Source organism: Achromobacter sp. EG18 (genome assembly GCF_059759395.1).
The window spans coordinates 6127471-6184032 of the sequence record NZ_CM186213.1 but is presented as its reverse complement, the minus strand read 5'-3'; the positions used below and the strand labels follow the sequence as shown (position 1 = coordinate 6184032).

Below are 56562 nucleotides of genomic sequence, written 5' to 3'. Positions count from 1 at the left end.
CCCCATGGCCTGCGCATAGACGTCCAGCGCCTGGCGCGAAGCCGAACTGGCGCCGGCGACGATGCCGCCCAGCGCCACGCTGCAGGCCAGCATGGCGCCGGTCTTCATGCTGTGCATCAGTTGCAGGTCGTCGCGCGACAGCGAACGGCCGACGCTGAACAGGTCGATGGCCTGGCCGCCGGCCATGCCCTGGCTGCCCGCGGCGCGCGCCAGCGACTGCGTGGCCTGCACGATCAGCGCCGGGGCGATCGGCATGGAGGCAAGCAATTCGAAGGCCAGCGGCTGCAGCGCGTCGCCAGCCAGCATGGCGGTGGCTTCGTCGAACTGCACGTGGGTGGTGGGGCGGCCGCGGCGCAGGACGTCGTCGTCCATGCAGGGCAGGTCGTCGTGCACCAGCGAATAGGCGTGGATCAGTTCCACCGCCGCGGCGGCGCGGTCCAGCGAGGCCTCGACGGCCAGCACGCTGCCGCTGACCGGGCAGGCCTGGCCGGCGGCGTAGACCAGCGCGGCGCGCACCCGCTTGCCGCCGCCGAGCACGGCGTAGCGCATGGCTTCATGCAGGCGGGCGGGCACGGCGTCGGCGGGCGGCAGGAGATCGTCGAGCACGTCTTCGACATGCCGCACGCGGCCCTGCAGCCACTCCGGGAAAGCGAGTTGTATTTGCTTCATCCGATTCTTATTCGTCATCCAGCGCCGCCGGATCCAGCGGGCGCAGCAGGTCGCCCTCGAGGACCTTGACCTGTTGTTCGGCCTGGGCCAGGCGGTCCTGGCAGACGCGCGTCAACGCCACGCCGCGACGGTACGCGGCCAGCGATTGCTCGAGCGGCAGCGAACCGTCTTCCATGGCCGCGACCAGCGATTCGAGTTCGGCCAGGGCCGTTTCGAAATCCTGGGGCAAGGGACGGTCGTCGGTCTGCGGATCGGCTTGTGCGGGTTTGGCCAAACGGGTCTCCGAGGGCGCTAGGGGTGGATCAATCCGTGAATTGTACGAGATACCACGGTCGCGCCACGCCGCGCCTTTGCGCTCAGGCGGGAGCGCCCGCCAGGCCCGCGATGGCGGCCCGCAGCGCCGGCGCCACCTGGGTGCGCAACCCGGCCTCGGGCAGCAGGCCTTCGGGGCCGCCGCAACTCATGACGAACACGCCCTCCCCGGTCACGGACGTGAATGGCACCGCCACGGCATTGATGCCCGACTGCCACTCGCCGATCGCGAAGCAGCAACCCGTGTCGCGCAACTCGGCGCGGGCGCGCTCGATCGCGGCAGCCGCTGGCGCGGCCGGCCCCAATCGTTCCATCACGTCGGCGCAGGCCGCCGCCGGCAGGCTGGCAAGGTAGGCGCGGCCCATGGCGCTGTCGAGGCTGGCGCGATAGCCCACCGGCAGGCGCAGGTAGAGAGCGGACGAACCATGGATGGCCTCGACGTAGGTCATGGCGTCGCCGTCGAAGGCGCCCAGGGCCACCGCGCCGCCGGTTTCGCGCGCCAGGTCGGTCATGGAGGCCTTGGCCAGCTCGCGCACCTCCAGCCCGGCCAACAGGCCGAAGCCCAACGCCAGCACGCCATAGCCCGGCGAGTACTTGCCGGTATCGGGGTGATAGCGCAGGTAGCCCAGTTCGGTGAGGGTGTAGGTAATGCGGCTGATGGTGGGCTTGGGCAGGCCGGTCAGGCGGGCCAGATCCAGGTTGCCCAGCGCCGCCACGCCGGGCCGGAAACAGCGCAGCACCTCCAGCCCGCGCGCCAGCGCGGTGATGAAATCCGGTGATACCGGCCCCTCGCCCACGGCCCCCGCCCGCTTGCGGCGCGCCGGCGCGCTCAATTCAAGCTTCTGGTCGGGCTTGGCGGCGGGATGGGGAATGCGCTTGGGGTCAGAAAAAGATTGCATTTCTATTCGCTTCGTTTTTATAGTTTATTTCGAATAACAAAACTAAATTCCAATATTCGGAATTTAACACACACGCGATTTCAAGGGGAAAACATGATTCGCAAGCGCTACCCATTCCTGGCGGGTTTACTGCTCAGCGTCGCCGCGCTGGGCGCCCAGGCCGATTCCTATCCGTCGCGTCCGATCAAGGTCGTGTCGCCGTTCCCGGCAGGCGGCGCCACCGACGTACTGACCCGGGTGCTGGCCGAGCGCATGGCCAAGACGCTGGGACAGCCCATGATCGTCGAGAACAAGGCGGGCGCCGGCACCTCGATCGGCGCCGCCTTCGTGGCGCGCGAGACGCCGGACGGCTACACCATCCTGATGGCAACCAACTCCACCCTGGTGACCAACCGCTACCTGTATAAGGAACTGCCCTACGATCCCGACGGTTTCGCGCCGATCGGCATGGTCGGGGTGGGCCCGCTGGTGCTGCTGTCCAGCCCCAAGCGACCGTTCAACAGCACGGCGGACGTGGTCGCGTACGCCAAGCAAAACCCGGGCAAGCTGACCTTCGCCACCTTCGGCGCTGGCACCTCGTCGCACCTGGCGGGCGAACTGTTCAAGGAACGCGCCGGCATCGACATCCTGCACGTGCCGTTCAAGGGCGCGACCCAGGCCCTGCCGGCGCTGATCAGCGGCGACGTCGACCTGTTCTTCGACATGGTCGCCACCGGCATGCCGCAGGCCGAGGCCGGCAAGGTCAAGGTGTTCGCCATCACCAGCCCCAACCGCCTGGCCACCGAATCGAAACTGCCGACCCTGGCCGAGCAGGGCTACGCGGGCTTCGACATGACCGCCTGGTTCAGCTTCGTGGCGCCCAAGGGCACGCCGGCCCCGGTGCTGGAAAAGCTGCAGGCGGCCCTGGCAGATACGCTCAAGGACGAAGCCGTGAAAAAGCGCATGCTGGAGATGGGCATCGACCCGCGTTCCGGCAGCCCGTCGGAATTGGCCCGGCAGATCAGGAACGAGCAGCCCATCGTGTCGCAACTGATCAAGCAGGCCAATATCGTCCTGCAATGACGGCCACCGCCGTTTCGTGACAAAAGGTTCACGGACCCGCAACGTCCGCGAACCGGCGCCCAGGGCGCCCCTAGACCGACAGCGCCCGCGCGGCCCTGTCGGTTTTTCATGCGCAACCTAACCCCTGGATACAGTACCCCCGCCGCCCCGGCTGCTAAGGTGAAAAGCGAGGACGGCCGCCGCGCCCTCCCCCGCCTTACTTGTCTCCGGGAGTCCGATGCCTTTGACCGATGACCGCTACGCCCGACTGGATGCCGCCCGCTGGCTTGCCGCCGCGGCGGTGGTGCTGCTGCACAGCGCCGCCCTGATCGTCAGCGAACCGGCGGCGTTCGGCAATGGCGCGTGGCTGGCCGCCAATCTCTACGATTCGGCGGCGCGCTGGTGCGTGCCGGTGTTCGTGATGGTCAGCGGCGCCCTGCTGCTCGATCCCGACAAACCGCAGGACGCGCGCCGCTTCTACAGCAAGCGGGCGACGCGGATCCTGACGCCGCTGGTGTTCTGGAGCCTGTTCTACCTGGCCTGGCGCACCGGCCTGGACTGGTGGGACGATGGCCACGTCGATTTCTCGTTCTGGCCGCGCAAGGTCGCCCAAGGGGAACCTTATTACCACCTCTGGTATCTCTACATGATCGTGGGGCTGTACCTGTTCGCGCCGCTGGTGCGGCTGCTGTATGCGCGCAGCAGCCCGCGCTCGCGTTCGCTGTGGGTGGTGGGCATTCTGAGCCTGGCCATCCTCGATGCGCTCTATCGCCGCGCCCTCGGCGCGCAACCCGGTTTCTTCCTGACCTGGTTCCTGCCCTACCTGGGCTATTTCGTCGCCGGGCGCCAGATCTTCGACGGCGAGCTGCGCGTGCCCCGGCCGGCCCTGGTGCTGGCCGCGAGCGTGGCGGCCACGGCTCTGGGCGTGTACACCATGTCCAGCAACCGAACGCTGAACACCTATTTCTACGACTACTTCAGCCTGACCGTGCCGTTCATGTCGCTGGCGGCATTCCAGCTCATCGTCTCGTCGCCGCGGCTGCCGCGATTGGCGTCGCTGGCTCCGCTGACCTTCGGGGTCTACCTGATCCATCCGGTGTTCCTGGATGTGGCGCACCGGGCCGGCGCCATCAGCGGCGCGCGCCGCGACGCCTGGGTCGTGCCCCTGTTGACCCTGGCGGTGTTCGCCTTGTCCGCCGCCAGCAGCTGGTTGCTGCGGCGCCATCCCGCCACCCGCAGGCTGGTCTGAAAAACCTACGATGCGCAAGGTTATTCAGGTTTTGCGCGCGGTCAAACCAGCGCGGCCGGATCTTCACTAAGCTTCACCGATCTTCACGGGCGTGGGGAAAAGGGTTGGGGTACAATTGACGGCTTACTTGATCGGCCAGACACCGATTTTTCTTCGCGCCAGAACGGATTTAGCCACCCCTCTTGCATACCGCGATTGCAAAACACGACAGCGCTCAAACGCGCAATAGTGAGGCAGCAGTGGTGAAGCAACAGCGACGCAACAATGTCGCAACAGCGGCAGGGGATGTGACGAAGCTCAAGCCGTCCTGGCTTTTTAACGCCGGGCCGCCCCAGAAAGAGGCCCCCATTTGAGGGCAGGTCAGCCCAGCTGGTACGTAGTACACAGTGGGCGCGGCGTTGGGGGAAATATTCATCCGAGCGGAGGGAATCATGACCGACATCGGTCGGATGGCACATGTTGTGCCAGCTCGCACCCAGCTACCCGTCAGTGCTTACTTTGACGAAGCCCTCTTTGCCCGCGAGCAAGAACTCATTTTCAAGCAATCCTCGCTGTACGTCGGCCACCAGAAGCTGGTGCCCGAGGTCGGGGATTGGCGCACCTTGGCCCAGGAAAATGGAGGGCGCGTGCTGGTTCGCAACCAGCAGGGCGTTGAACTCATCTCAAATGTCTGCCGCCACCGCCAGGCATTGATGCTGGGCGGCCAGGCCGGCGACGTCACCGGCCATTGCAATTCGCACGGCAGCCTCAAGGCCACCGGCGGCAACATCGTCTGCCCGCTGCACCGCTGGACCTACAACAACCAGGGCGAGCTGCTGGGCGCGCCGCAGTTCGAGACCACGCCGTGCATGAACCTGCAGAAGTTCCGGCTGCGTGATTGCCATGGCCTGCTGTTCGAAGGCCCGCGCGACCCGGCCGCCGACATGGCGCCGCTGTTCGCGCGGCCCGAGTTCGACTTCGGCGATTACGTGCTGGACCACGTCGAAGTGCACCAGTGCAACTACAACTGGAAGACCTTCATCGAGGTGTACCTGGAGGACTACCACGTCGGCCCGTTCCACCCCGGCCTGGGCCGCTTCGTCACGTGCGACGACCTGACCTGGGAGTTCAACGACTGGTACAGCCTGCAGAAGGTCGGCGTGCATAACGCGCTGGCCCAGCCGGGTTCGGACGTCTACAAGCAATGGCACGATCGCCTGCTGTCGTTCCGCGATGGCGACGCGCCCGATTTCGGCGCGGTCTGGGTCACGTATTTCCCGACCCACATGATCGAGCTGTATCCGCACGTGCTGGTGCTGTCGACGCTGTATCCCAAGAGCCCGCAGGAAACCGTCAACGTGGTCGAGTTCTACTATCCCGAGGAAATCGCCGCCTTCGAGCGCGAGTTCGTCGAGGCGCAGCGCGCGGCCTACATGGAAACGGCGATCGAGGACGACGAGATCGCCGAGCGCATGGACGCCGGCCGCAAGGCCCTGATGCTGCGCGGCGTAAACGAGACCGGTCCCTACCAGTCGCCGATGGAAGACGGCATGCAGCACTTCCACGAGTGGTACCGCCGCATCATGCAGGAGCGGCTCTGAGGACACGCTCCGCCAACGCAAAAGGGCTCGCGATCGCGAGCCCTTTCTTTTTGGCGGGGCGGCAGTTCAGCGGCCGAGGGCGGCGGCGACCGTGCGCTCCCCGATCGCCAGCCCGACCGTCATGCCCACGCCCGAGTGCATCACCGCGACCGTGGTGGCGGCGTCCACCGGCATCACCGAGAACGGCGCCGGCCCATGCGTGCCATAGACGCCCTGCCAGCGCTCCAGCACCCGCAGCCGCGCCCCCAGCGCCTGCGACGCCAGGTCCAGCATGGCGTTATCGACGGCCTCGTCGTTGAACGGGAAGGCATCCTGGCCGTAGCGGTGCGAATCGCCGATGATCAGCTCGCCATAAGGCGTGGGGCTGATCAGCAGGTGGATGCCGTTTTCCAGCAGCATCGGCGTGCGCGCCTGGATCTGCTCGCGCAGCGCCAACGCCGACGGCAGGTCCGAGAAGGCGCCGTAGTGCACGCAGGACAGGCCAGTGAGCAGCGGGCGGTCCAGCGCCATGGGACGCGTCTCGAAAGCCGCGCGCAACATTTGCAGGCGCGTCACTTCCAGGTTCAGCGGCGCGAACAGTTCGGGCAGCAGCGTCAGATAGTCGTGGCCGGGGCAGACGAAGACGTGCGCACCGGTGAAGTCGCCCGCGGTGGTCGCGACCTGCCCTTGCTCGACGGCGCGCGCCAGGGTGCCGGTGACGAATTCGACGCCCAGCGATTCGGCCAGGTAGCGGGTGATGGCCGGCAAGGCCTCGCGCGAATAGATCTGCAGGTCGTCCAGCCCGCGCAGCGCGGCGCAGTGGTGCGCCAGCTGGCCGTCATACAGCTTTGCCACCTCACGGCCCGACAGCAGCTCGGCGCGATAGCCTTCCTGTTGCAGGCGGGTCCGGGCGAATTCGTCCAGCACGTCGGCCTCGCCGGCGTCGCGCGCCAGCACCAGCGCGCCGTTGGCGCGCACATGGAAGCCGGCCTGGGATGCCAGGTCCAGCCACAGCTCGCGCGCCTGCTGGGCGTGCGACAGCATCATGCCGGGGGCCTGGCCGGTGACGATCACCTGGCCGAAATTGCGGATGGTGGCGCCATGCGCCTGGCGGCTGCGTTCGATCACGGCCACCGACAGGCCGCGCTTGGCGGCGGCCCAGGCATGGGCGATGCCGAGCATGCCGGCGCCGACCACGACTACGTCGAATTTTTTCATTTGGAGAATGAGGCAGAAAGGTTGCGCGGGAAGCGCCCGCCCGGGCGCCCGCCCTGCCGCGGCGGCGTGGCCGCCGCGGTGGCCCGATTACTTCTTCTTGGGCTCGGACTTGCCGTCGTAGCGGCGGGTCCATTCGGCGATGATGCGGTCGCGGTTGGTGGCGGCCCAGACGAAGTCGTTCTTGATCATGCGCTTGGTCAGGTCGGCCGGCAGGTTGGGGTTGGAGGTGGCGATCGAGGGAATCGCCAGCACCGCGAAGTTGGCCTTGTACAGCTCGTTGGCCTCGCGGCTGGCCGAGAAGTCGGCCAGCTTGCGCGCGGCTTCCAGGTTCTTGGTGCCCTTGACGATGGCGGTGGCTTCGACTTCCCAGCCCAGGCCTTCCGACGGGAACACGGCTTCGACCGGCGCGCCGTCGGCCTTGAGCTTGGCGGCGCGGTAGTCGAACGACACGCCGATCGGGAATTCGCCGGCGGCCGCCATGTTGCACGGCTTGGAGCCCGAGTGCGTGTACGAACCGATGTTCTTGTGCAGGGCGTCCATGTAGGCCCAGCCCTTTTCTTCGCCGAAGATCTGCAGCCAGGCGCTGACGTCCAGGAAGCCCGTGCCCGACGAGGCCGGGTTCGGCATGACGATCTTGCCGGCGTAGACCGGCTTGGTCAGGTCCTGCCACGATTCGGGCTTGGGCAATTTCTGCTTTTCGGCTTCGACGGTGTTAAAGCAGATAGCGGCGGCAAAGCCGTCCATGCCGACCCAGGTGGGCTCGGCCTTGGCATCGCGCATGTTGGCGGCGATCTGGTCCAGGCCCTTGGGGGCGTAGGGCTGCAGCATGCCTTCCTTGTCCATCAGGCCCAGCGAGGTGCCGGCCAGGCCCCAGATCACGTCGGCCTTGGGGTTGCCCTTTTCGGCCAGCAGCTTGGCGGTGATGATGCCCGTGGAGTCGCGCACCCACTGGATCTTGATGTCGGGGTTGGCCTTTTCGAAGGCGGCCTGGTAGGCCTTGATCTGGTCGGCTTCCAGCGCCGTGTAGACGGTCAGCGTGGTCTCGGCGGAAGCGGCGCCGGTGATGCCGGCGAAAGCGGCGGCCAGGGCAAGCAGCGTGAAGCGTTTCATGAAGGTACTCCGTGGGTGGGCGGAAAAAGGGTGAGTCGGGTCGCCGCGGCCGGCCCATGCCCGCCGCGGTGCGTTGCGAAAAAAGGTTGGGTCAGGATCCCGGCGCCGGCGGCCTCAGGGGCGTTGGCCCGCCGCCAGGCGGGATTCGATATCGGCAATCACGCCGGGCAGGTCGGCCACGGTGTCGATCAGGTAATGCGGCGCGGCGCCGGACAGTTCGCGACCCGCGCGTTCGCGGGCCGCCCGGCGACCGTTGTCGTCCAGGCTCAGGTATTCGTCCAGCGTCAGGCCGGCGGCGTTGCCCGACAGCAGCAGGCCGACGGTCCACATGCCGGCGCGGCGGCCTTCCTCGATGCCGGGGGCGGTGTCGTCGACCTTGACGCAGCCGGCCACATCCGTCAGGCCCAGCTCCACGACGTTCTTGAGCGCCATGGCCGGCGCCGGGCGCGCGCGCGGCACGTCGTCGCTGGCGACGATGCAATCGGGTTCGAGGCCTTCGCCGGCGGCGCGCTCGACCACGCGGCGCATCACGCTGCCGGGGTAGCCTGAGCACGAGCCAATCTTCAGGCCGCGCTGGCGCAGCGCGCGCAGCAGCTCGGCCGCGCCGGGAATGGCGGCCGAGTACTGCGCCACCTTGTCCAACTGCATCGGCAGGAAGCGCTCATAGATGGCGGTGACGTCGTCGTCGGTCGGCAGGCGGCCGAACCGGGCCTGGTATTGGTTGGCGATGGCGGGCTCGTCGCACAGCGCGCGGATATGGTCCCATTTGCCCACGCCCATCGGGCCGCGGGCCTGTTCCAGCGTGACGTCCATGCCGAACTCGGCGAAGGCGTCGACGAACACCTTGGTCGGGGCGAACGAACCGAAGTCGACCAGCGTGCCGGCCCAATCGAAAATCACCGCTTCCAGGCGGACGGGCAGAGGCGAAACAGTCATGAGGGTCTTCCTTGCAGAATATTCAAATCAAAGGGCGGCGGGCCGGCGCCAGGCCTGGCTGCGCGCCACCAGGGCGCGACTGGCCAGGTGCAGCAGCAGCGCCGCCACCGCCGAGCTGGCCATGATCACGGTGCACATGGCGGCGGCCGGGCCGATGAAGCCGGCGTCATCCATGTTCAGCACCGCGACGGCGGCCAGCACCGTGGACGGGCTGTACAGGAACACCACGGCCGACACGGTGGTCATGGCGGAAACGAACAGGTAGCGGGCGACGTCGAGCGCGGCCGGCAGGCACATCGGCAGCGTCACGCGCAGGAAGGTGGTCATGCGCGGCACCTTGAGCGAGGCCGAGGCCGCCTCGAACTCCGGGTCCAGCGCGTTCAGCGCGGTGGCGGCCGTCAGGTGCGCGCTGGTGTAGAAGTGCACCACCGTGCACAGCACCAGCAGCGGCATGGTGCCGTACAGCACATTGAGCGGATTGGCGGCGCCGTTGAAGAAGAAGATGTAGCCCAGGCCCAGCACCAGGCCGGGCACGGCCATCGGCATCAGCGCCAGCATCCCCAGCACGCCGCGCAGGCCGCGCGCCGAGGCGCTGCGGGCCGGCACCTTTTCCATCATCCAGGCGCCCAGGAACACCACCACCGTGCCGATCAGCGCGGTGCAGAAAGCCAGTTCCAGGCTGTTGCGCCAGGCCAGCCAGCCGCCGCCATCCATGTTGTCGAAGTCGTACGAACGCAGCGACAGCGACAGGTTGTAGGGCCACATCTTCACGAACGAGGCCCACACCGCCACGCCGATGATCAGCAGCAGGAACCCGGCCATGCCGCCCGCCAGCAGCAGGAAGGCCGCGTCGCGCCGGCGGTTGGCGCCGGCCGCATAGGGCTGGGCGCGACCGCTCAACTGGGCGCCCTGGCGCGCCCGCAGGCGGCGGTCGAGCACGAAGGTCAGCAGCGCCGGCAGCAACAGCAGGATGCCGATGGCGGCGCCCTTGGGGAAGTTCTGCTGACCGACCACCGCCTTGTAGGCTTCCATCGCCAGCACGTTGTAGTCGCCGCCCACCACCTTGGGCACGCCGAAGTCGGTCACGGTCAGCGTGAACACCACGCAGCAGGCCGAGAACACGGCATAACGCGTGCCGGGCAACGTCACCGTCATGAAGGTGCGCAGCGGCCCCGCGCCCATCGCGCGCGCCGCGTCATAGAGGCGTCCATCGGCCAGCGTCAGGCCGGTCAGCAGGATCATCAGCGCGTGCGGGAAGGTGTAGAACGCCTCGCCCGCCACGATGCCCCAGAAACCATAGATGGTGGCGCCGCCGGACAGGCCTTTCAGCAGGCCCTGGTTGCCCAGCAGGTAGACCAGCGCGATGCCCGGCAGCAGCGACGGCGCCAGCAGCGGCAGCAGCGCGATGGTGCGCAGCAGGCCCTTGCCGGGAATGCGGCTGCGCGTCAGGGCATAGGCGAAGGCGTAAGAGCAGGGCACCACCAGCATCATGGTGACCACGCCCACCGTCAGGCTGCGCCCGACCATGCCCAGGAAACCGTCGGCGCCGATGATGCCCAGCACCACCGACAGGCCGGCCCAGTCGCCATTGGCATCGGTGACCGACTTGGCCAGGATGGCCACCAGCGGCAGGGCCAGGAACAGCGCCAGGCCCAGCGCCAGGGCGCCCTGCCCGAGCGTCAGCCCGAAGGCGCCGACCCAGGCGGGCAAGGGGCGGCGGCCAAGCGAGACAGCGGGGGCGTCGACAGGCGCGGACATGACGACGGGGGAACGGCCCGAAGCCGGATCAAGCGTAGGCGCGAATCGCATGGCGCGGCAGCTCCACCCAGCAACGGCTGGCAGCGTGAGGCCCAAGCAGGGCATCTCCGGTTTCAGGGGACACGATCGAGTGGACGGTGGCGCCGGGCACGCCTTCCAGGCGCAGCGCCAGGCGGTAGCCGCGGCCCAGGAACACACCATCCAGCACGTCGGCCAGCATGGTGTTGGGTTGCTCCGGACGCGCCACGCTCACGCGCACCGCCTCGGGCCGCACGAACAGCTTGCCGACGTTGCGCTCCAGCGCCTCGTCCACCGCCAGTTCCTGGCGGCCGACGCGGGCGTGGTGCGCATCGATGCGCTCGAACGGCAGCCAGTTGGCCTCGCCGACGAAATCGGCGATGAAGGCCGAGCCAGGCTGGCGATACAGTTCGCGCGGGGTGCCGAACTGCTCGATGACGCCGCCGTTCATGACGGCGATGCGGTCGGCCATGACCATCGCTTCCTCCTGGTCGTGCGTCACCATCAGCGTGGTGATCGACAGGCGCTTCTGCAGCGCGCGCAATTCGATGCGCAGGTGTTCGCGCACGCGGGCGTCCAGCGCCGACATCGGCTCGTCCAGCAGCAACAGGGACGGCGACGGCGCCAGCGCGCGGGCCAGGGCGACGCGCTGCTGCTGGCCCCCGGAGATCTGTCCCGGATATTTATGAGAGGCGCCGGCCAGGCCCACCAGCGTCAGCATTTCCTCGACCCGGTCGGCCACGTGCTTGCGATGGGCGCGCTTGCCGCTCAAACCGTAGGCCACGTTCTGGGCCACGGTCAGGTTGGGAAACAACGCGTAGGACTGGAACAGGATGCCGTAGTCGCGCTCCTGCGGCTCGGCATGGGAAATATCCCGGCCCGACAGCAAAATGGTGCCGCTGTCCTGGCGCTCAAGCCCGGCGATGGCGCGCAGCAGCGTGGTCTTGCCGCAACCCGACGGACCCAGCAGGCACACCAGTTCGCCAGCGCGAATATCCAGCGACACATCCGACAGCGCCGTATGGCTGCCGAAGCGCTTGACGAGATTGCTGACCGAAAGAAAGCCCCCGCGCGGCGCTCCGTGCGGCGGCGCGGCGCCGGTCGGAACAGTATTGGTATCGCGTTGGAGCTGTTGGGCCATGGGGCCTCCGGTCTGGGAACGAAGGCAGTATGGAAGGCGCGTATTGAGTGTTTATGACACTTCGCGCAAATGCAGTAATAAAAACATCAAATTATTTTGGTGTACTGGCGGTCTTGCGCAATCCGTCCACCAATTCATCCGTTTACAGGCCCTGCCCAACGTGCTCGTCGCCGAACTCAAATCCTTCTATGCCGTGGCTCGCTGCGGCACCGTCACCAAGGCCGCGGCCCAGTTGGGCGTCAGCCAACCCACGGTGACGGGGCAATTGCGCCAGTTGGAATCGCGCTATGGCGTCGAGCTGTTCCACCGGCAGGGCCGCGGCATGCGACTGTCGGATGCCGGGCACAGCCTGATGCCAATGGTCGAAAAGCTGGTGCAGCAGGAAACCGAGATCGATTTCCGGCTGCGCGACGCCAGCGACCTGCGCGAGGGCAACCTGCGCATCGGCGCCACCGGTCCGTACTACATCATGGACACGGTGCGCCGCTACAACCAGCTCTACCCGGGCATCGACCTGACCGTGGCCATCGGCAACTCGCAGAGCATGCTGCAGGCGCTGCACGACTATCGCATCGAGATTGCCACGTCCTCGTTTCTGATGGATGACAAGCATTTGTACCGCCGCATGATCGCGGCCGACCCGATCCGCGTGGTAACGCACCGCGGCCACCCGCTGGCGCGGCGCGGCAAGGTGGCGCTGGCGGACCTGGCCGACCACGCGCTGCTGCTGCGCGAACCCGGATCGATGACGCGCCAGCTGACCGAAGAGGCGCTGCAGGCGGCCGGCGTGACGGTCAAGCGCACGCTGGAAATCGGCAGCCGCGAATCGATCCGCCAGGCCATCCTGTGCGAACTGGGCATCAGCCTGATTCCCTCGCGTGAAATTCCGTCCCATCCCGAGCTGGCGGCCCTGGACATCGAGGGCGCCGACGTCGTGATGCATGAATACCTGTACTGCCTGCGCGAGCGCCAACCGGTGCAACTCATCGCGCGCTTTCTGGAGATGGCGCCGGCAGCCGGCTGATCCCAGGGATCACTGCCCGCCTCTTCCCCTTGCGGCCACTCAGGAGACAACCATGGCCTTGACCCTGCAGGACATCGAACAGCTTTTCCTGGAACGCGGGCACCGTTCCTATCATGGCGAATCCGTCAGCCATTTGCGGCATGCATTGCAGACCGCGACGCTGGCCGAACGCAATGGCGCCAATGCCCAATTGATCACCGCCTGCCTGCTGCACGACCTCGGGCACCTGATCGCCGACCATCCCGACACGCCCACGCTGCGCGGCATCGACGACAAGCACCAGTATTTCGTGCTGCCGTTCCTGCGCGGGCTGTTCAGCTCGGCGGTGCTGGACCCGATCCGGCTGCACGTGGAGGCCAAGCGCTACCTCTGCTATGTGGAGCCGCAGTATGAAGCGTCGCTTTCGGAGGATTCGAAGCGCAGCCTGGCGCTTCAGGGGGGCAGCTTCGATGCGGGCCAGGCGGTGGATTTCGCCAGCATGCCGGGCGCGCCGGATGCGATCCGCCTGAGGCGCTGGGACGACATGGCCAAGGTGCCGGGGCTGGCCACGCCGCCGCTGGACCACTTCCTGGAGATCGCCGAAAGCGTCTCCGGACGGGTCAAGCTGGCGGCGGTCTGGTAAGACCGCCACCCGCGCCGTCGGAATACCACGGCGCGGTTTCAGGCCCGGTTTGCGGCGGGGCCGGCCGGTGCGTTCACTCGCCCTTGGCCACCGGCCGGGACGGATCGCTGCACCACTCGCTCCACGAGCCCGGATAAAGCCGCGAGCCGGCCAGGCCGGCGATTTCCATCGACAGCAGGTTGTGGCAGGCGGTGATACCCGAACCGCACTGGTGCACGATGGCCGCGGGGTCGCGGCCATCCAGCAAGGCGGTGAATTCCTGGCGCAACTGCGCCGCGTCCTTGAAGCGGCCGTCGGCCTGCAGGTTCTGGCCGTTCGGACGATTCAGCGCGCCGGGGATGTGGCCGGCCACCGGATCCATCGGCTCGACCTCGCCGCGATAGCGGTTGGCGGCGCGCGCGTCGATCACGGTGAATCCGGGCCGGGCGATGTTGTCCAGCACCGCCTGCGCATCCACGCTGCCCACGAGCGGCGCCGCCGGCGTCACCGGCGCACTCGCCTGCACCGGCGCGGCCGCCTCGGTGGAGGTGGGCAGCCCGGCGGCCTGCCAGGCCTGCCAGCCGCCGTCGAGCACGGCGACCCGGTCGTGGCCCAGCCAGCGCAGCATCCACCACAGGTGCGCGGCGTACATGCCGCCGCTGGCGTCATAGGCCACCACCAGGGTTTCAGGCGTGACGCCGTGCGCCGCCATCAACGCGCCGAACTGGCCGCGGTCGGGCAGCGGATGGCGGCCGTTCTTGCCGGTCCGGGCGGCGGCCAGCTCGGTTTCGTGGTCGAGGTAGCGGGCGCCGGGAATATGGCCGGCGGCATAGGCCTCACGACCGGCCGCGTGATTGGTCAGGTCGTGGCGCACGTCGAACACGCGCACGTCCGCCGCGCCCAGGTGCGTGGCCAGGTCGGCCGCGGAAATCAGGGTCATCGTCATCGGAAATTCTCCTCTGATAGGGTCGGGTTGGCGGGATCAGGTCGGCTTGGGGTCACGCATGGTGCGCCAGACCGACAGCAGGCCCGCCGAAATGATCAGGCCCATCCCGGCCCAGGCCAGGCCGTCCAGGGTATCGCCCCAGAAACCCATGCCGAGCAGGGCCGCGAAGATGATCGTGCTGTATTGCAGGGCCGCGGTCAGCAATGCAGACCCCAGGCCGAACGCCCGCGTCATGGCCAACTGGCCGAACAGGCCCGTCACGCCCACGCCCAGCAGCGAGCTGTAACCGGTCCAGTCGGCCTGGCCCCAGCCCTCGAAGCCCAGGCCGGCGAAGCTGGAAGCGCACACCGCCACCGAAAAGAACAGCACCGTGCGCCACTCGGGCTCGCCGATACGGCCCAGCTGGCGGATCTGCATCATGGCGATGGCCGACATGGCGCCCGCCCCCAGGCCCAGCAGGGCAGCCAGCCACTGGTCTTCGTTGATGCTGGGACGCAGCACCGCGATCACGCCCAAAAAGCCCAGGGCCACGGCCGCGATCCGCACCGGGTCGCGCTGCGCCCCGCCCCACCCCAGCATCCAGCACGCGATGAACAGCGGCGCCGTGTAGTTCAGGCTGGTGGCGGTGGCCAGGGGCAGATGGGAGATGGCGAAGAAACCGAGCCACATCGAGGTGACGCCGGACAGGTTGCGCCACAGGTGCAGTTTCCAGCTGGTGGGCACGATCGACTGGCGCCCGGCGCGCGCCCAGATCAGCAACAGCACCACCGAAGGCAGGCCGCGGAACAGCACCACTTGCGGCAGCGTCGCGCCGTGCTCGGTGCCCAGCTTCACGAACGACCCCATGATGGCGAACATGGCGGACGCCAGCAACATCCAAAGTGCCTGCATTTGGGGGTCAGCGCTCAGGTGAAAGTGAGGGGGAAATAGGGGAAAGCGATACTATACTCTCCGTCACCGGGGGCGGCGCCGGCAGTCGGGGAACTGCTGCGCCGCGGCACAGTCCAATCCCGCACAAGTCCCGCTCGCTGAGGAACAAAAAAAGCATGAAACGCATCATCCTTTTCGTCATTACCAACCTGGCCGTCATGCTCGTGCTGTCGGCCACGCTGCGCATTCTGGGCGTAGACCGCTATCTGACCGCCAACGGCCTGAACCTGCAGGCGCTGTTGATCTTCTCGGTCGTGGTCGGCTTCACCGGCGCCATCATCTCGCTGCTAATCAGCAAGCCCATGGCCAAATGGAGCACCGGTGCCCAGGTGCTGGATCCGAACGCGCCGCGCAACCAGCGCGAGGCCTGGCTGCTGGACACCGTCCACCAGCTCGCCGATCGCGCCGGCATCGGCCGCCCGGAAGTCGCCATCTACGACGGCGCGCCCAACGCGTTCGCCACCGGCGCCTTCAAGAACGACTCGCTGGTGGCGGTGTCCACCGGCCTGCTCGAAAGCATGAGCGAAGAGGAAGTGGCCGCGGTGCTGGCCCACGAAGTGGCGCACATCGCCAACGGCGACATGGTCACGCTGACCCTGATCCAGGGCGTGGTCAACACCTTCGTGGTGTTCCTGGCGCGCGTGGTCGGCTACTTCATCGACCGCGTGGTGTTCAAGAACGAACGCGGCCTCGGCCCGGGCTACATGGTCACCGTGATCGTCTGTGAGATCATTTTCGGCATCCTGGCCTCGATCATCGTGGCCTGGTTCTCGCGCCAGCGCGAATACCGCGCCGATGCCGGCTCGGCCCACCTGATGGGCGCCCGCGAACCCATGATCCGCGCCCTGGCCCGCCTGGGCGGACTGGAGCCGGGCGAGCTGCCCAAGTCGTTCGAAGCCTCCGGCATCACCGGCAAGGGCGGCCTGGCGGCCATGTTCGCCTCGCACCCGCCGATCCCGGCCCGCATCGCCGCGCTGCAGAACGCCCGCGTGATCTGATCCCGGCAACGGCCCGCGAGAAAAGCCTCCGCGCCGCGCCAGCGGCTTGCTGCCCCCCGAAGGCGCGTTTTCATCCTGAAGCGGCCCGGCCATGAAAAAAAGCCCCTTGAGCGATCAAGGGGCTTTTTGTTTGGGGCACGCCCGCCTCAGCACTCGACGATATTCACCGCCAGGCCGCCGCGCGCCGTTTCCTTGTACTTGGTCTTCATGTCGGCGCCGGTCTCGCGCATGGTCTTGATGACCGAATCCAGCGACACGTAGTGCTGGCCGTCGCCGCGCAATGCCATGCGGGCGGCGTTGACGGCCTTGATCGAGGCCATGGCGTTGCGTTCGATACAGGGAATCTGCACCAATCCGCCGACCGGGTCGCAGGTCAGGCCCAGGTTGTGCTCCATGCCGATCTCGGCCGCGTTCTCGACCTGCTCGACCGAGCCGCCCAGCGCCGCGGCCAGGCCGCCAGCCGCCATCGAACAGGCCACGCCGACCTCGCCCTGGCAGCCGACTTCGGCGCCGGACAGCGAGGCGTTGTACTTGTACAGCAGGCCCACGGCCGCCGCGGTCAGCAGGAAGTCGCGCACGCCCTCGCGGTTGGAACCGGGGACAAAACGGTCGTAGTAGTGCAGCACCGCCGGGATGATGCCCGCCGCGCCGTTGGTCGGCGCCGTCACCACCCGGCCGCCGGCCGCGTTTTCCTCGTTCACCGCCATGGCGTACAAGTTGACCCAGTCCATCACCGACAGCGGATCGGACAGCGTGCGCTCGGCGCGCTGGGTCAGGTTGCGGTACAGCTCGGGGGCGCGGCGGCGCACCCGCAGCGGACCCGGCAGCTCGCCGTCGGCTTCGGGATAGTTGATGCCGCAGCCGCGCGAAACGCAGTCCTGCATCACCTGCCAGATGCGGTCCAGCCCGGCCGCGACCTCGCCGGCCTCGCGCCAGGTCAGCTCGTTCTTCATCATCAACTGGGCCACGCTCAGGCCGCTCTCGCGGCACATGGTCAGCAACTCGCGGCCGGTGCGGAACGGGTACGGCAACTGGTCGTGCGCGGCGATGACCTGGCTGTTGGACGCGCCCGCCGTCACCACGAAGCCGCCGCCCACCGACAGGTAGCGGGCCTCGCGCAGCGACTGGCCCTCGGCGTCGAAGGCGTGGAATTTCATGCCGTTGGGGTGCTCGGCCATGGCTTCGCGGCGGTAGAACATCATGTGTTCCTTTTCCACGAACGGCACCGGATAGTGGCCCAGCAACGGCAGCTGGCGGCTGGCCCGCACCGAGGCGATCATGCCGGCGATGGCGGCGGGGTCGACGGTATCCGGGGCCTCGCCCATCAGGCCCAGCAGCACGCCCTTGTCGGTGCCGTGGCCCTTGCCCGTGGCGCCGAGCGACCCATAGAGTTCGGCGCGCACGCTCGCCACCTTGGGCAGCAGGCCGTCGCGCTCCAGCCCCTGGGCAAACAGCAATGCGGCCCGCATGGGGCCGACGGTATGGGAACTCGACGGGCCTATGCCTATTTTGAACAGATCGAAAACGGAAACGGCCACCGCAACTCCCCTGCATCCAAGAATGATCCGGCAATGATACGCGCAAGGTCCGACACTACGCAGCAAAGCCCTGCGGGGCGTATGCTGTATTCCAGGGACGGGTTTCCCCACCAGCCCCGGCATGCGATCATTACAGAATTATTTCTTGTCATAAAAAGAATGGAACCACCCCAGGATGTCCGGACTCATTACCCTGCTTGACTTCGCCGGCTACGTCGCCCTGCTGCTGTGGGGCGTGCACATGGTCCAGACAGGCGTGCAACGCGCCTTCGGCGCCGCACTCGGCGCCGCTCTCGGCCGGGCGCTGGGCACCCGCTTGCGCGCCTTCGCCGCCGGCCTGGGCATCACCGCGGCGCTGCAGAGCAGCACCGCCACCGGCCTGATGATCACCGGCTTTGCCGCGGGCGGCGTGGTCGGCCTGGTGCCGGCCCTGGCCGCCATGCTCGGCGCCAACGTCGGCACCACGCTGATCGTGCAGTTGCTGTCGTTCGACCTGACCTCGCTGGCGCCCATCCTGATCCTCGCCGGCGTCTGGATGTTCCGCCGCTATCCGCCGGGCCGCACCCGCGACCTGGGCCGCGTCTTCATCGGCCTCGGCCTGCTGCTGCTGTCGCTGCACCAACTGGTGGAACTGTTCGAGCCGTTCCAGACCGCTCCCATGCTGGGCATGATCCTGGACGCCCTGGCCACCCAGCCGGTGGCGGCCGTGCTGCTGTCTGCCGCCTTCACCTGGGCCGCCCACTCCAGCGTCGCCGTGGTGGTGCTGGTCATGTCGCTGGCCAGCCATCACATGGTGGCGCCGCACGTCGCCTTCGCGCTGGTGCTGGGCGCCAACCTCGGCACCGCCATCAACCCCATGATCGAGGGCGTCACCGGCGACGACCCCGCCGCCCGCCGCCTGCCCCTGGGCAACCTGCTGACCCGCATCCTGGGCGTGCTGGCCGGCCTGGTGCTGCTGCCCTGGCTGCAACCGCTGATGAGCGAGATGTCCAGCGACCCGGCGCGCGCCGTCGCCAACTTCCACACCCTCTTCAACGCCGTCATCGCGCTGGCGTTCCTGCCGCTGCTGGCGCCCTACGCTGCCCTGCTGACCCGCTGGCTGCCCAAGCGCGCCGATCCCAATGACCCGTCCCGCCCGCAATACCTGGACGAATGGGCCCACGACGTGCCCGCCGTCGCGCTGGGCAACGCCGCCCGCGAAGCCCTGCGCATGGCCGACATGCTGCAGACCCTGCTGCTGTACGCGCGCGCCGGCTTCAAGCGCGACAATCGCCACCGCATGGTGCAGGCGCGCCAGCTCGACACGGCCCTGGACAAGCTCGAAAGCGCCATCACCACTTACCTGGCCACGCTCGACCAGGAAAACATGACGCGCGACGACGTGCAGCGCATGGATGACATCCTTGCCTTCATCAGCAACATCGGCCATGCCGGCGACATCGCCCACCACGGCCTGCTCAGCCACATCGCCAAGCTGCGCAAGCAGGGCTGGACCTTCTCCCCCGAACAACGCGCCAGCCTCGACGACACCCTGGGTGAACTGATCTCCAACCAGCGCCAGGCCGCCGCCCTGTTCGTCAACGACGACCTGCGCCAGGCCCGCGCCCTGGCCGGCGAAAAGTCCCGTTTCCGCACCATCGAAACGCAGGCCGCGGACGCCCATCTGCAGAAAATCAAGGGCGGCCAGGTCGACGCCGCCGAAGTCGGCGCCCTCTACCTCGACATCCTGCGCGACATGAAGGGCATCAACTCCCACCTGGTCGGCGCCGCCGCCTATCCCCTCCTGGCCCGCCACGGCGAACTCCTCCCCAGCCGCCTGCGCGAAGCGGGGAATTAGGGCCCCCACGCGGCGCGCGCTTCGCGCGCTTGCTGCCCCCCGAGGGGGCTGGCCCGCCTTCGGGCGGCCGGGCGGCGGGCCGGCCCCCACGCCGCGCGCGCTTCGCGCGCTTGCTGCCCCCCGAGGGGGCTGGCCCGCCTTCGGGCGGCCGGGCGGCGGGCCGGCCATCCTGGCGGGAGATTTTTGAAGGCTTCCGCGCTGCCCCGCAATGGCTGCCACCGTTGGGGGCTACCCCGGCTTGAAGCAACTGTGTCGCACGGTGGCGATTGCCGCATGCGATAGAACTCGCTCCCCTTCATTCATCTACGGGGCGCAATAGGCGGACAGTTCTCTCCGCGACACCGCACTACCTATCGCCCCCCTCTTCCCGCGCGCGCGCAGCGAACCCGGCCCCGACGCCGCACACCGCGTATGCCAGGGCCGGCTGCCCGCGCAGCCGACCCTGGCGGGCCCCGCAAACCTCTCGCATGCCGCCGCGGTCCAGCAGCGCCCCATGCCTCGAAACCGGTAGCCCGGCGCGGGTGGCGCACGGGTGGGCGCGCCGTCAGATGCGCCCGACGGAAACCGTAGGGAGCCGAAGGCGTACGAGGTTGAGGTTGGGGTAGTCCGGAGCGAAGGCTCCGGACCGCAATCGCAGGCGCGCCCACCCGTGCGCCACCCGCGCCGGGCGGCCTACGAAAGCAACAACACCCCTAAAAAAAACCGCCACGCAAACGCGCAGCGGCTTCTCATGACGCCAAGGGCACAATCCCTCTCAAAGGTACCGCTTGAACCACTCCAGCATCCTCCCCCACCCATCCTTGGCCGCTTCCGCCTGATAACTCATCCGGTAATCCGCCAGGAAAGCATGATCCGCCTGCGGGTACACCACGAACTCGGAGCGCCTGGCATTTTCATTGCCGCCGGCCAGCTTGGTTTTCATTATCTCGATATCCGACACAGGAATGCTGGCATCCTTGGCGCCATACAGGCCCAGCACCGGCGCGTGCAGTTCATTGACCACATCGAACGCGAAGCGCTTGATCAACGGTCCGTGCCCCGAACTCAGTCGGCCATACCAGGCCACGCCCACCTTCACGTCCGGATTGTGCGCCGCGTACATCCAGGTCAGGCGCCCGCCCCAGCAGAACCCTGTCACCGCCACCCGCTTCGGGTCACCGCCATGCTGCGCGGCCCACGCCACGCTGGCGTCCAGGTCGGCGAACACCTGCTCGTCGGGCACCTTGCTGACGATTTCGGAGATCAGCTTGGGAATATCGGTATAGGTCGACGCATCGCCCTGGCGCTCGTACAGATTCGCGGCCACGGCCAGATAACCGGCCTTGGCCACCCGGCGGCAGATATCCTTGATGTGCTCGTGCACCCCGAAGATTTCCTGGATCACCAGCACCACTGGCAGGTCGCGCCTGCCTTCGGGGGCAGCGTAATAGGCGCTGATGGATCCATCGGCCACGGGCAACTGGAAATCCCCGTGGGCCAGCCCCTGGGCGTCCGTGTGGATCACGGTGGGGGCGACATTGCCGGCGGCGGCGGAAAAACTCATGGCGAACTCCTGGTAGGAATCAAGGCGGAGCCGATGTCCCGCGGTTCGCCTTGCGGCATCCGCGACACGACCGGCCAGGTTCGAAAGCAAAGCCGGGTATCGCGCACGCTGCGGTTCAATGCGTATGCACGTGCTCTGTACGCGCCGCGCCGTGGCCGGCGCCCGCCTCGTGATCATGCCCGTGGTGCATCAGCGTCGTGACGCTGTAGATCAGCACCACGCCCACGCCCACCAGCAGCAATTGCGGCACCGCATCGGCCAGGGATACCCGTTCGTGCATCTGCGGCATCAGGTCGGCCACCGAGATGTAGAGGAAGCTGCTCGCGGCAACCACCAATACGTACGGCACCCAGTCCTGCGCCTGTTGCAGCACGAAGTAGCCTATTATGCCGCCCACGGCTGAACACAAGCTGGTGAACAGGATCAGCGCGAAAGCGCGACGGCGCGCCAGGCCGGCGTTGAGCAGCACCACGAAATCGCCCAGCTTGTGCGGCACCTCGTGCACGATGATCGAGGCGGCCGTCAGCACGCCCAGCAGCGGATCGGTCAGGAAGGCCGCCGCGACCAGCACGCCGTCGCACAGGTTGTGCAGCGAACTGCCGATCAGGATAAGCACGCCCCCGCGCCCCGCCTCGTGGCGGTCGTGGCCATGATGATGATGGTGGCCGTCGCCCTCGTGATGGTGGCTGTGGCGCAGCAGCGCGATCTTCTCCAGCACGAAAAAGCCGATCAGCGACGCCAGCATCAGGCCGAACAGCACATGGGCATCGGCCACCCCGCTTTCAAAGGCTTCCGGCAGCAGGTGCAGCAGCGCGACCGACAGCAGCACTCCCACGGACAGGCTGACCATGTGGTGCAGATAGTGGGCGAAAACCTTGTAGGCCAGCCAGCTGGCGACAAGGACGGCGATGAGGCCGCCGGTGATGGTGGCAAGAAGGACCCACAGCAGAAGCATTTGGGGGACGTATTATTATCAGGGAGGAAGCGCAACATTATATTGTTGCAGGGCAAAAAGCGGAAATAGGCCGCCCAAAGAAAGCTGCGCCCTTCCCTCGCGCGGCCCCGCGATGCTCGCCCGCGCGGCGCCATCGGCGCCGCGCCCTGGCTTCAGTGCGCCTGTTCCCAGTTCTTGCCCACGCCCACCTCGGCCACCAGCGGGACGCGCAGCTCGGCCACGTTGCACATCAGGCGCGGCAGGGTTTGCTTGACCAGCTCCAGTTCGGCGTCCGGCGCTTCCAGCACCAGTTCGTCGTGCACCTGCATGATCATGCGGGTCTGCAGCTTTTCGGCTTCGAGCCAGTCCTGCACCGCCACCATCGCCATCTTGATGAGGTCGGCCGCGGTGCCCTGCATCGGCGCGTTGATCGCCGCGCGCTCGGCGCCCTGGCGACGCGGCCCCGAGGCGCCGCGGATCTCCGGCAGCTGCAGCCGGCGCCCGAACACGGTCTCGACGTAGCCTTGCTCGCGGGCCACGCGGCGCGTGTTCTCCATGTACATGGCCACGCCGGGATAGCGGGCGAAGTAGCGGTCGATATACGCTTGCGCCGCGTCGCGCGTGATACCCAGGTTGGACGCCAGGCCAAACACGCCCATGCCGTAGATCAGGCCGAAGTTGATCGCCTTGGCCGCGCGCCGCTGCTCGGACGACACATCCGCCAGCGCCACGCCGAACACTTCCGACGCCGTGGCGCGGTGGATGTCCTCGCCGGCCGCGAAGGCGCGCTGCAGATTGGCGTCGTCCGACACGTGCGCCATGATGCGCAGCTCGATCTGCGAATAGTCGGCCGACAGCAGCAGGCCCTGCTCGGCGATGAAGGCCTCGCGCACCCGGCGCCCGGCCTCCGTGCGCACCGGGATGTTCTGCAGGTTGGGATCGGACGACGCCAGGCGGCCGGTGATCACCGCGGCCTGCGAATAGTGCGTATGCACGCGGCCGGTATCGGGATTGATCATGCGCGGCAGCTTGTCCGTGTAAGTGGACTTCAGCTTGGACAGCCCGCGGTACTCCAGCAGCACCTGCGGCAGCGGGTAGTCCTGCGCCAGCTTGCTCAGCACTTCCTCGTCGGTCGATGGCGCGCCGCCGGCGGTCTTGCGCACCACCGGCAACTGCATGCGGCCGAACAGGATCTCGCCCAGCTGCTTGGGTGAATTCAGGTTGAAGGGCTGCCCTGCCAGTTCATAGGCCTTCTGCTCGAGCTGCAGCATTTCCTGGCCCAGCTTGTGGCTCTGGCGGCCGAGTTCCGCCGCATCGACCTTGACGCCGTTGCGCTCGATCGTGGTCAGCACCGCCGACACCTGCATCTCCAGCAGGTAGATGCGTTCCAGCCCGGCATCGGCCGCCACCTGCGGGCGCAGCACCTGGTGCAGTTGCAGCGTGAAGTCGGCGTCCTCGGCGGCGTAATGGCCGGCCTTGTCCACCGCCACTTCGTCGAAGCCGATCTGCTTGGCGCCCTTGCCGCACAGGTCTTCGTACGAAACCCCGCTGCGGCCCAGGTAGCGCTGCGCCAGGTCGTTCAGGCCGACGCCGCGATGCGACTCCAGCACGTAGGCCTGCAGCATGGTGTCTTCGGCGATGCCCGCCAGGCGGATGCCTTCGTTGGCGAACACGTGGGTGTCGTACTTGGCGTGATGCAGCAGCTTGGCGCGCGAGGCGTCTTCCAGCCACGGACGCAGCCGTGCCAGCACCTCGTCCTTGGGCAGTTGCGTGGCGCCGTCCGGGCCGCGGTGCGCGACCGGGATATAGCAGGCCACGCCCGGCGCCACCGCCATCGACAGGCCGACCAATTTGGCCTGCATCTCGTCCAGCGAGGTGGTCTCCGTATCCACCGCCACCAGCGCCGCCTTGTCCACCAGTTCCATCCAGGCGTCGAACGCCGGCCAGTCGGCAATGATGCGGTAATCCAGCTCCGTGGGCGCGGCCGGCACTTCGGCCGCCACGCGGGCGTCGCCCGTCGGCACGCGCTCGGCGTCGCCGGTCAGGTCTCGCAGCCAGGTGCGGAAACCGTAGCGTTCGTACAGTTCGGTCAGGGTGGCGTCGTCGCGATCGCGCGGCGTCAGGTCGTCGACGCTGTCGACGTGGCCGGTCAGGTCGCAGTCGCACTTCACCGTCAGCAGCTGGCGCGTCAGCGGGAAATTGGGGATGGCTTCGCGCAGGTTGTTGCCCGCCACGCCCTTGATGCCTTCGGCGCCTTCGACCAGCTTGTCGATCGAGCCGAACTCGGAGATCCATTTGGCGGCCGTCTTAGGGCCGACCTTGGTCACGCCCGGGACGTTGTCGACGGTATCGCCCACCAGCATCAGGTAGTCGACGATGCGGTCCGGCGCCACGCCGAACTTGTTGAGCACGCCGGCCTCGTCCAGCACCTCGCCGCTCATGGTGTTGACCAGGGTGACGTGGCTGTTGACCAGTTGCGCCAGGTCCTTGTCGCCGGTGGACACCACCGTATGCACGCCGCGTTCGGCGGCGCGGCAGGCCAGCGTGCCGATCACGTCATCAGCCTCGACCCCCTCGATGGCCAGCACCGGCCAGCCCAGGGCGCGCACGGCGCGGTGGATGGGCTCGATCTGGGCCGCCAGGTCTTCCGGCATGGGCGGACGGTGCGACTTGTATTCCGGATACAGATCGTCGCGGAACGTCTTGCCACGCGCATCGAAAATACATGCGGCATACTCTGCCTTATAGTCGGATACAAGCTTGCGCAACATATTGACTACGCCGTACAGCGCACCCGTAGGTTCGCCTTGCGCATTGCGCAAATCAGGCATAGCGTGGAAAGCGCGGTACAAGTAGCTTGAACCGTCGACCAGCAATAAGGTTTTTTTCATGGTTACAAAGGCAGATATGGCAACAACTGCGGCAACAACTGCGACGGCAATTGCGGCGACGCCCGCCGAAAAACAAATTCCGCTGATTATGTCAGAGATACGGACGGCGGCGGAAAAGCTCGCGCACATCGGGCCCGCGGTCAGTGTCTTCGGCAGCGCGCGCGTCAGCCGCAACTCCCCCCACTATGAAACCACCGTGGCAATCTCGGCCGCCCTGGCCGAGGCGGGGTTCGCGGTCATCGCGGGCGGCGGCCCGGGCATCATGGAGGCGGCCAACAAGGGGGCCTTCGAAACCGGCGGCACCAGCATCGGGCTGAACATCAGCCTGCCGCACGAAGCCCATAACAACGAGTATCAGACCATCAGTCTGTCGTTTGAGTACTTTTTCTCCCGCAAGGCCACGTTCTTCATGCACAGCTTCGCCTACGTGGCGATGCCGGGCGGCTTCGGCACCCTGGACGAGCTCTTCGAAGCGTTGACGCTGATCCAGACCGGCAAGGTCCCGCCCGCGCCCATCGTGCTGGTGGGCAGCGAATACTGGTCCGGCCTGGTCGAATGGCTGGGCGGCCAGGTACTGGGCAATGGCATGATCGGGGCGCACGACCTGGATCTGTTCATCATCGAGGATGATCCGCGCAAGGTCGTGCGCAAAGTGGTCGAGTTCCACCAGAAGGTCAGCACGGAAGCGCAATACGCGCCGTCTCTGCCGGCCTGACGCCCGCTGGCCGGGAAAGACGCCCGGCAATACCGGGCGGCCGCGGATCGCGGCCGCCCGCCTGCGCCTACTTGCGCATGAACGACGGCAGCACGTCCGCCGGAATCGGGCAGACGTACGGCTGGCCGCGGCGCATTTCCAACAACTCTTCCTTGGCGCGCGCCAGCGTCTCGGGCTGCCGATAGAGATCCGCCGCCGTGGCGGCAATGATCTTGGCCGCGTGCACCATGCCCTTGTGCGCCAGCGACAGCTTGCCCTGCGCCACCATCTGCCACGAATGGAACGGCGTGCCGTAGGCATAGCAGGCGCCCCAGCATTGCGCGGTGGGCGTCACCCAGCTGACGTCGCCCACGTCGGTCGAGCCGTAGCTGATCTCGTGCCTGCCGGGCTCGTAGGGCGCCACGCCGCTGAACAACGGCGTCGGATTGCGCAGCACCGCGCCCAGGTTCTTGCCGGCGTTGTCGATGTCATCGGCCGAAATCGCGTCCCACATGCGGCGCGCGGCCTGCTGTTCGCCCTCGGTGTAAGCGGGTCCCTGCAGCGCCTGCATGTTGGCGTACATGACCTGGTTCAGCACGCCGTTGGGAATGTAGTTGGAGCAGGCCTTGTCGAACACGATCTCCAGCTCGCAGCCGGTCATCAGCGCCGCGCCGCGGGCCACGTTCTTGACCCGTTCGTACAGCTCGGCGGCCTGCGAATTGATCGGCGCGCGCACCAGGTACAGCACTTCGGCGCGGGCCTGCACCACGTTGGGCGAGATGCCGCCGCTGTTGGTCACCGCGTAGTGCACCCGCGCGTCCGGCACCATGTGCTCGCGCAGGTAGTTCACGCCTACGTTCATCAGTTCCACCGCGTCCAGCGCGCTGCGTCCCAGGTGCGGCGAATTGGCCGCGTGCGCCGCCACGCCACGAAAGCGGAAATAGGCCTGGATGTTGGCCAGCGACGACTGGTGGAAGATGCCGGTGTGCGAAGCCGGATGCCAGGTCAGCGCCGCGTCCAGGTCGTCGAACAGGCCGGCGCGCGCCATGAAGGTCTTGCCCGAGCCGCCCTCCTCGGCCGGACAGCCATAGAAACGGATACGGCCCGGCAGGCCATTGCGTTCGAGGAATTCCTTGACCGCCACCGCCGCGAAATGCGCGGCCGTGCCCAGCAGGTGGTGGCCGCAGCCATGGCCGTTGCCGTTGGGCGTTTCCGGCGACGGCTGGCAGGCGTAGGCGCCGCTTTCCTGGCTCAGGCCGGACAGGGCATCGTATTCACCCAGGATGCCGATCACCGGGCCGTCCGTGCCGGCCTCGGCGACGAAGGCCGTGGGGATGCCGGCGGCGTCGCGGGTGACGCGAAAGCCGGCCTCTTGCAGCATAGCGATGTGCAATTCGGCCGACTTGTGCTCGTCATAGCGCAATTCGGCCAGGCTCCAGATGCGGTCGCTCAGCTCGGCGTAGCGGTCGCTGCGCGCGTCGATGAACGGGGCAAGAATGTCGATGGCTCCCATCGTGTCTCCAGTGGCGGTCTACAGGATCTGCGGGCGCCGGCCACGGTACGTCGCCGGCGGTGGCAAAACGTCATTCGTCGAGCTTGATGGCGGCAGTTTCAATGATTTTGCGATTGGCGGCCAGGGTCTGCGCGATGCGCTGGCTGAAAGCCTGCGGCGTGCCGGCGTCGGGCTCGGCGCCCAGGGTGGCCAGCCGCTGCACCAGCGCCGGCTCGGCCAGCGCCCGCCGCACCGCGTCGTTCAGGCGCAGCACCACGGCCTCGGGCGTGCCCGCCGGCGCCACCAGGCCAAACCAGGTCTGGCCCAGCGCATTCAACTGCGGGTAGCCCAGTTCGGCCAGCGTCGGCAGCTGCGGCAGGCCGGCCAGTCGCGCGGGGGCCGCCACCGCGATCGGGCGCAGCTTGCCCGCCTTGATCAAGGACTGGGCCGAGGCGTACTGATCCTGCTGCACCTGCACCTCGCCGCCCACGGCGGCCGTCAATGCGGGGCCCATGCCCCGGTAGGGCACGTGCAACACCTCGACCTGGAGGTCGGCATTCATGGCCGCCAGGTTCAGGTGACCGAGCGATCCCACGCCGGGCGAACCGAAGGAATACTTGCCGGGATGTCTTCGCAATTCGGCCAGGAACTGTGCGAAATCCGTCGCAGGAAAGGCCGGGTTCACCATCCACACCACCGGCACGTTGGCCACCGAACCCACCGCCGTCAGTTGCTTTGCCGGATCGACGCGCGCCGTACCGTACAACAGCGGATTGACCGCCATGGTGCTGACGGTGGCCATGCCCAGCGTATAGCCATCGGGCTCGGCCCGCGCCACCGCCTCGGTGCCGATCAGGCCGCCGGCGCCGGCGCGGTTCTCCACCACCACGCTCTGGCCCAGTTCCTTGCGCAGGCCATCGGCCACCGCCCGCGCCAGGACATCGGTGGAGCCGCCGGGAGCGAACGGCACGATCAGGCGCACCGGCTGCGAGGGATAGACGCCCTGCGCGTGCGCCAGGAACGAAACGCCGACCAGTGCGGCGCAGACGAAAGCATGCAACAGACGGGACTTCATGGAACGGCGAATCCTTGAGTGGAAACCGGCAGCCGGCGTCACGCCATTCTGGGCAGGGCATATCCTTATTTCAAATACATTAACCAACCAATATATTCATACTTTGAATATCTTGCTCCGGAATGTTCGATCCATGGACGTCGCTCCCGCCACCCTGCTCGCCCGGCTGCTGGCCAAGGGGCGCCTGCGCCACCTGCAACTGCTGGCCGGGGTTGCCGAACTGGGCAGCCTGCAGCAGGCCGCCGCGCAGATCGGCATGAGCCAGCCGGCCGCCACCCATGCCCTGGCGGACATCGAATCCCTGCTGGGCGTGGAGCTGTTCGAACGCCATGCGCGCGGCATGCGCGCCACCCGCTGCGGTCAATTGATGGCCGATTGCGCGCGCGGCATGCTCACCTCGCTGCGCGCCTCGACCGACTCCGTCGCGGCCCTGCGCGGCGGCGCCGCCGGCAGCCTGCGCTTGGGCGCCATCCCGGCAGCCAGCAGCGGCCTGCTGGCGCAACATCTGCCGGCCTACATGCGGGCCCATCCGGACCTACAGGTGGACTTGCAGGAAGGCAGCCGCGAACAATTGCTGCCGCTGGCGGCCGCGGGCAATCTGGACATGCTGCTGTGCCGACGCCCCGAAGCGATGCCCGCCGGCCTGGACTTCGTCCCGCTGCAACAGGATGGCGCCGTCATCGTCGCCACGCCCGGCCATCCGTTGCTCGCCAGCGACGCCGCGCCGACATTGGCGCAGGTGGCAACCCAGCTCTGGATCCAGCCACGTCCGGAACTGGCGATCCACGCCGTCTTCACCGCTTTCTTCGAACGCGCCGGCGTGGTCCCGCGGCTATGCCGCCTGGCCAGCGCCGCGCCGCCCATGCCATTGCTGATCGCCGTCATGCAGGCGCAGCAGGCGCTGGCCATGGTGCCGCTGACGCTGGCCGGCTGGTATCTGCAACATGGCCATTTTCAGCGCGTGCGGATCGAATCGCCGGGCGCCTTCCAGCCCATCGGCGCCATCGTCGGACAGGCGGGTCCCGGCCGCGAATTCCTGCACTGGTTGATGCGCGCGCCGCAACAACCCGCCCCCTGACCGCCGCGCCGAAACCGGCTCAACGCAGCGCCCGCTCGATCGCTTCGCGCGCCTGGCCGATAAAGGCATCTTCGCCCGGCCGCGCCGGCAGCAGGCGGAATTCAACGTCGGGCAACGGCGGCAGGCCGGGCGCCTGCAGGCGGCCGATGCCTGGCGCCAGTGCCGACTCGTTCAAGCAGGCCACGCCCAGCCCCGCACCGATCGCCAGTTGCAACCCCGCGACGCCCGAGGCCACGTGCGCCACGGCGTACGGCACGGCGCGCCGAGCCAGCAATCGTTCGGCATACTGGCGCAACGCGCAGGTCTCGGGCAGCGCCAGCAATGGCAACGGTTCCGGCGGCGCCGACGCGCCCTCGGCCGCCATCCACAGCAACGACTCACGCCGCAGCAATGGTCCCGACGCCCGCCCTTTCGACGCGCCGCGCTCCAGGATCACCATCGAAATGCCGACATCGACTTCGCCGCGTTCGTAGGCGGCCTCGATCGCGCCGCTTTTCATGATGGTGACGTGCATGCGCACCTGGGGATACTGCTCGTTCAGGCGCCGCAGCAGGCGCGCCACGTCGCCGGGCCGGAAGTAGTCGGTGATGCACAGCCGCAACTCTCCACGCAGCGCCACGCCGCGCAGGTCGCGGTAGGCTTCGTCGCTGAGCGCCAGGATGGCGCGCGCATGCGCCAGCAGGCGTTCGCCGGCGGGGGTCGCGACCACGCCCGACTTGCCGCGGATCAGCAGCGGCTGGCCGGCCCGCTCCTCCAGCTTGCGCATCTGTTCGCTGACGGAGGATTGCGACAGGAACACCTTGGGCGCGGCCGCCGTCAGGCTGCCCGCATCCAGCACCGCCACCAGCGTGCGCAACTGGTCGAGATCGAATCCGGACATGGCTTATCCAACGGTTTATACGATGGAAGAAATCGTAAATTCCCGCTTTTCCGATGTCAATGCCGTCCCTACACTGGCTCCATTCCCCTCACCCAAGGAGCCTGTCATGCCCCACATCGTCGTCCACGTATCCGGCCAGCCCGACGCCGCGCGCAACCGCCGCATCGTCGATTCGGTCGCCAGCCTGACCCAGTCGGTGCTCGGCAAGAAGCTGCCGGTCATCGCCATCACGCTGCAGCACATTCCGCTGGACCAATGGTTCATCGGCGGGCGCCCCTTGTCGGAACTGGGCAGGAACGCCTTCCACCTGGACATCAGCGTCACCGACGAGACCAATACCAAGGCCGAGAAGGCGCGCTTCATCCAGGAGATCTACGCAGCCTTCGGCGAGATCCTCGGCGAGCTGCACGAATGTTCCTACGTGCATGTAATCGACGCGCGCGCGGCCGCCTATGGCTATGGCGGCAAGACGCAGGAATACCGGCACCAGCACGCCTGAGCCCGCGTGCCGGCGCACGGGCGGCGGCCGCTGCGCCGCGTGGTCGGCAGCGTGTGGGCCGTCGACCGCTTGAACAGCGCCGCAGGCAAGCCCGCGGCCACGAATGAAAAAAAGCCGCGCACCCCGAAGGGTGTGCGGCTTTCCGATTGCCAGGCGCGCGGGGCCTGAACCCCGCCCCGCCTTACACGGCGGATTCGCGCGCGGCGCGCTTGCGCTCGTTTTCCTGCAGGTAGCGCTTGCGCAGACGGATCGACTTGGGCGTGATTTCCACCAGTTCGTCGTCGTCGATGAATTCCACGGCGTACTCCAGCGACATCTGGATCGGCGGCACCAGGCGCACGGCTTCGTCGGTGCCCGAGGCGCGCACGTTGGTCAGCTGCTTGCCCTTGATCGGGTTCACGACCAGGTCGTTGTCACGGCTGTGGATGCCGATGATCATGCCTTCGTACAGCGCATCGCCCGGGTTCACGAACATGCGGCCGCGATCCTGCAGCTTCCACAGCGCGTAGGCCACGGCGTCGCCGTTGTCCTGGCTGATCAGCACGCCGTTGCGGCGCTCGCCGATCGAGCCTTCCTTGATGGGCGCGTATTCGTGGAAGATGTGGCTCATCAGGCCGGTGCCGCGCGTCAGCGTCAGGAACTCGTTCTGGAAACCGATCAGGCCACGGGCCGGAATCAGGTATTCCAGGCGGGTGCGGCCACGGCCGTCCGGCTGCATGTCCTGCAGGTCGCCCTTGCGGCGGCCCAGTTCTTCCATCACGCCGCCCTGGTGGGCGTCTTCGACGTCGATGGTCAGCGACTCGAACGGCTCGCACTTGACGCCGTCGACTTCCTTGAACACCACGCGCGGACGCGACACGGCCAGCTCGTAGCCTTCGCGGCGCATCGTTTCCAGCAGGATGGTCAGGTGCAGTTCGCCGCGGCCCGACACTTCGAACACGGTGTCGTCGCCGGTGTCGCGCACGCGCAGCGCCACGTTCGACTTCAGCTCGCGGTCCAGGCGGTCGCGCAGTTGGCGGCTGGTGACGAACTTGCCTTCACGGCCCGCCAGCGGCGAGGTATTGACCATGAAGTTCATGGTCAGCGTCGGCTCGTCGATGCGCAGCATCGGCAGCACGTCCTGCGTCACGGGGTCGGTCACGGTGCAGCCGATGCCCAGGTCTTCGATACCGTTGATCAGCACGATGTCGCCGGCTTCGGCTTCATCCACCACGATGCGCTCCAGGCCGTGGAACTTCAGCACCTGGTTGATGCGGCCGCGGCCGCCCTGGCCCTCGGGACCGAACTTGTAGGCCACTTCCATGCCGGGACGCATGCGGCCGCGGTTGATGCGGCCCACGCCGATCTTGCCGACGTAGCTGTTGTAGTCCAGCGAGATGATCTGCATCTGCAGCGGGCCGTTGGGATCGTCGTCGCGCTGCGGCACGTGCTGCAGGATGGCTTCGAACAGCGGGCGCATGTCGCCTTCGCGCACGTCCGGCGTCAGGCCGGCGTAGCCGGACAGGCCCGAGGCGTACACCACCGGGAAGTCCAGTTGCTCGTCGGTCGCGCCCAGCTTGTCGAACAGGTCGAAGGTGGCGTTGATGACGAAATCGGTGCGGGCGCCCGGCCGGTCGACCTTGTTGACCACCACGATGGGCTTCAGGCCCAGGGCCAGCGCCTTGCGGGTCACGAAGATGGTCTGCGGCATCGGGCCTTCGACGGCATCGACCAGCAGCAGCACGCCGTCGACCATCGACAGCACGCGCTCGACTTCGCCACCGAAGTCCGCGTGCCCCGGGGTGTCGACGATGTTGATGTGCGTGCCTTCGTATTCAACGGCACAGTTCTTGGCCAGAATCGTGATGCCGCGTTCTTTTTCCAGGTCGTTCGAGTCCATGACCCGTTCGGTCAGCGCCTGGTTTTCGCGGAAGGTGCCGGATTGGCGCAGCAGCTGGTCGACCAGGGTGGTTTTACCGTGGTCCACGTGGGCGATGATGGCGACGTTGCGCAAGGCGCGAGTCATAGCGAGTCCTTTAAGGTGGTGGCGGGCAGCAAGCCCGCCGGCAATTCGTTCAGTGCAAGCAATGCCTGCTTGGGGTCTGGCATCGCCTGCAAGGCATCCAGCGCAACGGCGCGTTCCAGAGAAAATGGCCCGACGTGCGTGCGCCGCAGCGCCGCCAGGTGGGCGTAACAGCCCAGCGCGCGCCCGATGTCCTGGGCCAGCGTCCGGATGTATGTGCCTTTACTGCAAGCCACATCGATCTCTGCCTGCGTCCCGTTCAGGGACAGCAGCTCGATGCGGTAAATCGTAATCTGCCGCGGCGGGCGTTCCAACTCGATGCCGGCCCGCGCGTATTCGTACAGCGGCTTGCCGTCGCGCTTGAGCGCCGAATACATGGGCGGAATCTGCTCGATCGTGCCCGAGAAACGTGACAGCGCGTCGCGCAGCGCCTGTTCCTCGACCACGAAACCGGGCGCGGCGGTGGCCACCACGTTGCCGGTCAGGTCGCCGGAATCGGTTTCCTCGCCAAATTGCAGCGTAGCGCGGTAGGCCTTGTCGGCGTCAAGCATCGCGCCGGAAATCTTGGTTGCCCGGCCCATGCAGCACACCAGCAGGCCGGTGGCAAAGGGGTCGAGGGTGCCGGTATGGCCGGCCTTCGCCGCGTCCATGGCACGCTTGGCGCGTTGCAAGGCGTGGTTGCTCGACAAACCTACGGGTTTGTCGAGCAACAGCACACCGTCGAGCGCAAGCCCGCGTCGTTTAGCCATCGTCGGAATCCGGAAATTAAAGCAGTGACGACAGCCCGATCAGGACTGGTCTTCAGGTTCGTCGGGCACGCCCGAGTGCGGGCCGGGCCGGTTTGCGCGGTCGATGAGGATCGACATTTCGATACCACGGGCAATCTGCTCGTCGTGGAAGAAGCGCAAAGTGGGGACAGTATGAATGTGCAGCAGCTTGTACAGCTGGGAATGCAGCCAGCCGGCCTTCTCGTTCAGCAAGGCGGTCGCGGCCTCGGGCTCGGCGCCCAGGACCGTGAAATACACCTTGGCATGCGCGTAGTCGGTCGACAGTTCCACACCGGAGAGCGTGATCAAGCCAGCGCGGGTCGTGTCGATCTCGCGCTGGATGATCCCGGCCAGATCCTTCTGGATCTGGTCGGCCAGCCGCAGATTGCGGCCGGGGATGGCTTTGGACTTGTGACGGCTCATGGAAGCAATGCCTCGCGACGCTTTACAGCGTACGCGCGATTTCCTTGATTTCAAAGACTTCCAGCTGGTCGCCCACCTGGATGTCGTTGTTGCCGCGCAGCGTAAGACCGCAATCGAAGCCCGACTTGACTTCCTTGACGTCGTCCTTGAAGCGGCGCAGCGAATCGAGCTGGCCGGTCCACTGGACCACGTTGTTGCGCAGCAGGCGGACCTGCGAATCGCGACGCACCAGGCCGTCGAGCACCATGCAACCGGCGATGTTGCCGATGCGGGAGATGCTGTAGACCTCGCGGATCTCGACCAGGCCGATGATCTCTTCCTTCTTCTCGGGCGCCAACATGCCCGACATGGCTGCCTTCACCTCGTCCACGGCGTCGTAGATGATGTTGTAGTAGCGCACGTCGATGCCGTTGGTCTCGGCCAGCTTCTTGGCGCTCGCTTCGGCGCGGACGTTGAAGCCGATCACCACGGCGTTCGAGGCGATCGCCAGGTTGATGTCGCTTTCCGAGATGCCGCCCACGGCCGCGTGCACCACTTGCACGCGCACTTCGTCGGTCGACAGCTTGGTCAGCGACTGCACCAGCGCTTCCTGCGAACCCTGGACGTCGGTCTTGACGATCAGCGCCAGGGTCTGGGTGCCTTCGCCCAGGTTGTCGAACATCGACTCCAGCTTGGCGGCCTGCTGGCGCGCCAGCTTGACGTCGCGGAACTTGCCCTGGCGGAACAGCGCGATCTCGCGCGCCTTGCGCTCGTCTGACAGCACCATCAGCTCGTCGCCGGCGGCCGGCACTTCGGTCAGGCCCTGGATTTCCACCGGGATCGACGGACCGGCGGCCTGGATCGGCTTGCCGTTCTCGTCGAGCATGGCACGCACGCGGCCGAAGCTGGCGCCAGCCAGCACCACGTCGCCACGGTGCAGCGTGCCGCTCTGGACCAGGATGGTCGCGACGGGGCCGCGGCCCTTGTCCAGGCGGGCTTCGATCACCAGGCCCTTGGCGGGCGCGTCCACCGGCGCCTTCAGTTCCAGCAGTTCGGCCTGCAGCAGCACGTTCTCGAGCAGAGCGTCGATGCCCTCGCCGGTCTTGGCCGACACCGGCACGAACGGCACGTCGCCGCCGTATTCTTCCGGCACCACTTCCTCGGCGACCAGCTCCTGCTTGACGCGCTCGGGGTTGGCGCTGGGCTTGTCGATCTTGGTCATGGCCACCACCATCGGCACGCCGGCGGCCTTGGCATGGTGGATGGCTTCGCGCGTCTGCGGCATCACGCCGTCGTCGGCCGCGCAGACCAGGATGACGATGTCGGTGGCCTTGGCGCCACGGGCACGCATGGCGGTGAACGCCTCGTGGCCCGGGGTATCCAGGAAGGTCACCATGCCACGCTCGGTTTCCACGTGGTAGGCGCCGATGTGCTGCGTAATGCCGCCGGCTTCGCCCGCGGCAACCTTGGCGCGGCGGATGTAGTCCAGCAGCGAGGTCTTGCCGTGGTCGACGTGGCCCATCACGGTCACGACCGGAGCGCGCGGCAGCTGTTCGGCTTCCGACACGCTGGCGGTTTCGTCCAGGAAGGCTTCCGGGTCATCGAGCTTGGCGGCGATCGCCACGTGGCCCAGTTCCTCGACCACGATCATGGCGGTTTCCTGGTCCAGCACCTGGTTGATGGTGACCATCTGGCCCAGCTTCATCAATTGCTTGATGACTTCGGCGGCCTTGACGGACATCTTGTGGGCCAGGTCGGCCACGCTGATGGTTTCCGGCACGTGCACTTCGCGCGCGATGAATTCCTGCGGCGCCGGCTCGTTGCGGCGATCATTCTGCTGGTTGCGGCCACCACGGCCGCCACCCTTGCCACCGCCCTTGCCGCCGGCACGCCAGCCGTCGCGGCTGGCCGGCGCCGCCGGCTTGTCGGCCGGCTTCTTGCGCGAGGCGTCATCCGACCAGGTCGAGGCGACTTCGGCCGTCTTGATGGTCTTCTTGGTGCCAGGCGCGGCGGGCTTGGCGTCCTTCTTGGCGCCAGGACCCGCGGCCCCCTTGCCGGCCGGCTTGTGCAGCGTGCCCGAAATCGGCGCGGCTGCCGCGGCGGGCGCTTCCGGTTCGGGTGCGCGCAGCACCTTGCGCGGGCGGTTCAACATTTCGCGCAACGCGGCGGCTTCGGCCTCGGCGGCGCGGCGGGCCTCATCGCGGCCGGCGCCAGTGGCGGAGGCGGCGAGCGGCGGGCCGGCGCGGCGGTTGTCGGCACGGTTGCCAACCTTGGCGGCGGGCGCGGCGGCCTCGACCGGCTTGGCGGCGGACTTGGCGGGTTCGGACTTCGCCGCAGGCGGGACCTGGGCGACAACAGGCGCGGCGGCCTGGGAGGACGATGGTTCGGACTTATTGGCTAGCACAACGGGTTCCGGCTTGGCTTCTTCAGCCTTGGGCTCGGTGGATTCAGTCTTGACTTCGGGCTTGGCCTCTTCGGCCACGGGCTCGGCAGGAGCGGGCGCCGGCGTCGGTTCCGGTTCAGGCTGGGCCTGGACTTCGGCGGCGGGGGCCGCAACGGGGGCGGGCACTTCGGCCGCGACGGGTTCAACAGGCGCGGGCGCTTCCACCGGCGCGGGCGCTTCTACAGCAACGGGTTCCTGCGCCGGAGCCGGAGCGGGGGCCTGGACCGGCGTGGCTTCGCGCGGCTCGACCGGCGCCGTCACTTCGGGCGCGGCCGGCGCGGACACCTGCGCGGCTTCTTCCGCGCCCGCTTCCTCTTCGGCGCGAGCGGCGGCGGCCTGCTCCAGGGCCAGTTCGGAGGGATCACGCTTGACGAACACGCGCTTCTTGCGGACCTCGACCTGGATGGTGCGCGAGCGACCGGTGGCATCGGCCTGGCGGATCTCGGAGGTCTGGCGGCGCGTCAGGGTGATCTTCTTGCCTTCGGTCGCGCCGTGGGCGCGGCGCAGCGATTCGAGCAATTTCGCCTTGTCGCTGTCGGTGACGGAATCGTCCACCGATTTGAGGTCAACGCCGGCCGAGCGCAGCTGTTCCAGCAGCACATTGGCAGGCATTTTCAGCTCGGTAGCGAACTGGGCGACGGTGTTACTCGACATTAGGCTCTCTCTTCCCTATATGCAGCTATTACAAACAACGTGAACTTGCGGCGGACTTGACGGCCATCCGCCGCAGACCCGTGTCCTTTTGGTTATTCTTCGTCAAACCAATGGGCGCGGGCACGCATGATGAGGTCGCTGGCTTCCTGCTCGGTCAGGCCGGCGATTTCCGCCAGCTCGTCCGTCGCCAATTCGGCCAGATCATCACGCGTATGCACTTGACGCTCGGCCAGCTTGGCGGCCAGTTCCGGCGTCACGCCTTCGAGTTCGAGCAGATCCTGGGCCGTTTCAAGACGCTCTTCCTGGGCGATGGCCTCGGTCAGCAGCGCATTGCGGGCACGGGCGCGCAACTCGTTGATGGTGTCTTCGTCGAACGCCTCGATCTCCAGCAGTTCCTGCATGGGCACGTAGGCGATTTCCTCGATACCGGTGAAACCTTCGTCGATCAGGATGTCGGCGACTTCCTCATCGACGTCCAGCTTGTTCATGAACGTGGCGCGCAGGCCCGAACGCTCGACTTCCTGGCGGTTCAGGCTTTCTTCCGGCGTCATGATGTTGATCTGCCAGCCGGTCAGCTCGGAAGCCAGGCGCACGTTCTGACCCTTGGCGCCGATCGCCTTGGGCAGGTTTTCCTCGTCCACCACGACGTCCATCGCGTGCTTGTCTTCGTCCACCACGATGGACTCGACGTTGGCCGGGGCCAGGGCGCCGATGACGAACTGTGCCGGATCTTCCGACCACAGCACGATGTCGACCTGCTCGCCGCCCAATTCATTGCGCACGGCGGTCACGCGCGAACCGCGCATGCCCACGCAGGTGCCGATGGGGTCGATGCGCTTATCGTATGCCACCACGGCGATCTTGGCACGCACGCCAGCGTCGCGAGCGGCTGCCTTGATCTCGAGCAGGCCCTGCTCGATCTCGGGCACTTCATTCTCGAACAGCTGGCGGATGAACTCGGGCGACGTGCGCGACAGGATCACCTGCTGGCCACGGGCGGCGTGGTCGACGCGCAACACGAAGGCGCGCACGCGATCGGCGACCCGCAGGTTTTCCTTCGGGATCATTTCCGAACGCGGCAGGCGCGCTTCGATCTTGCCGGTCTCGATGATGGCGTCGCCCTTGTCCATGCGCTTGATGGTGCCGGACACGATGGTTTCGCCGCGATCCAGGAAGTCGTTCAGGACCTGTTCGCGCTCGGCGTCGCGGATCTTCTGCAGGATCGCCTGCTTGGCGGCCTGGGCGCCGATACGGCCGAACTCGATGGGCTCGAGCGGTTCCTCGATGTACTCGCCAACCTGGATGTTGGGCACGATCTCGACCGCGTCCGACAGCATTTCCTGCTTGTCGGGTTCCTGCAGGCCCGCTTCGTCGGGCACCACCAGCCAGCGGCGGAAACCTTCGTGGTCACCGGTTTCACGATCGATGGCAACACGAATGTCCGCATCATCCTTGAAGCGCTTTTTCATGGCCGAGGCCAGCGCGCTTTCCAGCGCCCCGAACACGACATCACGCGTGACGTTCTTTTCACGCGCCAAGGCATCGACCAACAGAAGAATTTCGCGACTCATCGCTTTTTGCCCTTGAAATCCAGAACGGGATCCAGTTTTGCACGCTCGATATCGTCGACCGTGAAATTCAACACCTGGATTTCGTTCTTTTTTGCCTCAAATTCGAGACCGAACACGGTCTTGTGCATGCCTGCCACGGCGTCCGAAGCCGCGGGCGCGTCTTCGGGCACGGTCAACGTGCCGGAGAAGACCTTGCGTCCGTCCAATGCCTCGCGCAGCTTGATCTCGATGCGTTCGCCCGCGAAGCGACGGAATTCGGCCTCGTTGCGCAACGGGCGGTCAATGCCCGGCGAACCGACTTCCAGCCGCTTGTAGTCGATGTTCTCGACCTCGTACACCCGCGACAATTGGCGGGACACCTGCTCGCAGTCTTCGATGCGCACACCGCCGACCCGATCGATCGTGACGCGCAAAAGGCCCAGCGCGGCACGTTCGACGTCGACGAGTTCGACGTCCATGCCGGCCAGTGCCTCTTCGGTCAATGCGAATAAATCAGCCATATACTCAAAAAAAATGGGCTGCACGCCCAGCCCACCGTATTGCACAGTGCCCAGCCGCCACCCTACTGCACGTAAGGAGCAATGCTGGGCAGTGCCCTATATTGCGACCTAATTTTCGGCTCGCGCCGCCCTTGCGACGCATTCGCCAGCTTCGAATTCCGCATTTGCTTGCACACCCGCCGAGCCAACCGCCACAGCCAGGATGCATGCCATCAAACAGGCATTCCGGCGCGCCAGACAGCAAAAGCGGGGCGCGAACCAGGGAACGCGCAACGAACGCGAAGCCATGAAAACCATTGATTTTACCAGATAAACTGGAAAAACGCCTGATTCGTCACGGGCTTACGGTTAAGTGGGACGCATCCGGCCGGCGGCGCCATCCTGACGCCGCCCCGAGGGTGGCTTAACGCCCCCTGCCGCCTCGGCCGCCCATCACGCCAAGGCGCGATTCATGGGCCGAGGCGCCACGCGGCTGCCAGTCGTCGCCACGAGGCGCCGAACCGCCGCGGGCCGCGCGCGGCTTGCCCCCGGCGCCCGGCCCCTTGTTGCCGCCGGCGCGCGCGCCCTCGGCCTTGTTGCCCGCGCGACCGGCTCCCGCCGGCTTGTTTCCGCGGCCGGCATTGCCGCCGCGCGCGCCTGCCGGCTTGCCGCCAGGCTTGGCGCCCGCCGGTTTCCGGCCAGCGCCCACTGTCGCTTCCGGCGCGCCGGCCGAACCAGCGGCCGCGGCGCGCACGCCGCGCGCCTTGCCGCCACCCGCCTTGCCGCCGCGTCCGCCGGACTTGCCACCCGCGCCCGCCTGGCCGCGACCGCCAGCGGGCTTGCCGCCCTTGCGATTGCCGTTGGCTTCGCCCGCCAGAGGGTGCCCATTGGCATAGCCGCCCGCGATCATCAGCCCGGTTCCGAAGGGATCGGAGGGACACGCCGCCGCCTGGCCAGCGCTGCCCGCACGGCCACCCTGGATCTTGCCGCGACGGCCGATGCGGGCACCGTTCATGCCGTTGCGGTCCATGGTGCCAAAGCCGGGAGGCAAGGCGCTGTCATGCGATTGCGGTTGCTTGGAGCGGCGGCGGTTACCGCCCGACTCGTCGTCTTCACGCAACAGCCCGAGCTGCACCATCAGCGCGGTGACCAGCGAGGCGTTCAGTTCCTCCCAGCGACCACGACGCAGCGTGCGGGGCAACACCACGTCGCCAAAGCGGGTGCGGATCAGCCGGCTGACCGTTACACCAACCGCCTCGAACATGCGGCGCACTTCGCGATTGCGGCCTTCCTGCAGCGTCACCCGATACCAACGGTTGCTGCCGTCGCCACCCAGGTAATCGAGCGCGCCGAAAGCGGCCACGCCGTCTTCCAGCTCGATGCCATCGACCAGCGATTGACGCTGTGCCTCGTCCATCTCGCCCAGCACACGCACGGCGTATTCACGCTCGGTGCCGTAACGCGGGTGCATGATGCGGTTGGCCATGTCGCCCGACGTGGTGAAGATCAGCAGACCCTCGGTATTCAGATCGAGCCGGCCGACCGACAGCCACTTGCCGGTGCGCAGCTTGGGCAGGCGCGCAAACACGCTGGCGCGGCCGCCCGGATCGTCATGGCTGACGATTTCACCCGCCGGCTTGTGATACAGGATCACGCGCGGCGGCTTCTTGGTATTGGTCCGCATGATCGGCTTGCCATTGACCCGCACTTGGTCATTCGGCGCTACGCGCTGGCCGATGTGCGCCGGCTCGCCGTTGACCGATACACGGCCGGCGACGATCAGCTCTTCCATCTCTCGACGCGAGCCAATGCCCGCATCCGCCAGCACCTTGTGCAGCTTGGGCATGACGGCTTCGCTGTTCAGGTACTTGCCCAACCGCTGCTCCATGCGGTCGGCGGTCTCGAGGTACGACAGCGCCTGCTCGGCTTCCTGCTCGCCGCCACGGGCATCTGCCGCATCCGCCTGGCCAGCCGTCGCGGCCTGCCCTTCGGTAGCGGGAGCCTGCTCGGCGGCCGCGTCACCGCGACGGCGGCGGAACGGCGTGCGCAATTTGCGGCCACGGCCACGGGCTTCGCCCTCGGCGGCCGGTTCGCGGCCGGCGGAAGCTTCCGCCGGCGCGTTGGAAACGGCGTCGTCCGGACGGGGGTTGTCGTCCTGCATTGCTGTATTCGTTGTCACTGGGACAGCTCCGAATGTCAAACTTGGGGAGGCCTGCCGGGAGCAGGCGCATCATCATCTGGGGACTCCGGCTCGCGATCAGCCTCGGGCTGATCCGAATCCGGCTCGGTCGACTCCGCCGCGGCGGGGCCGGTATCGGTCTCGAACGACCCGACGCCACGCGCCAGGGGTTCAGCCTCGTCTATCGGTTCGGTCGGTTTCGCGCTTTCCGCGTACTGGGCAACTTCGATTGCAACGCCGGACTCGGCGGCAGCATCGGAAGCGTCAGCGTCTGCGGGGTTTTCGGACAACCCGCCATGCGCCTCTTGGGCGGCATCCACCAGCGGCGTTTCGGCCTGCGTTTCGGCTTGATTGAAACGCCCGGCATCCTCGATGTCCGCAGAGGGCGCATCGGACAAGCTTTCGGCTTGCGCCCGGACGGTGGCATCGTCTGCGGGAATCGCGTCTTCTTCTGCGCGCGAAAGCCGGGATTCTACGCTATCGCCCGCCACGATGGTGGCTTCGTCGTCCGAAACAGACAATTCCACAGCCGGAATACTGGTCTGGGCCGCCTCGCCATCGGCGCCCTCGGGCAACTCGGCAGCCTCCGGCCCTGGCGCCGCCCCCTCCAATTCATCGACAGCACCGGCATCATTGGCCGCGCCAGCCGTGTCGGCATCGGCCTCTTCGGCGGCCTGCGCCAATTGTTGCACCTCGCCCAGGTCCAGGCCAGCCAGGGCTGCGGCGGCATGCGCCGATTCGAGCGCCGGCAGTTCATCCAGCGCGCGCAAGCCCAGGTCATCGAGGAACTGGCGCGTGGTGCCGAACAGGGCCGGGCGTCCCGGCGCATCGCGATGGCCGATCACCTCGATCCAACCGCGATCCTCCAATGCCTTCACGATGTTCGACGAAACCGTTACCCCGCGAATGTCCTCGATGTCGCCGCGGGTCACCGGCTGGCGCCAAGCCACGATGGCCAGCGTCTCCATCACCGCGCGGGAATATTTGGGCGGCTTCTCGGGATTCAGCCGTTCCAGGTAGCGCTGCATGTGGGGACGGCTTTGAAACCGCCATCCGGTTGCCAGCTGCACCAGTTCCAGCCCGCCATCGGCCCAGTTGTTCTGCAGGGTCCCGAGCAACGCGCGCAATGCGCTGTTGTCGAATTGTTCATCGTCCCCGAACAGCTTGCGCATTTCGGACAGTTGCATCGGCTGCACCGCGCAAAGCAGCGCGGTTTCCAGCACGAGTATCGCCTCGCTATCGTTCATCGACATTCAAATTCAAAAAAGGGCTAACTTGCGTTAGGTTGAAAATAAGGCTATTATTCTTTTCTCAGACGCGGGGTGGAGCAGTCTGGCAGCTCGTCGGGCTCATAACCCGAAGGTCGTAGGTTCAAATCCTGCCCCCGCAACCAAATTGATCAAGGCCTGGCGAATGCGCCGGGCCTTTTTCATTTGCGGCCGAAGAATTGTGGCCGAAGAAAATTGCGGCCAAAGAATCGTTAAAGATATTCCGGGCAAACGCGTCAGGAAAAATGCGTTTTTGAGTGAAGGCGCCCCGGGTAAAGACAGCTCGGGCGAAAACGCCCTGAGCAAGCGCGCCTTCGGCCAGAACCACCTGGGCCGGGGCCTGGCGAACCGGCGAACCACCGTCACAGCCACCGACCCGCGCAGCCACCCGGACCGCCACATCGGCCGGACCGCTACAGACAGCGCTGGTTTGCGTATTTCTCACGAGAATCCTGTAGTTACTGCCAAGCACCACATCGCCGGCCACATCGCGGGCCACATCGCGGGCCACATCAACGGCCACGCATCATCGGCCACACATCGCGGGACGCCCCACGAATAACAACCCCATGAGCCGCGTACCCATCGCTACGCGGTTTCGCGGGCGGGTTCGCGCCGGATGGGCTGCGCATACACCCCGACGAGGGCGGGGACAAATTCGTCAGCGGTAAATCCGTCAACGAAGAACCGTATAAGCAAAATCTGGAAAAAGCTGGCCAACGAGCCAACAAGCCTGCGGGGTGCGCCACCGCCTGGCAGCCTTCTCGCGGCGATCGATATTGCGGCAATCGATATCAAGAACCTGAATCGTCAGGCATCGGTCACTGGCGCCACGCGCCTGCCACCGTCATCCGGAAAATCCGGCGAGCCTCCCCTGGTGCTCCTGGCATCCGACCCCGCAATGTCCAGCCGTGCAGCCGGAACCACGACACATCGGAACCACGATTCTTAGATGTTTTCTAAGACTACATGCTAGCGGACATTGGCAAAAGCCCTGATGCGCAGCGCTCAGCCTGTCGAGGCAGCAATCAAATTATACCGTTATATACCCTGCCCTCAACCCAGGCGGCCCGGCAATCCCCCCACGGCAGCAATTCCTAGGACTGATCCCATGGCGCCGGCCCCAGCCTTTCGACCAGGAAGTCCAGCATGGAACGCAGGATCAGGGGCATCTGGCGGCGCGACGCATAGACGCCGTAAATCCCGAGCTCCTGCGGCCTGGCCTGCGGCAGGATGGCCTTGAGCCGCCCCTGCGCAACATATTCGGCGGCGTAATAAGTGGGCAGCATCGCGATGCCCGCGCCCTCCAGGGCCGCCTGCAGCAACACCGACACCTCATTGGCACTGATGTTGCCGCTGACAGGCACGTCCACGGGCACCCCGTCACGCTCGAAACGCCACAGGCTCTTGCCGAAATAGGAGTGGGTCAGGCAATTGCGCAAGGACAGGTCCTCGACCCGCGCTGGCTCGCCCTCACGCTGCAGATATTCGGGCGACGCGCAGACGACCGAACGGCACACGGCCAGCTTGCGGGCAATCAGGTTGGGATCCAGGTCGTTGGTGATGCGCACGGCCAGATCCACCCGCTCTTCGACGAGGTTGACCGCCCGCTCGACCAGCATCAGGTCGACCGACGTACCCGGATGCAGCTTGACGTAATCGGTGACCACCCGCGCCAGATGCCGCGAGCCGAACGACATGCTGGTGGTCATGCGCAGCAGCCCCCGCGGCGTGTCCTCGGGAGTGGACACCGCACTGCGCAGGTCGCCCACCATGTCAAGCATCTGCCGGCACCGCGGCAAGGTTTCGGCGCCGGCCGGCGTCAGGCTCAGGCGCCGGGTGGTGCGATGCAGCAGGCGCACGCCCACCCATTGCTCCATTTCGGCCAGGTAGCGCGACACCATGGCGCGCGACATATCCAGATGGACCGCCGCCGCCGACAGGCTTCCCCGGTCGGCGACCTCCACGAATACCTGCATCGCTTTCAATCGGTCCATGATTGTCTCGATTCTTGCACCAGACTTTGCGGTTATACCGTACTTCCGTGCATTTTCAGCACCTGAAATGGCAACCACCAGACCATTTCAAGCCCCCCTGGCAATCGCCGCCGCGCTTGCGCGCGCCACGACCCATGACCTGCCGGCACGGAACCTGAAGCGTCGATCTTCCCGGCCATCCGCTCCTTGGCGCAAGCCTCGGCTTGCCGTAGCGGCACACCGCAAGAATCCCCGTTCCGGCGCGAAGCCCGGCCGGCGGCCACGCCGCCAGCGATCGCCCCATCCAGCCGCGGGATCAGAGGGGAAACTGCCCCAGCGCGGCGCAGACTTCGGCACGCACTTGCGCCACGTCGACGCCGCGGACGATATAGACCAGCCGTGACAGCCGCTCGTCATCCGGCCATTGCGGCAACGGCCGGATCGGATATAGCTCGCCATGTACGCCATGGACCTCGCACGGCAGGATTTCGCCGTCGAAGCACACCAATCCCTTCATCCGCAGCAAGGCCGTCCCGAACCGTTCCTGCACACGCGATACGCCCGCCAGGAAAGCCGCCCGCCCGATCGGCGCGACCAACGGCAACGAGAAGCTCGCGACCTGCGCATGGCGGCCGGCCATCGGCTTGGCGAACGCTTGCAGCCATCCGGCCAGATCGGCGCCATCACGACGCGCCTGCGTATCCGGCCCCTCCAGCAGCGCGCTCGCCAGGGGCGCATCGCTGCGCTGCACGCAACGACGCGCCCCCGGATTGATCGTCGCGACGGCCTGTTCGACGCGACGCAACTGCGCCGCATCCGCAAGATCGGATTTACTCAGCACGACCGTGTCGGCCAACGCCAATTGCCGCAGCGCCTCGGGTTGATCGGCCATGTGCGCCGCGCCATGCGGCACGTCCACCACCACGATGGCGCCTTGGTAGGCATAGCGCTCGGCCAGGAAACGATCGTGCTTGAGCGTGAACAGGATCGGGGCGGGATCCGCCAGGCCGCTGGTTTCGATCAGCACGCGCCGGAAGGGCTTGATGCGGCGGCTCAGCGCCAGCATGAACAGTTCCCGCAAGGTATCGGCCACTGCGCCGCTGACCACGCAGCAAAGGCATCCGCCTTCTATCAAGACGATATTGTCCTGCGCCATGCGGACCAGGTGATGATCGACGCCTATATCGCCGTACTCATTGACGATCACTACCGCGTCGGCATAAGCGGGTTCGCGCAACAGCCGGTTCAACAGCGTCGTCTTGCCACTGCCCAGAAATCCCGAAATCACCGTCACGCCGATGCGTTTGTCGCCTTCCGCCGCCATCCATGCCACGGACTCCCGCCCGCCCTCTCTATTGCGCCGCGCCCCAAATGGGGAATGGATCCCGAATCGTAGCCAATTCGGCCGCGGGCCGGGCCATTTCTTCCTGCGTCATCAGGCAGGCGCGCAAGCGCGCGTCCAGAGCCGCCTGGTCCATGCCGATGCCGATCAGCACCAGTTCCTGGCAGCGGTCTCCATAGACAGGATCCCAGTCGGCAATGATCCGGGCACGGGAATCCGCATCATCGGGCCAACGCTCGCGGGGCAACGCCGCCCACCAGTATCCTGCCGCGCCATGGCGCGTGACCGGCCCGGCCTGCGACCACGAAGCCGCGAAGGCGGGACGCGTCACCAGCCAGAAATACCCTTTCGAGCGCACCACCCCGGGCCATTCTTGCTGCATCCAATCCCACAGGCGCTGCGGATGGAACGGACGCCGGGCGCGGAACACGAAGCTGCCGATGCCATACTCCTGGGTCTCGGGCGTATGCTCGCCGCGCAATTCCTTCAGCCAGCCGGGCGCCCGCGCCGCTTCCTCGAAATCGAAGCGCCCGGTGTCCAGCACGCGCGCCAAGGGCACCCGGCCGAATTCGCCCCGCACGATATCGGCCCGCGGATTGAGTTTGCGCAATATGGCCTCGAGCCGCGCCAATTCGTCCGCCGCGACCAGGTCGGTCTTGTTCAGCACCATCACGTCGCAGAATTCCACCTGCTCGATCAACAGATCCACCACGGTGCGCCCGTCCTCGTCGCCCAGCGTCTCGCCGCGCGCGGCCAGGCTGTCATGGCTGGCATAGTCGCGCAGGAAATTGAATGCGTCCACGACCGTCACCATGGTGTCCAGGCGCGCCAGGTCGGACAGGCTGGCGCCATCCTCGTCGCGGAACGTGAACGTTTCGGCGACCGGCAGCGGCTCCGAGATGCCGGTCGACTCGATCAAGAGATAATCGAAGCGCCCCTCGGCGGCCAGCCGGCGGATCTCGATCAACAAGTCTTCGCGCAACGTACAGCAGATACAGCCGTTGCTCATTTCCACCAGCTTCTCGTCCGCCCGCGACAGCGCCGCCCCGCCCTCGCGCACCAGCCTGGCGTCGATATTGACCTCGGACATGTCGTTGACGATGACCGCCACCCGCCTCCCCTCGCGGTTATTGAGCACATGATTGAGCAGGCTGGTCTTGCCCGCGCCCAGAAAGCCCGACAACACCGTCACGGGCAGACCGCGCCGGCGACCGCCGCCGTCCGGACCCTGAGTCAGCTTCTCGACCGACGCCTCGCCCGTCCCGGCCGCCGGCCCCGCTTCCGACCCGCCACCTGTCTTCTCATCTTTCATCCGCATGACGCCACCCATAAAAAGAAATGTTATTACATAACAAATCTTACGCGCAGCGAGGCAACTGGAGCAACACGAAATGGAGCAGCACGGCATGAACCGCCGCAGGAAAGGTCACGCACACGTATCGCCACGTAGCGACACGGAAAACCAAAAGGGCCACTCACTTGCGTGAGTGGCCCTGAATTCTTTGGCTCCCCGAGCTGGGCTCGAACCAGCGACCTGCGGATTAACAGTCCGTCGCTCTACCGACTGAGCTATCGGGGAACTGCTAAGAAACGAGATTATGAAGGAAAAATTCGAAGTGTGCAAATCCGATGTTTTTTCGCGGGAGGGGCGCCGCATGTTTCCCATCGCAGAAAAACTCTGATATAATTTCGGTCTTTCCAGATCGGGCCCCATAAACAGGGCATGAACTGCGAAAAAAAAGATGTTTTGCTTGAAGTTCTGGCTTGCCGGAAACGAAGCAAATGGTCTTGCCGGCATAGCTCAGTTGGTAGAGCAGCGCATTCGTAATGCGAAGGTCGTAGGTTCGACTCCTATTGCCGGCACCAGAATTCAAAAAGCAGCCCGACCGGGCTGCTTTTTTCATTTCCGGCCGCATCCACCGCCCGATACCCCCCCCCCCCGCCACTTCCCTTGCGGGAACTCCCGCCTTGCCGCGCGCGTCCAACCCGCTGGACACATCACGGCAACGACTATCATGCGCATCCTTCTCGTAGAAGACGACACCATGATCGGGGAAAGCGTGCTGGACTGCCTGCGCGCCGAGCACTACGCCGTCGATTGGGTCAAGGACGGCCACGCGGCCGAACTGGCCCTGCGCACCGATCCCTACGACCTCGTATTGCTCGACCTCGGGCTGCCTCGCCGCGATGGACTGACGCTGTTGCGCGAACTGCGCGCGCGCAAGGACCGCACCCCGGTGCTGATCGCCACGGCGCGCGACGCCGTCAGCGACCGCATCGCCGGACTGGATGCCGGCGCCGACGACTACATCGTCAAGCCCTATGACGTCGACGAACTGCTGGCTCGCATGCGCGCGCTGATCCGCCGCAGCGCGGGCCGCGCCGAGCCGGTGTTCGAACACGAGGGCATCACCATCGATCCGCAATCCCACGCCGCCACGGTCGACGGCACGCCGGTGCCGCTGACCGCGCGTGAATGGGCGGTGCTGGAACCGCTCATCGCGCGGCCCGGCATGATCTTCTCGCGCGCCCAGCTCGAGGAGAAGCTGTACAGCTGGAAGGACAGCGTCAGCAGCAATGCGGTTGAGGTTTATATTCATGGCCTGCGCAAGAAACTGGGGCAGAACCTGATCCAGAACGTCAGAGGCGTCGGCTATGTCATTCCCAAAACATGAGCATTCCGCTTAGCTATTCGCTGCGGGCCCGATTGCTGTTCTTCCTGCTCGCGGCGATCGCGGTCGGCGCGCTGGTGCAAGGCGCCATCAGCTACCGCAGCACCTTGCAGCAGGCCGACGACATCTTTGACTCGCTGCTGCAGCGCACCGCGCTGTCGCTGGGCACGGGCGACGGCCTGTTGCGCATGGGTCCCGCCCACGCCCAGGGATCGGCCACGCCCATGGCCGACGACCTGATCATCCAGATCTGGACGCCGGATGGCGTGCGCGTGTTCAATTCGCGTTCGCGCCGCCCCCTGCCCGACCAGATCGTCCTGGGGTTCGCCGACACCGAGGTCGAAGGCAACACCTATCGCGTCTATTCACTGGCCACGCCGTTCCAGGTGATCCAGGTGGCGCAGGACATGAACGTCCGCAAGCGCATGGCGGGCGCGCTGGCCTGGCGCACGGTGGCGCCGATCGCGGCGGCGGCGCCGCTGCTGATGCTGATCGTCTGGTGCGTGGTGAGCTGGTCGCTGCGGCCGGTCAAGCGCGCGCGGGCCCAGGTGGCGGACCGCCAGCCCGAGGACCTGTCACCCATCAACGTGCCCGACCTGCCGGACGAGATCCGGCCCCTGATGCAGGAACTGAACCTGCTGCTGGAGAGGATGCGAGGCGCGTTCGCGCTGCAAAAACAGTTCGTCGGCGATGCCGCGCACGAACTGCGCTCACCGCTGGCGGCATTGAAACTGCAACTGCAATCGCTGCGACGCGCCGGCGACGACGCCAGCCGCCGCGTCGCCGAGGAACGCCTGGCGGCAGGCATCGAGCGCGCCACGCGGCTGGTGGAGCAGTTGCTGTCCATGGCGCGCCACGAAAACGCCGCCGAACGCGCCGCGCCCGAACCGGTGGACCTGGCCGAGGTCCTGCGGCTGGCCCTGTCCGAAACCCTGGCCGACGCCAACGCCAGGGACATCGATGTGCAAATGCATGGCGAGCCGCAAGCCTGGGTGCGCGGACGGCGCGACGACCTGGTGCTGCTGGCGCGCAACCTGCTCGACAATGCGATCAAATACACGCCGCCCGGCGGCCATGTCGACATCCGGCTCGAAGCGCCCGCCGGACAGGCACTGCTGCTGATCGACGACAACGGTCCGGGCATCCCGCCCGGGGAACGCGCCCGCGTGTTCGACCGCTTCTACCGGCTCGAAGGCAACACCCAGCACGGCAGCGGCCTGGGACTGGCGATCGCGCGCGCCATCGCCGAACGCCACGGCGCGACCATCACCCTTGAAGATGCGCCCGGCGGCAGCGGCCTGCGGGCCAGGGTCGCCTTTGCGCGCGGCCCCGCCCCGACTTAAGATTCACCTAAGTGTCAGGCCCGAAGATAGCGCCATGTCCCCACACATGAACGCAGGAGCCGACATGAAGACTTCGCAGATCAAACCCTCGCGCCTGGTGCTGGCGCTGCTGGCCGCCGGCGCGATTGGCGGCGCGGGCGCCGCCGCCACGTTCGGCGGCGTTTCGATGGCGGCCAGCGCGCCGTCCGCCACTGCCGCCGAGATCGCGGCCACCAGCGCCGCCACGCCGGGCGCCCCCATGATGGTCGCCCCCAACTTTGCCCAGATTACGCGCGACTACGGCCCCGCCGTGGTCAACATCAGCATCAGCGGCACGCGCAAAGTGTCCGACGACGACGACGATCCCTTCGCCCAGTTCTTCGGGCAGATTCCCGGCGCGCGCGGCGGCATGCCCTCGCGCGAAGTGCCGGTGCGCGGCGAAGGATCCGGCTTCATCGTCAGCAACGACGGCATCATCCTCACCAACGCCCACGTGGTGCAAGGCGCCAAGGAGGTGACCGTCAAGCTGACCGACCGTCGCGAATTCCGCGCCAAGGTGCTGGGCGCCGACACGCAGACCGACGTGGCCGTCATCAAGATCGACGCCAGGAACCTGCCGGTGGTCAAGATCGGCGACGTCAACAAGCTGCAGGTGGGCGAATGGGTGCTGGCCATCGGCTCGCCCTACGGCCTGGAAAACACCGCCACGGCGGGCATCGTCAGTGCCAAGGGCCGTTCGCTGCCGGACGACACTTCGGTGCCATTCATCCAGACCGATGTGGCGGTCAACCCCGGCAATTCGGGCGGACCGCTGTTCAATGACCGCGGCGAAGTCGTCGGTATCAATTCGCAGATCTACAGCCGCACCGGCGGCTTCCAGGGGCTGTCGTTCTCGATCCCGATCGACGTGGCGTACAAGATCAAGGACCAGATCCTGGAGCACGGCAAGGTGCAGCACGCACGCCTGGGCGTGACGGTGCAGGAGGTCAACCAGGACCTGGCCAATTCGTTCAAGCTGGACACGCCGTCCGGCGCCTTGGTTTCCAGCGTCGAAAAAGGCAGCGCGGCCGAAAAGGCCGGCCTGCAGCCCGGTGACGTGGTGCGCAGGATCGACGGCAAGACGATCGTGTCGTCGGGCGACCTGGCCTCGCTGATCACGCTGGCCAAGCCCGGCGAAAAGATCACGCTGGATCTGTGGCGCAACGGCGCTCCCAAGGAAGTCGTGGCCACGCTCGGCGGCATGCCGAAGGACCGGACGCAGGCTGCCGGCGACAGCCGCGACGTGCAGAAGGGCCAGCTCGGCCTGGCCTTGCGGCCGCTGTCGCCCCAGGAGCAGGAAGCGGCGGGCACGCAGGGACTGTTGATCGAGCAATCGGCCGGCCCGGCCGCCAAGGCGGGCATCCAGCCGGGCGACGTATTGTTGTCGCTCAACGGCCAGCCTGTGCGCAACATCAGCCAGGTCAAGGATGCGCTGTCAAAGGCCGGCAAGACGGTCGCGCTTCTGGTGCAGCGCGGTGAAGACAAGATCTTCGTGCCGGTGCAGCTCGGCTAAGGCTGGCGGGGCCCCTCGCGGGGCCGCCAGCCTTACTCCGCGTCGGGCTGCTTGCCCGGGGCGGCGGCGTCGAACGCCGGCAACTCGCGGCAGGCGGCATCGATCCGCACGACCGTGGGCATCGCGGCCAGATCGCATTCGAAGCGGCGCGCGTTGGCCACCTGCGGCACCAGGCAAAGGTCGGCGATGGTCGGCGTGTCGCCATGGCAGAACTGGCCGGTGGCGGACGACCCGGCCAGTTGCGCTTCCAGGGCTTCCAATCCCTGGCGCACCCAATGCTGATACCAGGCCGTCTTGGCGGCTTCGTCCACGCCCAGCGTATGCTTCAGGTACTTCAACACCCGCAGGTTGTTCAAGGGATGCGTATCGCAGGCAATGCCCAGCGCGAGGTCGCGCACGCGCGCCCGGCCAATGGCGTCGGCCGGCAGCAGCGGCACCTGCGGATGCGTTTCCTCCAGGTACTCGATGATGGCGAGCGATTGACCGATGACCGCGTCGCCGTCGACCAGCGTCGGCACCAGCGCAGTCGGGTTGACCTTGCGGTAGTCGGCCGACAATTGCTGGCCGCCATCCTTCAGCAGGTGCACCGCCAGGTATTCGTACGGCAGGCCCTTCAGGTTCAGGGCGATGCGCACGCGATAGGCGGCCGAACTGCGGAAATAGCTGTACAACTGCATGAAGTCTCCTCGAGTCTTGTCCTTGGCGGCGCCCGCGACGGGGGCCGCGCCTATTCCAGCGATTCGGTCTGCGCCACCTTGCGCGACAGCCCCTTGGGCAACGGGAACGCCACATTCTCTTCCAGGCCCGGCATGGTGCGCACCGACACCGCGCCCAGTTCCTTGACCCGCGCGATCACCTGCTGCACCAGGATCTCGGGCGCCGAGGCGCCGGCGGTCACGCCGATGCGCTTGCGGCCTTCGAGCCAGGCCGGGTCGATGGAATGCGCGCCGTCGATCAGGTAGGACGCCACGCCCTTGCGGTCCGCCACTTCGCGCAGGCGGTTGGAGTTGGAGCTGTTGGGGCTGCCCACCACCAGCACCAGGTCGCATTCCGGCGCCAGCACCTTGACCGCGTCCTGGCGGTTCTGGGTGGCATAGCAGATATCGCTTTTCTTGGGCTCGACGATGCTCGGGAAACGCGCCTTGAGCGCCTTGGATACCGCCGCCGCGTCATCCACGGAAAGGGTCGTCTGCGTGACGTAGGCCAGGTTCTCGGGATCGTTCACCTGCAGCCCGGCCACGTCCTCGACCGTCTCGACCAGGTACATGCCGCCCTGGGCCTGGCCCAGCGTGCCTTCGACCTCGGGATGGCCCTTGTGGCCGATCATGATGATCTCGCGCCCGGCCGCGCGCATGCGGGCCACCTCGATATGCACCTTGGTCACCAGCGGACAAGTGGCGTCGAACACCTGCTGCCCGCGAGCCTCGGCCTCGGCCCGCACCGCCTTGGACACGCCGTGGGCGGAGAACACCACGATCGCGCCCGTGGGCGCGTCGTCGAGTTCGTCGATGAAGATGGCGCCCTTGGCGCGCAGGTCCTCGACCACGTAGCGGTTGTGGACGATCTCGTGGCGCACGTAGATCGGCGCGCCATGCAACTCGAGCGCGCGCTCGACGATGTCGATGGCACGGTCGACGCCGGCACAGAAGCCGCGCGGCTGTGCCAGCACGACTTCGGCGTCGGCCGCGGTGACGGGGACAACCTGGCTCATCAGAGAACTCCCAGCAGCGCCACGTCGACTCGCAAACGGACGCCCGCAAGCGGGTGGTTGAAATCGAACAACGCCGATTCCTCGTTGATTTCCTTCAGAACGCCCGAGTAGCGCCCGCCATTGGGCGCGGCGAATTCGACCAGGTCGCCCGGCTCGAAGGTGGCGTCCGCGCCGGCGTGTTCGGCCAGCATCTTGCGCGTCACGCGCTGGATCAGTTCGGGGTTGCGCTCGCCATAGGCATCGGCCGGCTCGAGCGTGACACTGAACCGGTCGCCTTCGGCCTTGCCGAGCAAGGCGGTTTCCAGGCCGGGGGCCCACTGGCCGCTACCCAGTTGCAACGTCGCCGGACGGCCGTCGAAGGTGTCGGTGAATACCGACCCCTCGCCCGGCCCCGAGGCCAGGGTGATGCGGTAGTGCAGCGTCAGGTAGGAGTCCGGACGGACCAAAACGTTCACTTCGTTAGAGGCGATGCTCAAGATCTGCCACCGTATTCAGACAGTAAGTAAACCCTGATTTTAGAGCCTCTTATGAAATTGTCTGCGCGGGTGCCAAAAGCCGACCGTCCCAGGGAGCGCCTGCTGCGCCTGGGGGCGTCGGCGTTACAAAATGCCGAACTGCTCGCCATCGCCCTGCGCACGGGGGTGCCGGGCCTGAATGTGCTGGACCTGTCGTGCCAATTGCTGGACCGCTTCCATGGCCTGCGCGGGCTGCTGGGCGCCACCCCCGAGGAACTGCAGGCGTTGCCGGGGCTGGGCACCGCCAAGGCCTGCGCCCTGGCGGCCATACTGGAAATGGCCAAGCGCGCTGTCGAAGAGGAACTGGCGCGCGACAGCACGCTCGACCACCCGTCCCGGGTAAAGCAATACTGCCGGGTCACGCTGGCCCACCGCCGGGTCGAACATTGCATCGCCCTCTACCTGGACAGCCGGCTGCGCCTGATCGCCAGCGGCGAACTGGCGCGCGGCACGCTGTCGCAGGCCTCGGTGTACCCGCGCGAAGTCGTGCGCGAGGCCCTGAGGCACCATGCCGCCGCGCTGATCGTGGCCCACAATCACCCCTCCGGCCTGGCCGAGCCAAGCGCCGCCGACCAGGCCTTCACCCGCCACCTGAAACAGGCGCTGGCCCTGGTGGACGTCGCCCTGATCGACCACCTCATCATCGCCGGCGACACGGTCACCTCGATGGCGGAACTGGGCCGCATCTGAGGGGCTGCGCGCGCCACGGGAATTCGTTAGACTACGGCCCGAAATTGCTTTAGGCTTAACCTAATCCCGCTTTCCCGATTCCGTTTTTCGCGACCCGCGCCCTCCATGAAACGCCTGTGGGATATCTCCCCTCCCGTCTCCACGGCTTCGCCCGTGTTCCCCGGCGATACCCCGTATCGCCAGGAATGGAAGTGGTCGCTCGCGCCCGGCTGCCCCGTCAACGTCAGCGAAATCACCCTGTCGCCGCACGTGGGCGCGCACGCCGACGCGCCGCTGCACTACCAGAACGGCGCCGCCGCCATCGGCGCAGTCTCGCTCGAACCGTTCCTGGGCCCCTGTCGCGTCATCCACGCGATCGACTGCGGCCCGCTGATCACCCCGGAGCACCTGCTCCACGCCGCCAACAACCTGCCGCCGCGCATCCTGGTGCGTACCGCCAAGCATGCCGCGCAGGAATGGTGGACCGACGACTTTTCGGCCTACGCGCCGCAAACCATCGAATGGCTGGCCGAACGCGGCGTCATGCTGATCGGGCTGGACACCCCCAGCATCGACCCCGCGTCCAGCAAGACCCTGGACAGCCATCACACCATCCTGCGGCACGACATTCGAGTACTGGAGAACCTGGTGCTCGACGACGTGCCCGAGGGCGATTACGAACTGATCGCACTGCCGCTGGCTTTGATCCAGGCTGACGCCAGCCCGGTGCGCGCCGTCTTGCGCGAATTGGGCTGAAACACCGGCCACGGGCGGACCGTGCGGGCCGCGGCGCAATGATGGCGCCGCCGCTGCGCCGACCGCCCCATTCGAAAGAAGCACGACCATGACCATTCCGTACGACCCGCGCATGGCGCTCGCCTGCGCCCGCCTGCCATTTTCCGGCTGGCGCAGCCTGCCCGCCTCCGCCCGCCGCGCGGCCCCACCCTGCCAGGGAGGCCAGGCATGAGCCAGAACCAACGCCCCGAAGACATCGTCCACGAGGAAAAAGCGCAGCTGGATTTCGCGCGCGACATGACCTACGGCGACTACCTGCACCTGGACGAGCTGCTGGGCGCGCAGCACCCGCTGTCGCCCGAGCACAATGAGATGCTGTTCATCGTGCAGCACCAGACCAGCGAACTCTGGATGAAGCTGATGCTGCACGAGCTGCGCGGCGCCATCGCCAACCTGGCGGCCGACCGGCCGCAGCCCGCCTTCAAGATGCTGGCCCGGGTCAGCAAAATCATGGAGCAGCTGGTCCATGCCTGGGACGTGCTCGCGACCATGACGCCGCCCGAGTACTCCGCCCTGCGGCCCTATCTGGCCCGTTCCAGCGGCTTCCAGAGCTACCAGTACCGCCAGATCGAGTTCCTGCTGGGCAACAAGAACGCCGCCATGCTCAAGCCGCACGCGCATCGCGCCGACCTGCTGGCGCAGGTGCAACAGGCCTACGAGGCGCCCTCGCTGTATGACGAATCCCTGCGCCTGCTGGCGCGGCATGGCGTGACGGTCCCCGCCGACCGCCTGGAACGCGATTGGACCCAGCCTTACCTGGCCTCCGATGGCGTCGAGCAGGCCTGGCTGACCGTCTACCGCGACACCGACCGCTACTGGGACCTGTACCAGCTGGGCGAAAAGCTGACCGACCTGGAGGATGCCTTCCGCTTGTGGCGTTTCCGCCACGTCACCACGGTCGAGCGCGTCATCGGCTTCAAGCGCGGCACCGGCGGCACCTCGGGCGTGGACTACCTGCGGCGCATGCTGGAAGTGGTGCTGTTCCCCGAGATCTGGAAACTGCGCACGAACCTCTGATCCGGCGCCTATCCGTCCCTGAATGGGCATCCGGGCAGGTCCGCCCGGATTGCCTGGGCCGCCCCGTGATTCCCATGCTAGAATGCACAGTTACTTTTCGGATACGTGGCAGGAACGCCTGAAAGCGGTTCGTGCTGGCGACCCTAACTTTTGACATGACTCCCTGGGGGAGTCCTAGGAAAGCACCATGAAAGAAGGCATTCACCCCGAATACCGCGAAGTCGTCTTCGCCGACCTGCAAACGGGCAGCAAGTTCATCACCCGCTCGACCGTCCAGACGCGCGAAACCATCGAACTCGATGGCAAGACGTACCCGCTCTTCAAGTGCGACGTGACCTCCGAATCGCACCCGTTCT

Annotated in this window: 49 protein-coding genes and 3 tRNA genes (2 of these 52 cut by a window edge); 20 read left to right on the top strand and 32 right to left on the bottom strand. The window is 66.8% G+C overall.

The window, feature by feature from the left end; genetic code table 11:
- The 3 genes from AC6CR5_RS28425 to AC6CR5_RS28415 all read right to left on the bottom strand — a co-directional run.
- Positions 1–669, bottom strand: the 5' portion of a protein-coding gene (locus AC6CR5_RS28425) for a polyprenyl synthetase family protein (protein WP_006388364.1). It extends 243 nt beyond the left edge of the window; the window shows 669 of its 912 coding nt (coding positions 1–669); the start codon lies at positions 667–669; the stop codon falls past the left edge of the window.
- 7 nt (positions 670–676) lie between these two features.
- Positions 677–943, bottom strand: coding sequence for an exodeoxyribonuclease VII small subunit (locus AC6CR5_RS28420; protein WP_006388363.1), 267 nt, complete (start codon positions 941–943; stop codon positions 677–679).
- A gap of 82 nt (positions 944–1025) precedes the next feature.
- Positions 1026–1880, bottom strand: coding sequence for an IclR family transcriptional regulator (locus tag AC6CR5_RS28415; RefSeq protein ID WP_047992287.1), 855 nt, complete (start codon positions 1878–1880; stop codon positions 1026–1028).
- Positions 1881–1973: 93 nt separating this feature from the next.
- Between AC6CR5_RS28415 and AC6CR5_RS28410 the strand changes: the two genes are divergently transcribed.
- The 3 genes from AC6CR5_RS28410 to AC6CR5_RS28400 all read left to right on the top strand — a co-directional run bounded on the left by AC6CR5_RS28410 (position 1974) and on the right by AC6CR5_RS28400 (position 5750).
- Entirely contained in the window at positions 1974–2942 is a 969-nt protein-coding gene (locus tag AC6CR5_RS28410; RefSeq protein WP_020924529.1) for a Bug family tripartite tricarboxylate transporter substrate binding protein, read from the top strand.
- Positions 2943–3159: 217 nt separating this feature from the next.
- Positions 3160–4170, top strand: coding sequence for an acyltransferase (locus AC6CR5_RS28405; protein ID WP_020924530.1), 1011 nt, complete (start codon positions 3160–3162; stop codon positions 4168–4170).
- A 431-nt stretch (positions 4171–4601) separates the two neighbouring features.
- The gene (locus AC6CR5_RS28400) at positions 4602–5750 is read left to right on the top strand and encodes an aromatic ring-hydroxylating oxygenase subunit alpha (RefSeq protein ID WP_024068221.1); all 1149 of its coding nucleotides are present in this window, start codon (positions 4602–4604) and stop codon (positions 5748–5750) included.
- Between the two features lie 66 nt (positions 5751–5816).
- Here the strand turns inward: AC6CR5_RS28400 and AC6CR5_RS28395 are convergent, their stop codons facing one another.
- The 5 genes from AC6CR5_RS28395 to AC6CR5_RS28375 form a co-directional block, all read right to left on the bottom strand.
- Entirely contained in the window at positions 5817–6947 is a 1131-nt protein-coding gene (locus AC6CR5_RS28395; protein ID WP_020924532.1) for a TIGR03364 family FAD-dependent oxidoreductase, read from the bottom strand.
- 87 nt (positions 6948–7034) lie between these two features.
- Entirely contained in the window at positions 7035–8057 is a 1023-nt protein-coding gene (locus AC6CR5_RS28390; RefSeq protein ID WP_006388357.1) for a putative 2-aminoethylphosphonate ABC transporter substrate-binding protein, read from the bottom strand.
- Positions 8058–8171: 114 nt separating this feature from the next.
- Positions 8172–8993 carry a phosphonoacetaldehyde hydrolase gene (phnX, locus tag AC6CR5_RS28385; RefSeq protein ID WP_020924533.1) on the bottom strand — a complete coding sequence of 274 codons (822 nt, stop codon included), beginning with the start codon at positions 8991–8993 and terminating at the stop codon, positions 8172–8174.
- A 27-nt stretch (positions 8994–9020) separates the two neighbouring features.
- Complete coding sequence (locus AC6CR5_RS28380) at positions 9021–10751, bottom strand: putative 2-aminoethylphosphonate ABC transporter permease subunit (RefSeq protein ID WP_498085761.1); 1731 nt, start codon at positions 10749–10751, stop codon at positions 9021–9023.
- Positions 10752–10779: 28 nt separating this feature from the next.
- Positions 10780–11910: a putative 2-aminoethylphosphonate ABC transporter ATP-binding protein gene (locus AC6CR5_RS28375; RefSeq protein ID WP_054501399.1), complete on the bottom strand. Its 1131-nt coding sequence runs from the start codon at positions 11908–11910 to the stop codon at positions 10780–10782.
- Positions 11911–12070: 160 nt separating this feature from the next.
- On the opposite strand from AC6CR5_RS28375, the gene AC6CR5_RS28370 reads away from it, so the two are divergent.
- Positions 12071–12934 (top strand): LysR family transcriptional regulator, encoded by an 864-nt coding sequence (locus tag AC6CR5_RS28370; RefSeq protein ID WP_006388352.1) that lies wholly within the window; start codon positions 12071–12073, stop codon positions 12932–12934.
- A 52-nt stretch (positions 12935–12986) separates the two neighbouring features.
- On the top strand, positions 12987–13556 hold the full coding sequence (locus AC6CR5_RS28365; protein ID WP_006388351.1) for a phosphonate degradation HD-domain oxygenase: 570 nt from the start codon (positions 12987–12989) through the stop codon (positions 13554–13556).
- 73 nt (positions 13557–13629) lie between these two features.
- On the opposite strand, the gene AC6CR5_RS28360 is transcribed toward AC6CR5_RS28365, so the two are convergent.
- A complete protein-coding gene (locus AC6CR5_RS28360) occupies positions 13630–14481 on the bottom strand; it encodes a sulfurtransferase (protein ID WP_200220984.1) in 852 nt (283 codons plus the stop codon).
- Positions 14482–14517: 36 nt separating this feature from the next.
- Positions 14518–15372: a DMT family transporter gene (locus tag AC6CR5_RS28355; RefSeq protein ID WP_006388348.1), complete on the bottom strand. Its 855-nt coding sequence runs from the start codon at positions 15370–15372 to the stop codon at positions 14518–14520.
- A gap of 155 nt (positions 15373–15527) precedes the next feature.
- Between AC6CR5_RS28355 and htpX the strand changes: the two genes are divergently transcribed.
- On the top strand, positions 15528–16409 hold the full coding sequence (htpX, locus tag AC6CR5_RS28350) for a protease HtpX (protein ID WP_006388347.1): 882 nt from the start codon (positions 15528–15530) through the stop codon (positions 16407–16409).
- A gap of 146 nt (positions 16410–16555) precedes the next feature.
- Here htpX and AC6CR5_RS28345 read toward each other — a convergent pair whose 3' ends face one another.
- Positions 16556–17947 (bottom strand): L-serine ammonia-lyase, encoded by a 1392-nt coding sequence (locus tag AC6CR5_RS28345; protein ID WP_006388346.1) that lies wholly within the window; start codon positions 17945–17947, stop codon positions 16556–16558.
- A gap of 175 nt (positions 17948–18122) precedes the next feature.
- Here AC6CR5_RS28345 and AC6CR5_RS28340 point away from each other — a divergent pair, with 175 nt between their 5' ends.
- A complete protein-coding gene (locus AC6CR5_RS28340; RefSeq protein ID WP_006388345.1) occupies positions 18123–19784 on the top strand; it encodes a Na/Pi cotransporter family protein in 1662 nt (553 codons plus the stop codon).
- A gap of 754 nt (positions 19785–20538) precedes the next feature.
- On the opposite strand, the gene AC6CR5_RS28335 is transcribed toward AC6CR5_RS28340, so the two are convergent.
- The 3 genes from AC6CR5_RS28335 to polA all read right to left on the bottom strand — a co-directional run bounded on the left by AC6CR5_RS28335 (position 20539) and on the right by polA (position 25152).
- On the bottom strand, positions 20539–21327 hold the full coding sequence (locus tag AC6CR5_RS28335) for a dienelactone hydrolase family protein (protein ID WP_047992281.1): 789 nt from the start codon (positions 21325–21327) through the stop codon (positions 20539–20541).
- Positions 21328–21442: 115 nt separating this feature from the next.
- Entirely contained in the window at positions 21443–22282 is an 840-nt protein-coding gene (locus AC6CR5_RS28330; RefSeq protein ID WP_006388343.1) for a ZIP family metal transporter, read from the bottom strand.
- A gap of 152 nt (positions 22283–22434) precedes the next feature.
- The gene (gene polA / locus AC6CR5_RS28325) at positions 22435–25152 is read right to left on the bottom strand and encodes a DNA polymerase I (protein ID WP_049050832.1); all 2718 of its coding nucleotides are present in this window, start codon (positions 25150–25152) and stop codon (positions 22435–22437) included.
- On the opposite strand from polA, the gene AC6CR5_RS28320 reads away from it, so the two are divergent.
- Positions 25151–25867 carry an LOG family protein gene (locus tag AC6CR5_RS28320; RefSeq protein WP_444978597.1) on the top strand — a complete coding sequence of 239 codons (717 nt, stop codon included), beginning with the start codon at positions 25151–25153 and terminating at the stop codon, positions 25865–25867. The two genes, polA and AC6CR5_RS28320, sit on opposite strands and share 2 nt — an antisense overlap.
- A gap of 67 nt (positions 25868–25934) precedes the next feature.
- Here AC6CR5_RS28320 and AC6CR5_RS28315 read toward each other — a convergent pair whose 3' ends face one another.
- Together AC6CR5_RS28315 and AC6CR5_RS28310 are read right to left on the bottom strand one after the other, a co-directional pair.
- On the bottom strand, positions 25935–27359 hold the full coding sequence (locus AC6CR5_RS28315) for a M20 family metallopeptidase (RefSeq protein WP_054443061.1): 1425 nt from the start codon (positions 27357–27359) through the stop codon (positions 25935–25937).
- A gap of 70 nt (positions 27360–27429) precedes the next feature.
- Positions 27430–28413, bottom strand: coding sequence for a Bug family tripartite tricarboxylate transporter substrate binding protein (locus tag AC6CR5_RS28310; protein WP_498085112.1), 984 nt, complete (start codon positions 28411–28413; stop codon positions 27430–27432).
- Positions 28414–28546: 133 nt separating this feature from the next.
- Here AC6CR5_RS28310 and AC6CR5_RS28305 point away from each other — a divergent pair, with 133 nt between their 5' ends.
- Positions 28547–29491 (top strand): LysR family transcriptional regulator, encoded by a 945-nt coding sequence (locus tag AC6CR5_RS28305; protein ID WP_498085111.1) that lies wholly within the window; start codon positions 28547–28549, stop codon positions 29489–29491.
- A 19-nt stretch (positions 29492–29510) separates the two neighbouring features.
- Here the strand turns inward: AC6CR5_RS28305 and AC6CR5_RS28300 are convergent, their stop codons facing one another.
- Complete coding sequence (locus AC6CR5_RS28300; RefSeq protein WP_498085110.1) at positions 29511–30371, bottom strand: LysR family transcriptional regulator; 861 nt, start codon at positions 30369–30371, stop codon at positions 29511–29513.
- Positions 30372–30477: 106 nt separating this feature from the next.
- On the opposite strand from AC6CR5_RS28300, the gene AC6CR5_RS28295 reads away from it, so the two are divergent.
- The gene (locus tag AC6CR5_RS28295) at positions 30478–30870 is read left to right on the top strand and encodes a tautomerase family protein (protein ID WP_006388336.1); all 393 of its coding nucleotides are present in this window, start codon (positions 30478–30480) and stop codon (positions 30868–30870) included.
- A gap of 181 nt (positions 30871–31051) precedes the next feature.
- Here AC6CR5_RS28295 and typA read toward each other — a convergent pair whose 3' ends face one another.
- The 8 genes from typA to scpB all read right to left on the bottom strand — a co-directional run bounded on the left by typA (position 31052) and on the right by scpB (position 42620).
- Positions 31052–32875, bottom strand: coding sequence for a translational GTPase TypA (gene typA, locus AC6CR5_RS28290; protein ID WP_006388335.1), 1824 nt, complete (start codon positions 32873–32875; stop codon positions 31052–31054).
- Positions 32872–33621, bottom strand: a complete 750-nt coding sequence (gene truB / locus AC6CR5_RS28285; RefSeq protein ID WP_006388334.1) for a tRNA pseudouridine(55) synthase TruB — start codon at positions 33619–33621, stop codon at positions 32872–32874. The genes typA and truB overlap by 4 nt, the downstream gene beginning before the upstream one ends.
- A 39-nt stretch (positions 33622–33660) precedes the next feature.
- The gene (rbfA, locus tag AC6CR5_RS28280) at positions 33661–34062 is read right to left on the bottom strand and encodes a 30S ribosome-binding factor RbfA (protein ID WP_006388333.1); all 402 of its coding nucleotides are present in this window, start codon (positions 34060–34062) and stop codon (positions 33661–33663) included.
- 22 nt (positions 34063–34084) lie between these two features.
- A complete protein-coding gene (gene infB / locus AC6CR5_RS28275) occupies positions 34085–37138 on the bottom strand; it encodes a translation initiation factor IF-2 (protein WP_251200391.1) in 3054 nt (1017 codons plus the stop codon).
- A 92-nt stretch (positions 37139–37230) separates the two neighbouring features.
- Complete coding sequence (nusA, locus tag AC6CR5_RS28270; protein ID WP_006388330.1) at positions 37231–38709, bottom strand: transcription termination factor NusA; 1479 nt, start codon at positions 38707–38709, stop codon at positions 37231–37233.
- A complete protein-coding gene (rimP, locus tag AC6CR5_RS28265) occupies positions 38706–39209 on the bottom strand; it encodes a ribosome maturation factor RimP (protein WP_026383122.1) in 504 nt (167 codons plus the stop codon). Before rimP ends, nusA begins: the two co-directional genes overlap by 4 nt.
- Before the next feature lie 403 nt (positions 39210–39612).
- Positions 39613–41349 carry a 23S rRNA pseudouridine(2605) synthase RluB gene (gene rluB / locus AC6CR5_RS28260; protein ID WP_498085109.1) on the bottom strand — a complete coding sequence of 579 codons (1737 nt, stop codon included), beginning with the start codon at positions 41347–41349 and terminating at the stop codon, positions 39613–39615.
- A gap of 35 nt (positions 41350–41384) precedes the next feature.
- On the bottom strand, positions 41385–42620 hold the full coding sequence (gene scpB, locus AC6CR5_RS28255) for an SMC-Scp complex subunit ScpB (RefSeq protein WP_498085108.1): 1236 nt from the start codon (positions 42618–42620) through the stop codon (positions 41385–41387).
- Between the two features lie 63 nt (positions 42621–42683).
- On the opposite strand from scpB, the gene AC6CR5_RS28250 reads away from it, so the two are divergent.
- A tRNA-Met gene (locus AC6CR5_RS28250) sits at positions 42684–42760 on the top strand.
- Between the two features lie 2 nt (positions 42761–42762).
- On the top strand, positions 42763–43197 hold the full coding sequence (locus AC6CR5_RS28245) for a hypothetical protein (RefSeq protein ID WP_150101572.1): 435 nt from the start codon (positions 42763–42765) through the stop codon (positions 43195–43197).
- A 535-nt stretch (positions 43198–43732) separates the two neighbouring features.
- On the opposite strand, the gene AC6CR5_RS28240 is transcribed toward AC6CR5_RS28245, so the two are convergent.
- The 4 genes from AC6CR5_RS28240 to AC6CR5_RS28225 all read right to left on the bottom strand — a co-directional run bounded on the left by AC6CR5_RS28240 (position 43733) and on the right by AC6CR5_RS28225 (position 47532).
- On the bottom strand, positions 43733–44632 hold the full coding sequence (locus tag AC6CR5_RS28240) for a LysR family transcriptional regulator (protein WP_006388323.1): 900 nt from the start codon (positions 44630–44632) through the stop codon (positions 43733–43735).
- A gap of 295 nt (positions 44633–44927) precedes the next feature.
- Positions 44928–45935 (bottom strand): CobW family GTP-binding protein, encoded by a 1008-nt coding sequence (locus AC6CR5_RS28235; protein WP_020924552.1) that lies wholly within the window; start codon positions 45933–45935, stop codon positions 44928–44930.
- Between the two features lie 28 nt (positions 45936–45963).
- Positions 45964–47265 (bottom strand): zinc metallochaperone GTPase ZigA, encoded by a 1302-nt coding sequence (gene zigA / locus AC6CR5_RS28230; protein WP_223821540.1) that lies wholly within the window; start codon positions 47263–47265, stop codon positions 45964–45966.
- Between the two features lie 191 nt (positions 47266–47456).
- A tRNA-Asn gene (locus AC6CR5_RS28225) sits at positions 47457–47532 on the bottom strand.
- Between the two features lie 211 nt (positions 47533–47743).
- Here AC6CR5_RS28225 and AC6CR5_RS28220 point away from each other — a divergent pair.
- From AC6CR5_RS28220 to AC6CR5_RS28205, 4 genes are all read left to right on the top strand, one after another.
- Positions 47744–47819, top strand: a tRNA-Thr gene (locus AC6CR5_RS28220).
- Between the two features lie 149 nt (positions 47820–47968).
- The gene (locus AC6CR5_RS28215; RefSeq protein WP_020924554.1) at positions 47969–48628 is read left to right on the top strand and encodes a response regulator; all 660 of its coding nucleotides are present in this window, start codon (positions 47969–47971) and stop codon (positions 48626–48628) included.
- On the top strand, positions 48625–49968 hold the full coding sequence (locus AC6CR5_RS28210; protein ID WP_110059048.1) for an ATP-binding protein: 1344 nt from the start codon (positions 48625–48627) through the stop codon (positions 49966–49968). The genes AC6CR5_RS28215 and AC6CR5_RS28210 overlap by 4 nt, the downstream gene beginning before the upstream one ends.
- A gap of 64 nt (positions 49969–50032) precedes the next feature.
- Positions 50033–51499, top strand: coding sequence for a DegQ family serine endoprotease (locus tag AC6CR5_RS28205; protein ID WP_026382794.1), 1467 nt, complete (start codon positions 50033–50035; stop codon positions 51497–51499).
- A gap of 32 nt (positions 51500–51531) precedes the next feature.
- Here AC6CR5_RS28205 and maiA read toward each other — a convergent pair whose 3' ends face one another.
- Genes maiA through AC6CR5_RS28190 form a run of 3 tightly spaced genes read right to left on the bottom strand, consistent with a single transcriptional unit; the run spans position 51532 to position 53686 of the window.
- Positions 51532–52176 (bottom strand): maleylacetoacetate isomerase, encoded by a 645-nt coding sequence (gene maiA / locus AC6CR5_RS28200; protein WP_498085107.1) that lies wholly within the window; start codon positions 52174–52176, stop codon positions 51532–51534.
- Between the two features lie 50 nt (positions 52177–52226).
- Positions 52227–53210 (bottom strand): 4-hydroxy-3-methylbut-2-enyl diphosphate reductase, encoded by a 984-nt coding sequence (ispH, locus tag AC6CR5_RS28195; RefSeq protein ID WP_006388315.1) that lies wholly within the window; start codon positions 53208–53210, stop codon positions 52227–52229.
- Entirely contained in the window at positions 53210–53686 is a 477-nt protein-coding gene (locus tag AC6CR5_RS28190; RefSeq protein WP_006388314.1) for an FKBP-type peptidyl-prolyl cis-trans isomerase, read from the bottom strand. Before AC6CR5_RS28190 ends, ispH begins: the two co-directional genes overlap by 1 nt.
- 51 nt (positions 53687–53737) lie before the next feature.
- Between AC6CR5_RS28190 and radC the strand changes: the two genes are divergently transcribed.
- The 4 genes from radC to AC6CR5_RS28170 all read left to right on the top strand — a co-directional run.
- A complete protein-coding gene (radC, locus tag AC6CR5_RS28185) occupies positions 53738–54415 on the top strand; it encodes a RadC family protein (RefSeq protein WP_006388313.1) in 678 nt (225 codons plus the stop codon).
- Between the two features lie 105 nt (positions 54416–54520).
- Positions 54521–55150, top strand: a complete 630-nt coding sequence (gene kynB / locus AC6CR5_RS28180) for an arylformamidase (RefSeq protein ID WP_006388312.1) — start codon at positions 54521–54523, stop codon at positions 55148–55150.
- Between the two features lie 207 nt (positions 55151–55357).
- Positions 55358–56206, top strand: a complete 849-nt coding sequence (kynA, locus tag AC6CR5_RS28175; RefSeq protein ID WP_006388311.1) for a tryptophan 2,3-dioxygenase — start codon at positions 55358–55360, stop codon at positions 56204–56206.
- 187 nt (positions 56207–56393) lie between these two features.
- Positions 56394–56562, top strand: the 5' portion of a protein-coding gene (locus tag AC6CR5_RS28170; RefSeq protein ID WP_006388310.1) for a type B 50S ribosomal protein L31. It continues 98 nt past the right edge of the window; the window shows 169 of its 267 coding nt (coding positions 1–169); it begins with the start codon at positions 56394–56396; the stop codon falls past the right edge of the window.

What these genes read in the sequence shown, in the direction of transcription:
- AC6CR5_RS28395 (WP_020924532.1), bottom strand. Translation starts at nt 6,947, where the DNA reads ATGAAAAAATTCGACGTAGTCGTGGTCGGCGCCGGCATGCTCGGCATC.
- AC6CR5_RS28365 (WP_006388351.1), top strand. Translation starts at nt 12,987, where the DNA reads ATGGCCTTGACCCTGCAGGACATCGAACAGCTTTTCCTGGAACGCGGG.
- zigA (WP_223821540.1), bottom strand. Translation starts at nt 47,265, where the DNA reads ATGAAAGATGAGAAGACAGGTGGCGGGTCGGAAGCGGGGCCGGCGGCC.
- phnX (WP_020924533.1), bottom strand. Translation starts at nt 8,993, where the DNA reads ATGACTGTTTCGCCTCTGCCCGTCCGCCTGGAAGCGGTGATTTTCGAT.
- AC6CR5_RS28390 (WP_006388357.1), bottom strand. Translation starts at nt 8,057, where the DNA reads ATGAAACGCTTCACGCTGCTTGCCCTGGCCGCCGCTTTCGCCGGCATC.
- AC6CR5_RS28205 (WP_026382794.1), top strand. Translation starts at nt 50,033, where the DNA reads ATGAAGACTTCGCAGATCAAACCCTCGCGCCTGGTGCTGGCGCTGCTG.
- infB (WP_251200391.1), bottom strand. Translation starts at nt 37,138, where the DNA reads ATGTCGAGTAACACCGTCGCCCAGTTCGCTACCGAGCTGAAAATGCCT.
- AC6CR5_RS28400 (WP_024068221.1), top strand. Translation starts at nt 4,602, where the DNA reads ATGACCGACATCGGTCGGATGGCACATGTTGTGCCAGCTCGCACCCAG.
- AC6CR5_RS28240 (WP_006388323.1), bottom strand. Translation starts at nt 44,632, where the DNA reads ATGGACCGATTGAAAGCGATGCAGGTATTCGTGGAGGTCGCCGACCGG.
- AC6CR5_RS28305 (WP_498085111.1), top strand. Translation starts at nt 28,547, where the DNA reads ATGGACGTCGCTCCCGCCACCCTGCTCGCCCGGCTGCTGGCCAAGGGG.
- typA (WP_006388335.1), bottom strand. Translation starts at nt 32,875, where the DNA reads ATGACTCGCGCCTTGCGCAACGTCGCCATCATCGCCCACGTGGACCAC.
- AC6CR5_RS28295 (WP_006388336.1), top strand. Translation starts at nt 30,478, where the DNA reads ATGCCCCACATCGTCGTCCACGTATCCGGCCAGCCCGACGCCGCGCGC.
- AC6CR5_RS28375 (WP_054501399.1), bottom strand. Translation starts at nt 11,910, where the DNA reads ATGGCCCAACAGCTCCAACGCGATACCAATACTGTTCCGACCGGCGCC.
- radC (WP_006388313.1), top strand. Translation starts at nt 53,738, where the DNA reads ATGAAATTGTCTGCGCGGGTGCCAAAAGCCGACCGTCCCAGGGAGCGC.
- AC6CR5_RS28415 (WP_047992287.1), bottom strand. Translation starts at nt 1,880, where the DNA reads ATGCAATCTTTTTCTGACCCCAAGCGCATTCCCCATCCCGCCGCCAAG.
- AC6CR5_RS28340 (WP_006388345.1), top strand. Translation starts at nt 18,123, where the DNA reads ATGTCCGGACTCATTACCCTGCTTGACTTCGCCGGCTACGTCGCCCTG.
- truB (WP_006388334.1), bottom strand. Translation starts at nt 33,621, where the DNA reads ATGGCTAAACGACGCGGGCTTGCGCTCGACGGTGTGCTGTTGCTCGAC.
- AC6CR5_RS28235 (WP_020924552.1), bottom strand. Translation starts at nt 45,935, where the DNA reads ATGGCGGCGGAAGGCGACAAACGCATCGGCGTGACGGTGATTTCGGGA.
- scpB (WP_498085108.1), bottom strand. Translation starts at nt 42,620, where the DNA reads ATGTCGATGAACGATAGCGAGGCGATACTCGTGCTGGAAACCGCGCTG.
- rluB (WP_498085109.1), bottom strand. Translation starts at nt 41,349, where the DNA reads ATGCAGGACGACAACCCCCGTCCGGACGACGCCGTTTCCAACGCGCCG.
- AC6CR5_RS28355 (WP_006388348.1), bottom strand. Translation starts at nt 15,372, where the DNA reads ATGCAGGCACTTTGGATGTTGCTGGCGTCCGCCATGTTCGCCATCATG.
- htpX (WP_006388347.1), top strand. Translation starts at nt 15,528, where the DNA reads ATGAAACGCATCATCCTTTTCGTCATTACCAACCTGGCCGTCATGCTC.
- AC6CR5_RS28335 (WP_047992281.1), bottom strand. Translation starts at nt 21,327, where the DNA reads ATGAGTTTTTCCGCCGCCGCCGGCAATGTCGCCCCCACCGTGATCCAC.
- maiA (WP_498085107.1), bottom strand. Translation starts at nt 52,176, where the DNA reads ATGCAGTTGTACAGCTATTTCCGCAGTTCGGCCGCCTATCGCGTGCGC.
- rbfA (WP_006388333.1), bottom strand. Translation starts at nt 34,062, where the DNA reads ATGAGCCGTCACAAGTCCAAAGCCATCCCCGGCCGCAATCTGCGGCTG.
- AC6CR5_RS28360 (WP_200220984.1), bottom strand. Translation starts at nt 14,481, where the DNA reads ATGACGATGACCCTGATTTCCGCGGCCGACCTGGCCACGCACCTGGGC.
- ispH (WP_006388315.1), bottom strand. Translation starts at nt 53,210, where the DNA reads ATGAGCCAGGTTGTCCCCGTCACCGCGGCCGACGCCGAAGTCGTGCTG.
- AC6CR5_RS28300 (WP_498085110.1), bottom strand. Translation starts at nt 30,371, where the DNA reads ATGTCCGGATTCGATCTCGACCAGTTGCGCACGCTGGTGGCGGTGCTG.
- AC6CR5_RS28210 (WP_110059048.1), top strand. Translation starts at nt 48,625, where the DNA reads ATGAGCATTCCGCTTAGCTATTCGCTGCGGGCCCGATTGCTGTTCTTC.
- AC6CR5_RS28310 (WP_498085112.1), bottom strand. Translation starts at nt 28,413, where the DNA reads ATGAAGTCCCGTCTGTTGCATGCTTTCGTCTGCGCCGCACTGGTCGGC.
- kynA (WP_006388311.1), top strand. Translation starts at nt 55,358, where the DNA reads ATGAGCCAGAACCAACGCCCCGAAGACATCGTCCACGAGGAAAAAGCG.
- AC6CR5_RS28320 (WP_444978597.1), top strand. Translation starts at nt 25,151, where the DNA reads ATGGTTACAAAGGCAGATATGGCAACAACTGCGGCAACAACTGCGACG.
- AC6CR5_RS28315 (WP_054443061.1), bottom strand. Translation starts at nt 27,359, where the DNA reads ATGGGAGCCATCGACATTCTTGCCCCGTTCATCGACGCGCGCAGCGAC.
- kynB (WP_006388312.1), top strand. Translation starts at nt 54,521, where the DNA reads ATGAAACGCCTGTGGGATATCTCCCCTCCCGTCTCCACGGCTTCGCCC.
- nusA (WP_006388330.1), bottom strand. Translation starts at nt 38,709, where the DNA reads ATGAGTCGCGAAATTCTTCTGTTGGTCGATGCCTTGGCGCGTGAAAAG.
- polA (WP_049050832.1), bottom strand. Translation starts at nt 25,152, where the DNA reads ATGAAAAAAACCTTATTGCTGGTCGACGGTTCAAGCTACTTGTACCGC.
- AC6CR5_RS28330 (WP_006388343.1), bottom strand. Translation starts at nt 22,282, where the DNA reads ATGCTTCTGCTGTGGGTCCTTCTTGCCACCATCACCGGCGGCCTCATC.
- AC6CR5_RS28410 (WP_020924529.1), top strand. Translation starts at nt 1,974, where the DNA reads ATGATTCGCAAGCGCTACCCATTCCTGGCGGGTTTACTGCTCAGCGTC.
- AC6CR5_RS28380 (WP_498085761.1), bottom strand. Translation starts at nt 10,751, where the DNA reads ATGTCCGCGCCTGTCGACGCCCCCGCTGTCTCGCTTGGCCGCCGCCCC.
- rimP (WP_026383122.1), bottom strand. Translation starts at nt 39,209, where the DNA reads ATGGCTGATTTATTCGCATTGACCGAAGAGGCACTGGCCGGCATGGAC.
- AC6CR5_RS28215 (WP_020924554.1), top strand. Translation starts at nt 47,969, where the DNA reads ATGCGCATCCTTCTCGTAGAAGACGACACCATGATCGGGGAAAGCGTG.
- AC6CR5_RS28405 (WP_020924530.1), top strand. Translation starts at nt 3,160, where the DNA reads ATGCCTTTGACCGATGACCGCTACGCCCGACTGGATGCCGCCCGCTGG.